General features: G+C 37.9%; 57 protein-coding genes and 1 pseudogene (1 of these 58 running past the window's edge). 49 read left to right on the top strand and 9 right to left on the bottom strand.

Features of this window, described 5'->3' with window-relative positions; translation table 11 throughout:
- Together OZ002_RS08425 and OZ002_RS08420 are read left to right on the top strand one after the other, a co-directional pair.
- Positions 1-831, top strand: the 3' portion of a protein-coding gene (locus tag OZ002_RS08425) for a M20 family metallopeptidase (RefSeq protein ID WP_049142369.1). It extends 510 nt beyond the left edge of the window; only the last 831 of its 1,341 coding nucleotides appear in the window; the start codon falls outside the window, past its left edge; its stop codon occupies positions 829-831.
- Positions 832-984: 153 nt separating this feature from the next.
- Positions 985-1,722 (top strand): thioesterase, encoded by a 738-nt coding sequence (locus OZ002_RS08420; protein ID WP_002294400.1) that lies wholly within the window; start codon positions 985-987, stop codon positions 1,720-1,722.
- A 164-nt stretch (positions 1,723-1,886) separates the two neighbouring features.
- On the opposite strand, the gene OZ002_RS08415 is transcribed toward OZ002_RS08420, so the two are convergent.
- Positions 1,887-2,108: a ferredoxin gene (locus tag OZ002_RS08415; RefSeq protein ID WP_002294401.1), complete on the bottom strand. Its 222-nt coding sequence runs from the start codon at positions 2,106-2,108 to the stop codon at positions 1,887-1,889.
- Between the two features lie 30 nt (positions 2,109-2,138).
- Between OZ002_RS08415 and OZ002_RS08410 the strand changes: the two genes are divergently transcribed.
- From OZ002_RS08410 to OZ002_RS08365, 10 genes are all read left to right on the top strand, one after another.
- Positions 2,139-3,170 carry a helix-turn-helix domain-containing protein gene (locus tag OZ002_RS08410; protein WP_125179111.1) on the top strand — a complete coding sequence of 344 codons (1,032 nt, stop codon included), beginning with the start codon at positions 2,139-2,141 and terminating at the stop codon, positions 3,168-3,170.
- On the top strand, positions 3,157-4,560 hold the full coding sequence (locus tag OZ002_RS08405; protein ID WP_016627895.1) for a RecQ family ATP-dependent DNA helicase: 1,404 nt from the start codon (positions 3,157-3,159) through the stop codon (positions 4,558-4,560). Before OZ002_RS08410 ends, OZ002_RS08405 begins: the two co-directional genes overlap by 14 nt.
- A gap of 65 nt (positions 4,561-4,625) precedes the next feature.
- Positions 4,626-5,261, top strand: coding sequence for an SAG1386/EF1546 family surface-associated protein (locus OZ002_RS08400; RefSeq protein ID WP_002294404.1), 636 nt, complete (start codon positions 4,626-4,628; stop codon positions 5,259-5,261).
- A gap of 48 nt (positions 5,262-5,309) precedes the next feature.
- Complete coding sequence (gene cmk / locus OZ002_RS08395; RefSeq protein ID WP_156249044.1) at positions 5,310-5,990, top strand: (d)CMP kinase; 681 nt, start codon at positions 5,310-5,312, stop codon at positions 5,988-5,990.
- 133 nt (positions 5,991-6,123) lie between these two features.
- Positions 6,124-7,353: a 30S ribosomal protein S1 gene (rpsA, locus tag OZ002_RS08390; RefSeq protein WP_002294406.1), complete on the top strand. Its 1,230-nt coding sequence runs from the start codon at positions 6,124-6,126 to the stop codon at positions 7,351-7,353.
- Between the two features lie 181 nt (positions 7,354-7,534).
- Entirely contained in the window at positions 7,535-8,845 is a 1,311-nt protein-coding gene (gene der, locus OZ002_RS08385) for a ribosome biogenesis GTPase Der (protein ID WP_002296982.1), read from the top strand.
- A gap of 242 nt (positions 8,846-9,087) precedes the next feature.
- Positions 9,088-9,363 carry an HU family DNA-binding protein gene (locus OZ002_RS08380; protein WP_002290178.1) on the top strand — a complete coding sequence of 92 codons (276 nt, stop codon included), beginning with the start codon at positions 9,088-9,090 and terminating at the stop codon, positions 9,361-9,363.
- A 234-nt stretch (positions 9,364-9,597) separates the two neighbouring features.
- Positions 9,598-10,644, top strand: a complete 1,047-nt coding sequence (locus OZ002_RS08375; protein WP_002306933.1) for a hypothetical protein — start codon at positions 9,598-9,600, stop codon at positions 10,642-10,644.
- Position 10,645: 1 nt separating this feature from the next.
- Entirely contained in the window at positions 10,646-11,905 is a 1,260-nt protein-coding gene (locus OZ002_RS08370) for a tetratricopeptide repeat protein (RefSeq protein WP_025476767.1), read from the top strand.
- A 5-nt stretch (positions 11,906-11,910) separates the two neighbouring features.
- The gene (locus tag OZ002_RS08365) at positions 11,911-12,492 is read left to right on the top strand and encodes a ReoY family proteolytic degradation factor (protein WP_002289878.1); all 582 of its coding nucleotides are present in this window, start codon (positions 11,911-11,913) and stop codon (positions 12,490-12,492) included.
- 81 nt (positions 12,493-12,573) lie between these two features.
- On the opposite strand, the gene OZ002_RS08360 is transcribed toward OZ002_RS08365, so the two are convergent.
- Positions 12,574-13,449, bottom strand: coding sequence for a YitT family protein (locus OZ002_RS08360; RefSeq protein WP_002294412.1), 876 nt, complete (start codon positions 13,447-13,449; stop codon positions 12,574-12,576).
- A gap of 147 nt (positions 13,450-13,596) precedes the next feature.
- Between OZ002_RS08360 and OZ002_RS08355 the strand changes: the two genes are divergently transcribed.
- The 8 genes from OZ002_RS08355 (at position 13,597) to OZ002_RS08320 (ending at position 22,137) form a co-directional block, all read left to right on the top strand.
- Positions 13,597-13,929, top strand: a complete 333-nt coding sequence (locus tag OZ002_RS08355; RefSeq protein WP_002290045.1) for a nucleotide pyrophosphohydrolase — start codon at positions 13,597-13,599, stop codon at positions 13,927-13,929.
- Positions 13,930-14,040: 111 nt separating this feature from the next.
- Positions 14,041-15,249, top strand: a complete 1,209-nt coding sequence (locus OZ002_RS08350; RefSeq protein WP_156249043.1) for a CCA tRNA nucleotidyltransferase — start codon at positions 14,041-14,043, stop codon at positions 15,247-15,249.
- Positions 15,250-15,402: 153 nt separating this feature from the next.
- Positions 15,403-15,858 carry a hypothetical protein gene (locus OZ002_RS08345; RefSeq protein WP_002290187.1) on the top strand — a complete coding sequence of 152 codons (456 nt, stop codon included), beginning with the start codon at positions 15,403-15,405 and terminating at the stop codon, positions 15,856-15,858.
- Between the two features lie 361 nt (positions 15,859-16,219).
- Complete coding sequence (locus OZ002_RS08340) at positions 16,220-16,495, top strand: hypothetical protein (RefSeq protein WP_002290188.1); 276 nt, start codon at positions 16,220-16,222, stop codon at positions 16,493-16,495.
- 12 nt (positions 16,496-16,507) lie between these two features.
- Positions 16,508-18,580 (top strand): cation:proton antiporter, encoded by a 2,073-nt coding sequence (locus OZ002_RS08335; protein ID WP_002331861.1) that lies wholly within the window; start codon positions 16,508-16,510, stop codon positions 18,578-18,580.
- 167 nt (positions 18,581-18,747) lie between these two features.
- Positions 18,748-20,631 carry an ABC-F family ATP-binding cassette domain-containing protein gene (locus tag OZ002_RS08330; RefSeq protein WP_301554809.1) on the top strand — a complete coding sequence of 628 codons (1,884 nt, stop codon included), beginning with the start codon at positions 18,748-18,750 and terminating at the stop codon, positions 20,629-20,631.
- Positions 20,632-20,642: 11 nt separating this feature from the next.
- On the top strand, positions 20,643-21,590 hold the full coding sequence (locus tag OZ002_RS08325) for a thymidylate synthase (RefSeq protein WP_002298126.1): 948 nt from the start codon (positions 20,643-20,645) through the stop codon (positions 21,588-21,590).
- Positions 21,591-21,609: 19 nt separating this feature from the next.
- Positions 21,610-22,137 carry a dihydrofolate reductase gene (locus OZ002_RS08320; protein WP_002306927.1) on the top strand — a complete coding sequence of 176 codons (528 nt, stop codon included), beginning with the start codon at positions 21,610-21,612 and terminating at the stop codon, positions 22,135-22,137.
- 62 nt (positions 22,138-22,199) lie between these two features.
- Here the strand turns inward: OZ002_RS08320 and trhA are convergent, their stop codons facing one another.
- On the bottom strand, positions 22,200-22,853 hold the full coding sequence (gene trhA / locus OZ002_RS08315) for a PAQR family membrane homeostasis protein TrhA (RefSeq protein WP_002288393.1): 654 nt from the start codon (positions 22,851-22,853) through the stop codon (positions 22,200-22,202).
- 131 nt (positions 22,854-22,984) lie between these two features.
- Here trhA and OZ002_RS08310 point away from each other — a divergent pair, with 131 nt between their 5' ends.
- The 6 genes from OZ002_RS08310 to lepB all read left to right on the top strand — a co-directional run bounded on the left by OZ002_RS08310 (position 22,985) and on the right by lepB (position 27,058).
- Positions 22,985-23,827: a DegV family protein gene (locus tag OZ002_RS08310; protein ID WP_156249042.1), complete on the top strand. Its 843-nt coding sequence runs from the start codon at positions 22,985-22,987 to the stop codon at positions 23,825-23,827.
- A 157-nt stretch (positions 23,828-23,984) separates the two neighbouring features.
- The gene (locus OZ002_RS08305) at positions 23,985-24,881 is read left to right on the top strand and encodes an SGNH/GDSL hydrolase family protein (RefSeq protein ID WP_002331859.1); all 897 of its coding nucleotides are present in this window, start codon (positions 23,985-23,987) and stop codon (positions 24,879-24,881) included.
- Between the two features lie 2 nt (positions 24,882-24,883).
- Complete coding sequence (locus OZ002_RS08300) at positions 24,884-25,591, top strand: YpmS family protein (RefSeq protein ID WP_325083095.1); 708 nt, start codon at positions 24,884-24,886, stop codon at positions 25,589-25,591.
- 23 nt (positions 25,592-25,614) lie between these two features.
- On the top strand, positions 25,615-26,133 hold the full coding sequence (msrA, locus tag OZ002_RS08295; protein WP_002331858.1) for a peptide-methionine (S)-S-oxide reductase MsrA: 519 nt from the start codon (positions 25,615-25,617) through the stop codon (positions 26,131-26,133).
- Positions 26,130-26,357, top strand: a complete 228-nt coding sequence (locus OZ002_RS08290; RefSeq protein WP_002290200.1) for a YozE family protein — start codon at positions 26,130-26,132, stop codon at positions 26,355-26,357. Before msrA ends, OZ002_RS08290 begins: the two co-directional genes overlap by 4 nt.
- Positions 26,358-26,506: 149 nt before the next feature.
- Positions 26,507-27,058 (top strand): signal peptidase I, encoded by a 552-nt coding sequence (lepB, locus tag OZ002_RS08285; RefSeq protein ID WP_156249041.1) that lies wholly within the window; start codon positions 26,507-26,509, stop codon positions 27,056-27,058.
- An 82-nt stretch (positions 27,059-27,140) separates the two neighbouring features.
- On the opposite strand, the gene OZ002_RS08280 is transcribed toward lepB, so the two are convergent.
- Both OZ002_RS08280 and OZ002_RS08275 read right to left on the bottom strand, forming a co-directional pair.
- Entirely contained in the window at positions 27,141-27,683 is a 543-nt protein-coding gene (locus OZ002_RS08280) for a folate family ECF transporter S component (RefSeq protein ID WP_156249040.1), read from the bottom strand.
- Positions 27,684-27,919: 236 nt separating this feature from the next.
- On the bottom strand, positions 27,920-28,318 hold the full coding sequence (locus OZ002_RS08275; protein WP_156249039.1) for a VOC family protein: 399 nt from the start codon (positions 28,316-28,318) through the stop codon (positions 27,920-27,922).
- Between the two features lie 260 nt (positions 28,319-28,578).
- Here OZ002_RS08275 and ylqF point away from each other — a divergent pair, with 260 nt between their 5' ends.
- The 10 genes from ylqF (at position 28,579) to OZ002_RS08225 (ending at position 39,526) form a co-directional block, all read left to right on the top strand.
- Positions 28,579-29,439 carry a ribosome biogenesis GTPase YlqF gene (gene ylqF, locus OZ002_RS08270; RefSeq protein WP_325083091.1) on the top strand — a complete coding sequence of 287 codons (861 nt, stop codon included), beginning with the start codon at positions 28,579-28,581 and terminating at the stop codon, positions 29,437-29,439.
- Positions 29,432-30,196: a ribonuclease HII gene (locus OZ002_RS08265; protein ID WP_002306923.1), complete on the top strand. Its 765-nt coding sequence runs from the start codon at positions 29,432-29,434 to the stop codon at positions 30,194-30,196. Before ylqF ends, OZ002_RS08265 begins: the two co-directional genes overlap by 8 nt.
- A gap of 58 nt (positions 30,197-30,254) precedes the next feature.
- Positions 30,255-31,112: a DNA-processing protein DprA gene (dprA, locus tag OZ002_RS08260; RefSeq protein WP_002306921.1), complete on the top strand. Its 858-nt coding sequence runs from the start codon at positions 30,255-30,257 to the stop codon at positions 31,110-31,112.
- A 122-nt stretch (positions 31,113-31,234) separates the two neighbouring features.
- Positions 31,235-33,313 carry a type I DNA topoisomerase gene (gene topA / locus OZ002_RS08255; RefSeq protein ID WP_002288411.1) on the top strand — a complete coding sequence of 693 codons (2,079 nt, stop codon included), beginning with the start codon at positions 31,235-31,237 and terminating at the stop codon, positions 33,311-33,313.
- Entirely contained in the window at positions 33,282-34,658 is a 1,377-nt protein-coding gene (gene trmFO / locus OZ002_RS08250; protein ID WP_016627889.1) for an FADH(2)-oxidizing methylenetetrahydrofolate--tRNA-(uracil(54)-C(5))-methyltransferase TrmFO, read from the top strand. The genes topA and trmFO overlap by 32 nt, the downstream gene beginning before the upstream one ends.
- Positions 34,659-34,855: 197 nt before the next feature.
- Positions 34,856-35,761 carry a tyrosine recombinase XerC gene (gene xerC / locus OZ002_RS08245; RefSeq protein ID WP_002331853.1) on the top strand — a complete coding sequence of 302 codons (906 nt, stop codon included), beginning with the start codon at positions 34,856-34,858 and terminating at the stop codon, positions 35,759-35,761.
- A gap of 36 nt (positions 35,762-35,797) precedes the next feature.
- Positions 35,798-36,346, top strand: a complete 549-nt coding sequence (hslV, locus tag OZ002_RS08240) for an HslVU peptidase proteolytic subunit (protein WP_002288419.1) — start codon at positions 35,798-35,800, stop codon at positions 36,344-36,346.
- Positions 36,347-36,359: 13 nt separating this feature from the next.
- Positions 36,360-37,760 (top strand): ATP-dependent protease ATPase subunit HslU, encoded by a 1,401-nt coding sequence (gene hslU / locus OZ002_RS08235; RefSeq protein WP_002298110.1) that lies wholly within the window; start codon positions 36,360-36,362, stop codon positions 37,758-37,760.
- A 17-nt stretch (positions 37,761-37,777) separates the two neighbouring features.
- The gene (codY, locus tag OZ002_RS08230; protein WP_002290223.1) at positions 37,778-38,569 is read left to right on the top strand and encodes a GTP-sensing pleiotropic transcriptional regulator CodY; all 792 of its coding nucleotides are present in this window, start codon (positions 37,778-37,780) and stop codon (positions 38,567-38,569) included.
- A gap of 81 nt (positions 38,570-38,650) precedes the next feature.
- Entirely contained in the window at positions 38,651-39,526 is an 876-nt protein-coding gene (locus tag OZ002_RS08225; protein ID WP_002296994.1) for an aldose 1-epimerase family protein, read from the top strand.
- 131 nt (positions 39,527-39,657) lie between these two features.
- Here the strand turns inward: OZ002_RS08225 and plsY are convergent, their stop codons facing one another.
- Positions 39,658-40,296, bottom strand: coding sequence for a glycerol-3-phosphate 1-O-acyltransferase PlsY (plsY, locus tag OZ002_RS08220; RefSeq protein WP_002296995.1), 639 nt, complete (start codon positions 40,294-40,296; stop codon positions 39,658-39,660).
- 126 nt (positions 40,297-40,422) lie between these two features.
- Here plsY and OZ002_RS08215 point away from each other — a divergent pair, with 126 nt between their 5' ends.
- From OZ002_RS08215 to OZ002_RS08180, 8 genes and pseudogenes are all read left to right on the top strand, one after another.
- On the top strand, positions 40,423-40,857 hold the full coding sequence (locus OZ002_RS08215) for a CoA-binding protein (RefSeq protein ID WP_002298106.1): 435 nt from the start codon (positions 40,423-40,425) through the stop codon (positions 40,855-40,857).
- 165 nt (positions 40,858-41,022) lie between these two features.
- Complete coding sequence (gene parE / locus OZ002_RS08210; protein WP_002306915.1) at positions 41,023-43,068, top strand: DNA topoisomerase IV subunit B; 2,046 nt, start codon at positions 41,023-41,025, stop codon at positions 43,066-43,068.
- Positions 43,069-43,079: 11 nt separating this feature from the next.
- Positions 43,080-45,530, top strand: coding sequence for a DNA topoisomerase IV subunit A (gene parC, locus OZ002_RS08205; protein ID WP_025476764.1), 2,451 nt, complete (start codon positions 43,080-43,082; stop codon positions 45,528-45,530).
- 276 nt (positions 45,531-45,806) lie between these two features.
- The gene (gene pflB / locus OZ002_RS08200) at positions 45,807-48,038 is read left to right on the top strand and encodes a formate C-acetyltransferase (protein WP_156249038.1); all 2,232 of its coding nucleotides are present in this window, start codon (positions 45,807-45,809) and stop codon (positions 48,036-48,038) included.
- Between the two features lie 243 nt (positions 48,039-48,281).
- Complete coding sequence (gene pflA / locus OZ002_RS08195) at positions 48,282-49,043, top strand: pyruvate formate-lyase-activating protein (RefSeq protein ID WP_002289264.1); 762 nt, start codon at positions 48,282-48,284, stop codon at positions 49,041-49,043.
- 84 nt (positions 49,044-49,127) lie between these two features.
- Positions 49,128-50,054, top strand: a complete 927-nt coding sequence (locus tag OZ002_RS08190; RefSeq protein WP_002306912.1) for a manganese-dependent inorganic pyrophosphatase — start codon at positions 49,128-49,130, stop codon at positions 50,052-50,054.
- 181 nt (positions 50,055-50,235) lie between these two features.
- A complete protein-coding gene (locus OZ002_RS08185) occupies positions 50,236-51,132 on the top strand; it encodes a DUF1803 domain-containing protein (RefSeq protein ID WP_002306910.1) in 897 nt (298 codons plus the stop codon).
- Positions 51,133-51,181: 49 nt separating this feature from the next.
- A pseudogene (locus tag OZ002_RS08180) lies at positions 51,182-51,379 on the top strand (GNAT family N-acetyltransferase); the annotation flags it as partial.
- A 145-nt stretch (positions 51,380-51,524) separates the two neighbouring features.
- Here OZ002_RS08180 and OZ002_RS08175 read toward each other — a convergent pair.
- Together OZ002_RS08175 and OZ002_RS08170 are read right to left on the bottom strand one after the other, a co-directional pair.
- Complete coding sequence (locus tag OZ002_RS08175; protein ID WP_220723520.1) at positions 51,525-52,157, bottom strand: hypothetical protein; 633 nt, start codon at positions 52,155-52,157, stop codon at positions 51,525-51,527.
- Between the two features lie 147 nt (positions 52,158-52,304).
- On the bottom strand, positions 52,305-52,847 hold the full coding sequence (locus OZ002_RS08170) for a DUF2179 domain-containing protein (protein ID WP_002289260.1): 543 nt from the start codon (positions 52,845-52,847) through the stop codon (positions 52,305-52,307).
- Between the two features lie 134 nt (positions 52,848-52,981).
- On the opposite strand from OZ002_RS08170, the gene OZ002_RS08165 reads away from it, so the two are divergent.
- The 4 genes from OZ002_RS08165 to OZ002_RS08150 all read left to right on the top strand — a co-directional run bounded on the left by OZ002_RS08165 (position 52,982) and on the right by OZ002_RS08150 (position 56,085).
- Complete coding sequence (locus tag OZ002_RS08165) at positions 52,982-53,371, top strand: hypothetical protein (protein WP_002297001.1); 390 nt, start codon at positions 52,982-52,984, stop codon at positions 53,369-53,371.
- 3 nt (positions 53,372-53,374) lie between these two features.
- Positions 53,375-54,139: an alpha/beta fold hydrolase gene (locus OZ002_RS08160; RefSeq protein ID WP_002289259.1), complete on the top strand. Its 765-nt coding sequence runs from the start codon at positions 53,375-53,377 to the stop codon at positions 54,137-54,139.
- 128 nt (positions 54,140-54,267) lie between these two features.
- Complete coding sequence (locus OZ002_RS08155) at positions 54,268-55,215, top strand: LacI family DNA-binding transcriptional regulator (RefSeq protein ID WP_002289258.1); 948 nt, start codon at positions 54,268-54,270, stop codon at positions 55,213-55,215.
- A gap of 129 nt (positions 55,216-55,344) precedes the next feature.
- On the top strand, positions 55,345-56,085 hold the full coding sequence (locus OZ002_RS08150) for a hypothetical protein (RefSeq protein WP_002289257.1): 741 nt from the start codon (positions 55,345-55,347) through the stop codon (positions 56,083-56,085).
- A gap of 297 nt (positions 56,086-56,382) precedes the next feature.
- On the opposite strand, the gene OZ002_RS08145 is transcribed toward OZ002_RS08150, so the two are convergent.
- Positions 56,383-57,051: a YitT family protein gene (locus OZ002_RS08145; protein ID WP_002297002.1), complete on the bottom strand. Its 669-nt coding sequence runs from the start codon at positions 57,049-57,051 to the stop codon at positions 56,383-56,385.
- A gap of 133 nt (positions 57,052-57,184) precedes the next feature.
- On the opposite strand from OZ002_RS08145, the gene OZ002_RS08140 reads away from it, so the two are divergent.
- Positions 57,185-57,472: a hypothetical protein gene (locus OZ002_RS08140; protein ID WP_010726467.1), complete on the top strand. Its 288-nt coding sequence runs from the start codon at positions 57,185-57,187 to the stop codon at positions 57,470-57,472.
- Positions 57,473-57,671: the final 199 nt, after the last annotated feature.

The raw sequence follows: 57,671 nt of genomic DNA, 5'->3' as shown, positions 1-57,671 counted from the left end.
CAAGGATTTGCGCCAGATGCTGAATTTCCTTTAATTTATGCAGAAAAAGGATTATTGCAAGCTTACTTGACAGGACCAGGAACGAACGAGTTTTCCGTAAAAGCTGGAGGAGCGTTGAATGTTGTTCCTGATGCAGCTCCTTACTCTGGAGAAAAGCTTTCTGAAGTAAAAGAAGTATTGAAAAAACACGAATTCGATTTCGAAGAACAAGGTGAAGGCATCGTCGTTCTTGGTAAAAGTATCCACGCGAAAGATGCAGCACAAGGAGTGAATGCTATTTCTCGTCTGGCAATTGCTCTTTCAGAAGTATTCGATTTTGGTCCAATCAATTTCTTAGGAAAATTAGTTCAAGAAAATGCAACTGGTGAAGCTGTCGTGGGCAAAACAGAAGATGAACAATCCGGCGAGCTAACGATGAACTTTGCAAGTTTGGAAATCACACCAGAACAAACAAAAATCGGTGTAGATATGAGAATCCCTGTTACATTCAAGAAAGATGATTTAGTAGCTAAATTAACTAAAACAGCAGAAAAATATGGGTTGACTTATGAAGAATTTGACTTCCTTGATTCATTATACGTGCCACTAGACAGTGAGTTAGTGAAAAATCTATTGGGGACATATCGCGATATTACTGGAGACATGACTGAACCGTTTGTATCAGGCGGCGCTACTTTTGCTCGTACGATGAACCAGTGTGTGGCATTCGGTGCGATGTTCCCTGATACTCCTGACTTTATGCACCAGGCGAATGAACGATGGGAATTAAGTAGTATGTATAAAGCAATGGAAATTTATGCAGAAGCTGTGTATCGTTTATGTGCTAAATAAAAATAAACATACAAAAAGGGCGGATATTCAAATGGATATTCCGTCTTTTTTTATTTGATGCTGGAAAGTTTGCATTTCTCTCTTATTTTTTTTAAGGTATAATCATACTTGATTAAGAAAAAGGGGTCACTCAGATAGAAAAGGTGGGAGAAAGTGAAAATATTTAGACGAATACTAATTGGCTTAGTCATCATTTTAGGATTACTCGGTGGAGCCGGTTATTACTATATACAGCAAAATACGTACGAACCATCGTCAGAAGCGCAAGTGTTGGTAAAAGAAGGAAAAAACAAAGAAGATTACTTATTTTTTGAAGGAGAGAAAAAGAATCATGGAAAGTCTCCATTACTTATTTTTTATCCTGGTGCTCTCGTAGAGCCAGAAAGTTATAGTATTTGGGCGCAAGATTTAGCAAAAAACGGCTTTTCAGTCGCTATTGTCAAAATGCCACTTGATCTAGCAGTGATGGGCGGAAACAAAGCGGATAAGGTCAAAGAAGATTTTCCAAATTCCGATTATGTGATCGGTGGCCATTCATTAGGTGGCGTAATGGCAAGTCGTTATGTCAATAAGAATCATTCAGACAAACATTTAAAAGGGGTATTCTTCATGGCAAGTTACCCCGACAAAAAAGGAACATTGACAGAATCAGCTGTCCCTGTTTTATCGATCACGGCGACAAAAGATAAAGTATTGAATCAGGAAGCTTATCAAGAAGCTAAGCAGTATTTACCGGAAAGAACAGAGTATGTATCAATCAATGGCGGAAATCATGGAGGTTTTGGCAGCTATGGTGAGCAAAAAGGAGATGGAGAGGCAGAAATTTCTAACGCAGACCAGCAAACTGTGATCGTCAATACATTGGAAAACTGGCTGAAAAAGTTGAAATAATATAAATGGGTCCTATAGGGTCCGTGAAAAAACTAGTCAATTAACTATAGATAGCAAATGAATCTTTCAAAATAAGTCGGGATTTCACGGAACAAGAGAAACAGATCCCGGCTTATTTTCAAGTTTAGAGAACTTAGTGTACGTTTTTAAAGTTTCGTTTATATTTATATTTTATTTTCTAATAAAATCGCTCGAACTGGACATTTTTGATACGCTTTTTTTACATATGTTTCTTCTTCCGGCATCACGAACTGTTGATGAGCCTCTGGTTCTTGGGCAAATAAAACGATTCCTTCTTCATCATAATCGAAAATATCTGGCGCTTCGATTTGACAAAGACCGCATGCAATACAGCGTTCAGGTACAAGTTTACATAGTAGTGACATTTCTAACCATCCTAACTTAAGGAGAATAATATGATTGTTTTTATTTTATCGCTATTTTCATCAGGACACAAGCTGCGGATTAGTTCTCTTTACCAACTCCTTGTGGGAAAACGAACGACTTCAGTACTTATTTATGGATTTACCCACGAACTTTTGTTTATCCATAACAGTTTTCCAGAATTGAAGCAGGATAAGTTTTATCAAATTTTGCAAAAAATTGCGCAGCAAGGTTGGATCGAAATAAATGAAAATGAAGCGAAGCTAACGCCTACAGGGGCTGATATGTTGTCCGAACATCAAATAGAACATACTGGTTTGCGTTTTGACCGCTATGGCAGAACAGGGGAAACTAGTTGGCGGCTCATTAAATTTGCTGTTCAAGTAATTTCTAATCTGGCAACGGGTATTCAAGACTATCTTCCAGCAGAGACAAGTCCTTTTTATACTTTCCAACTAAAAAAATGGCTTAGTGAAAGCCAATTGCCACGTGAAATTTTGATTGATACTGCGTATGAGAGTTTGGTGCAGCTGTTTTCGGAGATACCAGAAGAAGCAGCAGATTTTTTAGCTAACCAATTATCTGGAAATGAGCGAACAGGGCTGCTTCCTTATCAGCTGGCAAAAAACAATGATGAGTCAGCGGTTTATCTGCAACAAAGCAGATGTATCCACCTTTTGTTAGCACAAATCGAAAAACGGCCAGATTCGCTTTGGCACACTTTGATCGATTCATTATTACAGCAAAATTTCAATCAAAGCATGATGATCACCAAGCAGATGTTTATGAATGGTCAGACAATTGACCAGATCATGGCAATCCGTCATTTAAAAAGAGGAACAGTAACAGATCATCTTATTGAGTGGGCCTTGTTTTTTGATGATTTTCCATACGAGCAGATTCTCTCTGCAGAAACAATCGAACGTTTGGAACCAAATAAGGATACCGTGCGAGAGTGGCGCTTTAGCGAATGGAATGTAGATGGACAATTAGATTATGGAGAATTTCGTTTGTATCAAATCTATCTATTGAGAAAGGAAGCGATACAGAATGTTAATAAATGAATTAAAAAAATATTTTGGATTTGATTCATTTCGTCCCGGCCAAGAAGAAATTATTCAGGCGTTGCTTGATGGAGAAGATACTCTCGCTATTTTGCCTACAGGAACGGGAAAAAGCCTTTGCTATCAATTGACGGGGTATTTAATGGAAGGTCTGGTCATCATCGTGTCACCGCTGCTTTCTCTAATGGAAGATCAAGTGACGCAATTACAAAAACGAGGGGAGAAACGAGTAGCTGCTTTCAATAGTTTACTTTCGCAATCTGAAAGAAGATACGTCCTCCGTCGTCTATCGCAATATAAATTTTTGTTTTTGAGTCCCGAAATGTTGACTAATCCTTCTCTTTTAGAGCATCTGAAAAAACAAAATATTGCGTTATATGTAGTAGATGAGGCTCATTGCGTGTCTCAATGGGGAGTTGATTTCCGTCCAGAATATCAACAGTTAGGAAAAATCCGAAAGCTTTTAGGAAACCCGGTCACACTGGCACTAACGGCGACAGCAACAGATTTAGTAGCAAGAGATATACGTCATGTACTATTTGATCGACCACCAAAAGAGATCAGACAATCAGTCAATCGGCAAAATATCTCGCTTTTTGTTCGGAAAACGCAGCAAAAAGAACAAGAACTTGAACACTTCATGGAAAGAGCACAAGGAGCGGCAATCATTTATTGTGCAACAAAAAAAGAAGTCGAACGATTGTATCATTTATTCAGGGAACGTTTTACAGTTGGATACTATCATGGTGGTCTTGATGCAGCTCAAAGAAGACAACTTCAACAGCAGTTTGTAAAAAATCAGCTGCAGTTTCTCATTGCTACGAATGCATTTGGTATGGGGATCGATAAATCTGATATCCGTTATGTGGTCCATTATGATTTGCCAGACAGTCTAGAAAACTATGTACAAGAAATCGGTCGAGCAGGCAGAGATCAGGAAGAAAGTGCAGCAATTCTTTTTTATCAAAGTGGGGATGAACGTATCCATTATTTCTTTAATCAACTTTCTAGAGAACAGCGACAAAGTTTTGAGCTTTATTTGGAATATGCCACAGAGCAAGCTCCCTTTGATGAGCTGCAAAAAAAATGGATGGAGCTGATCCAGCAGTCTGAAAAACCAGAAAATTGGGTGGAACGGCTCAAACGTCAGGAAAAAGAAAAAGAATTCCGCCTGCAGCAGATGCTTCGCTATATTAATGAAGAAAACTGCCGCAGAAAATTCATCTTAGCTTATTTTGGCGAAAAACTCTCCGAAAAGCCGCAGAATTGTTGTGATATTGATGGAGCAAAAGCAGAACTTCTGCCAAAGAGGAAGCTTTTTTCTAAGACTGAACAACTTCATTGGGAAACGATTTTACTAAATTTATTTAAAAAAAACATGGAACATTGATTTTTTAGGACAAGACACTTTTTCCTATGGTATAATACACACGATAGAGTTTAGGAGGTAAAACAGTGAGCAGAAAAGATAGACATCAATCTACAGAAAATAACGAAACACAAGAACCATGGGAACAACCAATCTACGATACAGATGATGAAGTTTCATCAAGAAGTTCTCAGAGACAACAAAAGAAAGGAAATACATTATTTCTTTCGCTATTTTTGATTTTACTGGTCTTATGTATCGCTATTCCAGCAGGTGCTTATTTCTGGATCAGAAATGGATCAAGCAACAATGCAACAGCAGCAACTTCTTCTGAAACTTCGACATCAGTAGTTGAAAGTTCTACAAGTACAACAAAAGAGGAGTCAACTGAGACTTCAACAGTAGAATCTAGTACAATCGCGGAAGAATCTACTGTGTCTCAAGATACAGGTGTAACGTCAGAAAGCAGTATTGCAGCAGAGACAACACCGACTTCCTCAAGTGAGGCAACTTATCAAGCAGGGGATTCAAGCAGCAATGCAGCAGAAACAACACCTTCTTCATCAGCTGCAGCCGGTTCAACAACGACTGTTCAAGCAGGTGAAGGTCCAAAACAAGTGGCTGAGCGTGCAGGGATCACCACTGATCAATTGTTTGAATTGAATGGCTTAGATCCAAACAACTTTATGCTTTACCCTGGTCAAGAATTAAGAATTAAATAATAATAGCCGCGCTTTGCGGCTTTTTTTTTGAGAAAAAGGAGTTATATCATGACACAAATCAGTATTGCAATCGACGGGCCTGCTTCATCTGGGAAAAGTACCGTTGCCAAGATATTAGCAAAAGAATTGAATTATATTTATACAGATACCGGTGCCATGTATCGCGCAGTAACTTATTTAGCTATTACGAACAATGTATCTTTTTCAGATGAAGAAGGGCTAGTTTCGCTGATCAAAAAGTATCCTATCTCTTTTTCGCAACAAGAAAATGGACAGCATGTATTCATAGCATCAAAAGATGTGACTTTAGAAATCCGTCAACCAGATGTCACAAAAGCTGTTTCTGAAGTCTCTGCACATGGAAAAGTCAGAGAAGAATTAGTTGCTATCCAACGAAAAATAGGGGAACGCGGTGGCGTTGTCATGGACGGAAGAGACATCGGGACAGCTGTATTACCGAATGCAGAAGTGAAAATCTTTTTAGTAGCAAGCGTAAGTGAGCGTGCAGAAAGACGTTTCAAAGAGAACCAAGAAAAAGGAATTCCGACTGATCTTGAAACACTGACGAAAGAGATACAGGAAAGAGACCATTATGATTCAACAAGGGACGTCTCTCCGCTGAAGCAAGCAGAGGATGCTATTCGTATCGATACGACTGGCAAATCGATTCCAGAAGTCGTTGCAGCAATAAAAGCTGTTGTTTTGAAAAAAGGTTATCTTCTTTTTTAAATTAAGAAAAAAATGAAAAACAATTGTTTTTTCAAGGAAAACGAACGAAATCGCTTTATTTTTTTTGAATAATCAATTAAACTAAAAACAGTACCGTACTTACGGCAGAATGTTGGTTAGGAGGACAAGTGTTATGACAGAATTTGATCAAAATCAAGAGAACAACCAGTCAATGGAAGACGCAATGAAAAGCGTACAAGAAGTAAAAGTTGGCGATGTTGTTAAGGGCGAAGTTTTAGTCATTGAAGACAAACAAGTGATTGTCGGAATCGAAGGGGCTGGAGTTGAAGGAGTCGTTCCGGCAAAAGAATTATCAACTTTGCCGGTAGAAGATATCAGCGAAGTAGTAAAAGTCGGTGATGTATTAGACTTAGTCGTTATCAGTACGATCGGCAAAGATAAAGAAAACGGCAGCTACCTACTTTCAAAACGCCGTTTAGATGCTAAAAAAGTTTGGGAAGATATCGAAAGAGATTTCCAAGAGGGCAAGGTGATCGAAGCACCTGTTACAAATGTTGTCAAAGGCGGTTTAGTCGTTGACGTCGGTGTACGTGGTTTTGTCCCTGCATCAATGGTGGAAGATCATTTTGTTGCAGACTTTTCAGACTATAAAGGCAAAACATTGAGCTTTAAAATCATCGAAATCGAACCATCAGAAAATCGTTTGATCTTATCGCATAAAGCGGTAGTGGAAAACGAAAGAGAAGAAAAGAAAAAAGAAATTCTTTCAACTATCCATGAGGGAGATGTTCTCAGTGGACGTGTTGCACGTCTTACTGATTTTGGCGCATTTGTCGACCTAGGCGGAATTGACGGTCTAGTCCATGTCTCAGAGATTTCACATAGTCATGTAGCAAAACCAAGTGATGTATTGGCTGTCAATGATGATGTAAATGTCAAAGTGTTGTCTATCAATCCTGAACAAGAACGTGTTTCCTTGTCAATCAAAGACACACAGCCTGGACCTTGGTCAGAAATCGATACAAAAGCTCCAGTTGGCACAGTATTAGACGGAACAGTTAAACGTTTGACAAGCTTCGGTGCCTTTGTTGAAGTGTTCCCTGGAGTAGAAGGGCTAGTCCATATCTCTCAAATTTCACATAAACATATTGCGACACCACATGAAGTGCTTCATGAAGGTGACGAAGTGAAAGTGAAAGTATTAGAGATCCATCCAGAAGAACATCGTATTGCATTGAGTATCAAGGCTTTAGAAGAAAAACCAGCTTCAGAAGAAGAACCAAAAAATGTTGAGTCTTATGAATTACCAGAAGAAAATACTGGATTTACTATGGGAGACATTTTAGGTGATGCGTTGAAAGAAGAAGTAGAAGAAAAAGCAACCGATGATTCTGAAAAATAATTGATTTTGTATCTGTGACTGAGATGAAAGCAGCTGCTTTTGTCTCAGTTTTTCTTTTGAAAAGCGATTAGTATTTCAATAAGGAATAAAAATACTTCGTTTAATTGACAATCTATGCTTGAAAGTTGGCAATGCATTCGTTAAACTAAGTGAGATTGGAAACTTGTGAGGAGGAAATAATATGGCAAATCCAACAATTGCAATCGTTGGCCGCCCGAACGTCGGTAAGTCTACGATTTTTAACCGCATCGCTGGTGAGCGTATCTCGATTGTCGAAGATACTCCTGGAGTAACTCGTGATCGTATTTATGCAAAAGGTGAATGGTTAGGTCGAGAATTCAGCGTGATCGACACAGGCGGAATTGATCTTGGCGATGAACCTTTTATGGATCAGATCAAGCATCAAGCAGAAATCGCGATTGAAGAAGCAGATGTAATCATTTGTGTAGTCAGCGGACGCGAAGGCGTGACAGACGCAGATGAGATGGTTGCGAAAATTTTATACAGAAGTAATAAACCAGTGATTTTAGCAGTCAATAAAGTAGATAATCCAGAAATGAGAAACGATATCTATGAATTTTATTCCTTAGGGCTAGGCGATCCTTATCCTGTTTCAGGAAGCCATGGACTAGGGATTGGTGATATTTTAGATGAAGCAGTGAAGTATTTCTCTGAAGAGACTGAAGAAGAGGACGACGACACGATTAAGTTTAGTTTGATTGGTCGCCCAAATGTTGGTAAATCCTCTTTGATCAATGCGATTTTAGGAGAAGAACGTGTAATTGTTTCGGATATTGAAGGAACGACCCGAGACGCAATCGACACCCACTTCGTTTCTGAAAGTGGTCAGAAATTCTTAATGATCGATACAGCTGGTATGCGTAAACGCGGAAAAGTATACGAAAATACTGAAAAATACAGCGTGATGCGTGCAATGCGTGCCATTGACCGTTCTGATATCGTTTTGATGGTACTGAATGCTGAAGAAGGGATTCGGGAACAAGACAAGCGAGTAGCGGGTTACGCCCATGAAGCTGGTCGTGGAATTATTATCGTCGTGAATAAATGGGATCTTGTAAAGAAAGAAACCAATACAATGCGTGATTTCGAACAAGAGATTCGTGATGAATTCCGGTATCTTGATTACGCTCCAATCGTTTTTGTTTCTGCAGTGACTAAACAACGGTTGGAACGTCTGCCTGAAATGATCGAACAAGTAAGTATGAACCAGAATCTTCGTATCTCTTCGGCTGTGTTGAATGATATCATTATGGATGCTGTAGCAATCAATCCAACACCAACAGATAAAGGAAAACGCCTGAAGATTTTTTATGCTACACAAGTCGCTGTCAAACCACCTACATTTGTCGTTTTTGTCAATGAAGAGGAATTGATGCATTTTTCTTATGAACGTTTCTTAGAAAATCAAATCAGAAAAGCATTTACTTTTGAAGGGACGTCTATCCGGATTATCCCTCGTAGAAGAAAATAGGCATTTTACCATATCGACGTTTTTTTTTCAAAAGAAAAAGACAGTTTTGTTTGTTACGTTTCTATGACTAAAAAAAGCATGTGAAAATTGGTAAAAACCTTGCTATTAAGCGGTTCATATGATATCGTGATAACAGAATATTGAAGTTAATCAATATTTCTTTTTAAACTTCTGGACCACTCAGAAAGTTTTAACTAAATGATATTTCTATCATATCTCTTGTGGAGGAGGTGAATCTATCCATGGCAAACAAAGCAGAATTAATCGAAAAAGTTGCTTCAGCTACTGATTTAACTAAAAAAGATGCAACTGCAGCAGTAGATGCTGTATTTTCAACTATTCAAGATGCTTTAGCTAACGGCGAAAAAGTTCAATTAATCGGTTTTGGTAACTTTGAAGTTCGCGAACGCGCAGCTCGCAAAGGTCGCAACCCACAAACTGGTGAAGAAATCGAAATTCCAGCTAGCAAAGTACCTGCATTCAAACCAGGTAAAGCATTAAAAGACGCTGTTAAATAAGACAGTTGAAAAAGCGCTTGTGGCTCTAGGGCTACAAGTGCTTTTCTTTTTATTTCCTAGCAGAAAAGGAATAAATAAGAGACAGAGATTTCGAATCCGTATGTCATACATAGAAAACACATGTATTTTATTTAATTTTTATTTATTTCCAAGTTATGAGGTGAGCTTTGCTCTTATCTTTTCTAGAATTTGCTTACTAATGGTAAAATAAAAATAAGAAGAGGAGGGATGCGTATGGAACTTGATTATCAAGTAGAAGATGCGTTGACGAAAGTGTTTTACGGAGAAACGCTAGTCAGCCAGCTAAGAGAACTTTCCATTGATCAGCCAATCTTATTTTTAACGAATCAGCGCTATTATGATTTGTTTGCAGATAAGATCAACCCGTTATTTGCAAATCAAGCAAACAATGACTGGTATATTTGTGCCAACACTCAATGCAATCATTTAACAGAATTAAAGAACCTGCTTGATTTCGTCAAACGCTATCCCGAAAATCAATCCATGTTTGTCATCGGATTTGGAAATGAAGGGATCATGGATCTGGCAGGTTTTTTTCAAAAACATACAACCCTTGATTCATCACTATGGATGATCCCTGTATCGATCCGTTCTCTAAGCCGAGCATTAACACCGCAGCGGACGATTTTGCAGCTACCAAATCGTGTAGTGCTGCAAACCATCAATCTGCCAGAACGCATCGTTTATGATCAAACAATCAGCGAGCGGCAAGTGGACGGAAAGCAGATTGACTTTTTGACTTTTATCTGTTGCGGAATGATTTGTGATCATCGTTTTTTGCAAAATCTGTATAAAAACTATCCAAATAAAAAGCAATTAACGACTCGGCCGTTTGCCGGGATGATCGAAGAAATGATCTATTTTTATCAATTAGAGGCAGAAAACCTGTCAAATTATGGTAAACTGTTTGAACAAGCTTTTTATCTGACCGAAAATGGCCATCTACTTTCTGCTAGTATGAAAAAATTTTTAGGAATGATGTTTCATTTCGTGTGGAATCTCCAAGCATATCCTTTTGATTTCCAACTAAAAAACTTTTTTGTGTGGCTGGACTTGCTTGGCTATCCAATCCACTGGCTGGAACAGATTTCAAAGATGGAGTATTTGGAAAAAGTTCTTTTTTTGGCAGAAAAAAGCAAAAAAATACTTGTTTTAGAAAAAATAGGTATAATAGACGGATACCAACGTCCAAACGAAAAAGAATTATTGAGAACAATGACGGTATTTCAACAAATCGTCAGTGAGATAAGAGGGAATTGAAATGAATACAAATAGCGAAAAAATGTTGCAAGCTTTATCAGATGAAGACTTGTCACAAGCACAAATCTTTTTAGAAAAAGCATTAAAAGAAGACCCAGCAGATATATTAGCTGAACTAGGCGAAGAATTGCTGGCTATTGGCTTTTTGATCGAAGCAAAACAGATTTTTGAACAACTGATCAACCAATACCCAGAAAATGACGGACTGAACATCCCGTTAGCAGAAATTGCAATCGAAGATAATGAGATCGACTTAGCTTTTGAATACCTGGAAAAAGTGGATAAGCAAAGTGATTACTATCCGCAAAGCTTATTGGCGATAGCTGATTTGTACCAAGTTATCGGAATCCCTGAAGTGAGTGAAGCAAAATTGAAAGAAGCAGCTGGGTTGCTTCCTGATGAACCATTGATCCAGTTTGCGCTAGCTGAATTGTATTTTTCAGTTGATCGTTTCAAAGAGGCAGCAGTGATTTATGAAACATTGTTGGCAAGCGGGATAAATGAAATTTCAGGAATCTCGATGCAGGAACGTTTAGGACAATCCTTAAGTATGCAAGGAGAATTCGAAGCAGCTATCGCACCTTTAGAAGAAGCACTGAAAGAAGAAAGGACAGATGATCGACTGTTCCAGCTAGCTTTTACGAATCTTCAATTGAAAGAAAATCAGCAGGCAATCAACTATCTGGAAGAACTTCGAGAAGTTAATCCGCATTATCAATCGTTATATCTATATCTAGGACAGGCTCTTCAAGAAGAAGAAATGATTGAAGAAGCACAAACAGTGTTAGAAGAAGGAATCAAAGAAAATCCTTACCAAGTCGAACTTTATCACCTGGCCTCGGAAAATGCTTTCCGTCTGCATGATAGACAGCGAGCAGAAGAACTTTTACTGAAAGCTTTAGAAGTAGGAGACAAACAAGATGAAACATTACTTACTTTAAGCAATCTTTACTTGGATGATGAAAGATATGAAGATGTGATACAAGTGATCAATCAGATGGAAGAAACTGCTAATCCTTATGCAGAATGGAACCTAGCCCATGCTTATAATGAATTAGAAGACTTTACCGTTGCAGCTGTACACTATGAACAGGCTTATCATGAACTATCACATGAACCAGATTTCTTGAAAGAGTATGCCTTTTTCTTAAGAGAAGAAGGGCAGCTGAAAAGAGCGCAAGAATTATTGACTTATTATTTAACACTTGAACCAGGAGATATGGAGGCACTGTCATTATTAGATGACCTAACAGAGAGGTGAGAAAAATGCTAATTGATGTACGGGAAAAGAAGAATTTTTTAACGTGGATGGTCAATCATGTATCTTTTAGCCGAAGAGAAGTTTTTTGGATCTTGAATTATCTTGCCAATCATGAAGCGATTTTAAGCAATGTCCACTTTGTTGAAGGGGCGAATTTTGCGGATCGAGGACTGCAGATCAGTGATCTATCCGTTGAAGGGGAACCCATGAAATTGTTTTTGCAGGGAAAAGAATTTACGGACACAGACCAGATTTTTCATGAAATCCGTTTGAATTGGAAAAAGCCTTTATATGTGGAATGTATATTCGAAAATGCTTGGCAGACAAGAGAATATCTATCTATCTTAGAAGACAATCCATTTTCTTCTTGGGATTCTTCAGTCAGTGAAGAAGATACTGAATTAATTGAACGATATTTTCAAGAAAAAGAAGAAGAGGCAAAACTAAAAATGCTTTATGCTCAAATCGATCAAGCACTAGAAGATGGAGATAGGGATGCTTTTTTGAAATTATCTGATGAAGTTAACCGAAAGATCCTTTTGCAGACACAAAAGAAAAGTAACCGGGTAAGTGAACATAACAATTAGTTAAAAATAGTATAGTACTAAAAAAGACAAAGGTCAGCTGGATGTGGAATCTTTCCTCATAGCCAATCTTTGTCTTTTTTCTTATAGTTTTTTCAGTAATCTTGTCTGGGGCTTCAAATAAGTAAAGCCTTGCCCTTCCACTTCATGCACATTGATGATTGAAAGGAAAGCTTTTTCGTCAATCTCGTGGACGATCCTCTTAGCTTCAGTTAATTCACTAGAGCTAACGACCATATAGATGATTTTTTTTGAATTACCAGAGAATGCGCCTTCTCCAGAAAGGAAAGTCACACCTCTTTGCAGACCGGTCATCAGTAGTGGTGCAATCTCTTCGCTTTTGTTGGAGACGACAAGTAGACCTTTTGCAGAATATCCGCCATCTAAGATCGAATCAATCACACGACTGAAAACATACGAAACAATCAACGTATACATCATACGTTTCAAGTCGATATAGGTTAATGAAGCAAGTAAGACGATGATATCAAATGCCAATAGGGAACGCCCCATAGTGATGCCGTAATTTTGTTCTAAAATCCGAGCGATAATATCACTGCCGCCTGTTGTTCCACCCATGCGGTAGACGATCCCGCTTCCTACACCCGCAACTAAACCCGCAAGTAGAGAAACGATCAGTAGATCATGCTGTAAATTGATTTCTAGTGGAACCCTTTGCCAGATCCATAAAAAGAATGACAAAGAAAGTGTACCTAGAACAGTATAGGCCAAGGAACGTTTACCGAGGATCTTTCCTCCTAGTAAAATCAATGGGATGTTGATTAATAAAGTCGTATAAGCTGGATCAATACCAAATAAAGCTCTTAAGATCAAGGTGATCCCTGAGACTCCCCCTTCTGCTAAATGATTAGCGATGTTCAAGTAAACAAGACCAAATGCATAAATACTTGTTCCTATAATGATAAAAAGAACTTCTTTTACTGTTTTTCGTTTGACCATATGAATTCCAGCTTTCAATTATGTATTTTCACAGAATTTCCATTTAGAAATTCCTTCCTAAATGTAGCATGGAAATTCGATTTTCTCAATTGCTCTTATCTAGGATTTGCGTTAAAGTTTTGGTAAGATAGTTTTGGAGGGAAAAAGATGGATAAAAAGCGTTCTTTATACAGTATGCAGCAGGAAGTGGATGAATATATCCAGCAATTCAAGGTGGGGTATTTCTCTCCATTAGCTCAGATGGCTCGATTAACTGAAGAAGTAGGTGAATTGGCAAGAGAAGTCAACCACACTTATGGAGAAAAAAGCAAAAAGGCTTCTGAACCAGTTAACTCGGTAGCAGAAGAACTTGGTGATGTTTTATTCGTTACGATGATCATGGCTAATTCATTGAATATCGACTTAACTGAAGTTTTTGAAAAAAACATGGAAAAATTCAATCAAAGAGACCATAATCGCTTTGAGCGTAAGGACGAGTAAACAAGATGAAGTGGTCCTGGCCTTGAAGACTCTGAAACGGACTTGTCAAACAGTCACCATGCAACTGAGTCTTTATCTCAGTACAAGAAACACGCAGGAAAGGTTGGAAAAATGAAATTAAAACAATTACCTCTGGAATACCAAAAGGCAATTCCAGTTCTGAAAAAATTAGAGAATGCAGGATATGAAGCTTATTTTGTAGGTGGAAGTGTTCGTGATATCTTGCTGAACCAGCCAATCCATGATGTGGATATCGCAACAAGCGCATTTCCAGAAGAAATCAAACAGCTTTTTCCAAAAACGATAGATATTGGGATCGAACATGGAACTGTGTTGGTATTAGAAAATGATGAACAATATGAGATCACCACATTTCGGACGGAATCAACTTATCAGGACTACCGCAGACCAGATCATGTCGAATTCGTTCGTTCGTTGGCAGAAGATTTGAAAAGAAGAGATTTTACGATCAATGCGTTTGCTTTGAAAGAAGATGGAGAAATCATCGATTTGTTCGATGGTCTGCAAGATCTAGAAGAACAGATCTTGCGAGCTGTAGGCAATCCTCATGAGCGGTTCCATGAAGATGCCTTACGAATGATGCGCGGGTTGCGTTTTGTCAGTCAACTAGGGTTCAAATTAGAGGAAGAAACCTTCTACGCCATCAAAGAAAACCACGAGCTATTAGGTAAAATATCTGTAGAACGTATAAATGTGGAATTCATCAAGATGCTCTTGGGAAATGAACGGGCCGCGGGAATCTATGCATTTATTGAAACAGAGTGCTACATTTGCTGTCCCGGTTTGAAAGAAGAAGGCGAAGCACTTTTACGTTTTGCTGAATTACCATCCGTCCCATTGAAAGAAGAGAGCCAAGTATGGACATTATTGATCAGCCAACTGGGCCTAAAAGAAAATGAGATTCGTTCCTTTTTGAAATCGTGGAAGTGTTCTAACCAAATGATTAAAGACGTTCAAGCACTTGTCCAAGGACTACGACAACGAGAAACTGGAGCTTTGGAACCATTCGAATTGTACTTCTTAGGCAAAAAACATGCACTGCAAGTAGAAGAATTGATGATCTATTTTGACGAAACACCTCAGATGGATGCCGTAGGAGAATCCTATGATCGTTTACCTATCAAGTCATTAAGCGAATTAGCAGTAGATGGTAAAATCTTGCTAGAAGAAACTGGAAAAAAACCTGGTAAGTGGGTTAGTGAAGCTTTGCAATTAGCTGAAAAAGCCGTCGTAGAACAAAGAATAAAAAATGATAAAAAACAGGTTTTGGATTTTTTATCGAAAGAAAAATTGATTTAAAAAACACTAGACTGTATCTGCTCAGCTTTGTTGGCTACTTAAAGTGGGCAGATACGTCATTAGAAGAAAAAACATAAGATGTGACCACTTACATAAATTTGTGCTAAACTGAGGTAGTACAAGAATAAATTACATCATAAAGGAGTCTTTTTAATGAGTAAAGAAATGACAGCGCTAAAATTTTATTTTAGAAATGGAGAAACCTGGACGATCAACCGCCGTCATATCGGCGATCTTTGGATCAAACAAATCACAACAAGTTTTGGACGAATCAATGGCAGTGAATTTGTTGAAATCCATCCGTGTGCTGGATTTAAAATCGAAATCTTCCATGAAGGGGACGCAGTTGCGACACATGATATCAACCTAGGCGGACTGGAAATGGGCATGTTTAATCGCGCATTGAAATACGAAGATATCGAGCGAATGGAAATCCTTTACCGAAATGGCACACCTGATCTTGTGTACTTCCCATATCTAGATAAAGGAACAGAAGGATTAGATAATCAATATCAATCAACAAAAATCAGCGAAAAAACAGGTAACTTGTATATCGTGATCAATCCAGATCAACGTGTAGAAGATGTATACGGGGAATTTTTCGAATAAATCGATTTTTACGCAAAAATGAGGCTGTGAAAGAGATGTGTCTTATTACTACTGATAGGCTGTCTCTTCCACACCGTTTATTCAGAATAAGGGACTGTGACAAGATTTTTGTCGCAGCCCCATTTTTTTGTTGTGATAAAAGAACAAGAAAGGCAGGAATGGAAAAGTAAACATCCTTTTGTCAGAAACTTTTATCTTTCTTAAGTTTTACTTGATATCTGATACTATTTGGAATAGAATGAGGCGTTGAAAAATTTATGGAAATTTCTAACTAGCAATAAACGATGAAACAATGAAATATTTTTCATCCAAAAAGAACTTTGCTATAATGATGGAAGTTTGTGTATAGGAGATCTGGAAAATGAGAGAGAGTTTTGAACAACAAAAAAAACTGTTGCATGATCGCTATGGCGCCCTTTCGATGGATGACCGCCGTCAAATACTTTGTAAGTTGCGTAAAAGAAATATATTGATGTATCGTCAGTTGGAACGTCTGAAACATGATCTGCTTCGTTTGGAGTCAAAACGTGTACAGTGTGAATTAGAGGGTAACCAAACACAGGTTGAAGTAGTCGAAACCAAAATTTTAAAGAAAAAAGAACAATTTTTAAAAATGCTTACACAAAATAAAAAATAAAGGGGATGGACGATGGAATTTGCTGAGTTAGTTATTGTATTTGCAGTAACGATCACCTTATCGAACATAGCTAGCCGCATTTTGCCAATGATTCCAGCTCCACTGATCCAAATTTTCCTTGGAGTGGTATTAGGTCTGACAAAGTGGGGACAATCAATCGATTTTGAACCTGAATTGTTCTTAGTTATGATTATTGCACCATTGTTATTTAGAGAAGGAGAAAAAGCAGATATTTCTTCGATTCTCAAAAATTTCGGGACAATTTTGTTCTTGGCATTTGGAGGAGTCATTTTGACCCTTGTCGGGGTAGGTGCGACGTTATCATTCCTGTTGCCAAGTGTCCCACTTGCTGCCTGCTTTGCTTTTGGAGCAGCGTTAGGTCCGACAGATGCGGTAGCAGTCAGTTCTCTTTCTGGACGAGTGAATATCCCTAAAAAGGCGATGCATATTTTGGAAGGAGAAGGTCTTTTGAATGATGCATCTGGTGTTACTGCCTTCCAGTTTGCTCTTGGTGCGCTGATCACCGGATCTTTTTCAGCAGTAAACGCGGGGATGAGTCTAGTAGTTTCTAGTATTGGGGGAGCTTTGATCGGCTTTTTGCTTGTCTGGTTCAAACAAAAAATAATTCATTTGATCGAAAAAGCATCAGCACAAGATGTCACAGGGTATCTGCTGATCGAACTTTTGCTTCCTTTTCTAGCCTATGTATTGGCAGAGGCATTTGATGTATCTGGAATCATTGCTGCAGTGGCAGCAGGTATTCTCCAAGCTTCTGGTTTTAGGAAAATCTCTGTGTTTGATGCAGAATTGTCGAGCTTGTCCCACAGTACATGGACAACTATTGCTTTTACACTGAATGCATTAGTATTTATATTTTTAGGAATCGAATTGACGCAAGTGTTCTCGCCAGTATGGGGAGACGGTTTATATCCAAACGGTCTTTTATTAGCGATTATCGTATTAATCTCTGTCATGCTTTTTGTGATCAGATTCATTTCTATCAGTCTTTTTTATGTATTCAAAGATGGCAGTAAAAAGTTCAAAAAACAGTTGAACGAGATCTTGATCTTAACATTTGGCGGTGTAAAGGGAACAGTCAGTTTGGCTACGATTTTTATTTTGCCATTTTCAATCAATAATATGATGTTTTACCAGCGGTCTTTGCTTTTGTTTCTGACGGCGGGTGTCATCTTAGTGACTTTGGTCATAGGGATCATTGTCTTGCCTATGCTGACGGAAACAGAGGAAGCGAAAAGCACGGATTTGAATGCTTTGATGATTTTAGAAGAGGTCGTTGAAGTTTTGCGAAAAGAAATAAAGGAAATTGATCGTAATACAAAAGAATTTTTAGCCACTGAAGCAGTGATAGAAAATTATCAAGAACGGATACGTGATCTGTACTTGGAAGATTTAACCGATGATGAAAAGCAAGAAGTACAAGAAATACAAGCACTGATTTTGTCGATCGAACGGGATGGATTGGATGAAAGTTATCGTTCGGGCAAGCTTTCTTCTAATGGTTATCGTTTTTACTCCCGTTTTCTTTCTCGATTCGAACATTCTATCACAAGCCAAATTTTGTCTTTTATCGGCTTTTGGTTCATTGTTGTCCGTAGGTTAATGCGAATCGTTCTCCATCCGAAAATGTTTTGGCAAAGAAGATATGCTGATCGTCAGACATTTATTAGTGATGAAGATATCCAAGAAATCAGAGAGACATATCAAAAAAATACTCAGTTGATTATTGAAAGTTTAGATAACTTGACTGATATTTATGATGAAACGATGGTTCAATTTTTTATCCAGCAACGCAAACTTGAAGGAATAAAAATGAACTCGGGGAATTTGATTTCTTCGTGGATGATCCAGCAAGATAGTCTGTTTACGAAAAAAATGCTAAGAGGTTATTATCTTGAAAGAAAAATCATTGATGAATACGAAGTTGCTGAGAAAATCACGACGTTTTCTGCGAACAGCTATCGCAGGAATATCAATTTGTTAGAATCTTATACGATGAACAAACCATCTGATAACTTTTCTTTCCGATTTGCGTTTCGAGCAAAGTCAAAAAAACGAGTCCAATAAAATAAAAAGGTAAAAATTTTCAAGTTTTATAAAAAACAAAACATATCAGAACAGGATCGAATCGGTCCTGTTCTTTTTTTGAGAACACAAAAAGAACAAATACCAAAAAAATTTTTCTGAAGTTCACTATTTTTATGATACAATATCCAAGATAAGGAGGGAACATGTTGAAAGAATTAAAAGTAACTGACCTCAAAAAAACTTATGGTGAAAAAGATTTGTTTGACCAGATTTCTTTTTTGGTCCACGAAAAAGACCGTATCGGGTTGATTGGGACGAACGGGACGGGTAAAACAAGTCTCTTAAATATTATTGCCGGTATCGATAGCGGCGACGGTGATCGGCAAACAGTGTTTTATCCAACTGATTACCGTATTGGTTATCTTTCTCAAGCAGCTGAATTTTCCGATGAATTAACTGTTCTCCAAGCAGTCTTTCAAGGAAACAGCCCCTTGATCCAAACTGTTCGAGCATATGAGGAAGCATTGATCGAACTAGGGGAAAACGGAGAAGACCCTGATGTGCAAAAACGTTATGCTAAAGCAGAAGAACAAATGAATAAAGAAGATGCTTGGACTACAGATACCAACGCAAAGATTATTTTGCAAAAATTAGGAATCAGTGAATTAGATAAAAAAATCAGTACTTTATCAGGTGGTCAGAAAAAACGAGTTAGTCTGGCGCAAGTGTTGATTGATGAACCCGATTTACTATTACTAGACGAACCAACAAACCATTTAGATTATGAAGCGATCGAGTGGTTGGAAAACTATTTGAAACAATACCGTGGCGCACTATTGATGGTTACCCACGATCGTTATTTTCTAGATAGAGTAGCAAACCGAATCTTCGAACTTTCATTTGGAAAATTATACGAGTATAAAGGAAATTATGAAGCTTACGTCTTAGAAAAAGCAGAACGTGATCGTGTAGAAGTAGAACAAGAAGAAAAGCGCAAGCGGCTTTATAAACAAGAATTAGCTTGGATGAGGGCTGGCGTACAGGCACGTGGCACCAAGCAGCAAGCACGGATCAACCGTTTCGAAGATCTAAAGGAGAACTTGTACCAAGTAAACCAAGAAGATGATTTAGAGCTGAACCTAGCGACACAACGTTTAGGGAAAAAAGTACTGGAAATCAAAGATGGCAGTTACCGTATAAATGACCAAACACTGCTAGAACATTTAGATTTACTGATTCAATCTCGGGAAAGACTAGGTATTACTGGTAAAAATGGTGCGGGAAAATCGACATTGCTTAATATTCTAGCTGGCAGAATTCCCCTGGATAGCGGTACAATGTCTATCGGTGAAACGGTTCATCTTGCGTATTATACACAAGAAAATGAAGAAATGGCACCAGATAAACGGATGATTGCTTACTTACAAGAAGCTGCTGAAGAAGCAAAAACAGCAGATGGCAGTCAAATCGGAGTAGCAGAATTACTTGAACGATTTTTATTTCCAAGATTTATGCATGGGACACTGATAGGCAAACTTTCAGGCGGAGAAAAACGCCGGTTATTTTTGTTGAAACTGCTGATCCAGCAACCTAATGTTTTATTATTGGATGAACCGACCAATGATTTGGACATAGCAACATTGACGATTTTGGAAGATTATTTTAGAAGTTTTCCAGGTGCTGTGATCACTGTTTCCCATGACCGTTATTTCTTGGACAAGGTAGCAGATAAGTTATTAGTATTCCAAGGAAACGGAAAACAAGAACTTTATTACGGAAACATGTCCAGTTATTTACTGAAGCAAAAAGAGACCCAGCAGCCTGCTGAAAAAGCGAAACCAAAAATACAGAGCAAGGAACCTGCTGAAAAGAAGAAATTATCTTATATGGAACAAAAAGAATGGGAAACGATTGAAGATGAGATTGCAGAACTTGAAGAAAAAATCTCATTGCTCCAAGAAGAGATGAATCATCAAGGAGATAATTTCACTCGATTACAAGAATTGCAAAACGACGTATCTGAAACAGAAGCACAACTTGAAGAAAAAATGGCACGGTGGGAATACTTGAGTGAATTGGTAGAAGATTAGGAGGAAAAAGGATGGAACAAGCGTATCTTGACTTAGGAAGAAAATTGTTGGAAGAAGGGCATCGTAAAGAAGACAGAACAGGCACAGGCACATTAAGCTTATTCGGATACCAAATGCGGTTTGATCTGCAAAAAGGGTTTCCTTTGTTAACAACGAAACGAGTACCTTTTGGATTGATCAAAAGCGAATTGCTTTGGTTTTTAAAAGGAGATACGAATATCCGCTATCTATTACAAAATAAAAACCATATTTGGGATGAATGGGCATTTGAACGCTACATCAAAAGTCCAGACTATAATGGACCAGATATGACTGATTTTGGCCATAGATGTTTGACAGATCCTGAATTCAATGAAGAATATAAAAAGCAGAGCAAGCTTTTTTGCGAGAAGATCCTAACCGATGATTCCTTTGCTGAAACATACGGCGATCTTGGACACATCTACGGCTATCAATGGCGTCACTGGGAAACAAAAGACGGTGGCTTTATCGATCAAATCAAAGAAGTGATCGAAGCAATCAAAAAGACTCCTGATTCTAGAAGATTGATCGTTTCTGCATGGAATCCGGAAGATGTTCCTAGCATGGCTTTGCCTCCTTGTCATACGATGTTTCAATTTTATGTTCAAGAGGGACGGCTAAGCTGCCAATTGTATCAACGCAGTGGGGATGTGTTTCTAGGCGTTCCGTTCAACATTGCAAGTTATGCGTTGCTGACTCACCTAATTGCACATGAAACAGGTTTAGCGGTTGGCGAATTTGTTCACACATTAGGAGATGCTCATCTTTATATCAATCATATCGAACAAATGAAAGAACAATTGAGCCGAGAAATACGCGCATTTCCGACTTTAGTTTTGAATCAGGAAAAGCAGTCAGTATTTGATTTTGAGATGGAAGATATCCAATTAGAAGGATATGACCCACATCCGGCGATCAAAGCTCCTATCGCTGTTTAGAATCAGAAAGGATGAGAAAATGTTAGCTGCAATTTGGGCACAGGATGAAAACGGATTGATTGGAAAAGAAGACCGTCTTCCTTGGCGTTTGCCAAATGATCTGAAATTCTTCAAACAAATGACAGAAGCAAATACACTAGTGATGGGACGAAAAACTTTCGAAGGGATGGGTAGCCGTCCGTTGCCGAATCGTCAGACGATTGTTTTGACGAGAGATTCTTCCTTTAAAGCAGAAGGCGTGCATGTCATGCATAGTGTGGAAGACGTGCTTGCTCTGGAAAAAGAAACAGACGGTATCTTTTTCATCGCTGGAGGGTCAGCTGTTTATCAAGAATTTCTGCCATTTTGTACGATATTATACCGTACAGTCATCCATCATGTATTCGATGGAGATGCTTATTTTCCACCTGTTGACTGGTCTGATTGGTCACTGATCAATACTAGTCAAGGAGAAATAGATGAAAAAAATCGTTATCCGCATCAATTTGAAACGTATCAGCGTAATGAGAATCCTGTAAAAAGCGGGACAGGCGAATTGACGATATAAAAAAGCTATGGATAGACTAGCTGTTATTTAGAGCTGTCCCATCCATAGCTTTATTTTTTTTATTAAGTAAAGAATAAAACAGAGAAGTACATAAAACCTGCACCTAACATAACAAACAAATGCCAAACAACATGCATATAGCGGATAGAATTCAAGCTATAAAAGAATGCGCCTATCGTGTAAGAAAGCCCGCCTGCTACCATCAAAATAACACCAGTCATTCCAAGAGAGTGATAAAGAGGAACAGCAGCCACGACACAGAGCCACCCCATAAAAATATAGATGATCGTAGATACTTTTGATACTCTCTCCCGTTTATGCAACGTCAACGCTTTATATATAATGCCAAGAATCGCAAACAACCAGATTAATACAAATAAAGTCCAACCTAGCCATCCTCGGATACTCAGCAAACAAAAAGGAGTATAACTTCCTGCAATCAAAAGAAAAATCGAACTATGATCGAATACTTGGAACACCTTTTTTGCTTTTGTAAAAATCAATGAATGAAACAAAGTAGACGTTAAAAATAAAAGAATCATCATCGATCCATAGATAGCATAAGAGACAATATGGAGGGAGGAATGCAAGTGGGCACCTTTTACTAAAAGAACCACTAGTCCCGCGATACTCAATCCAGTCCCAATTCCATGGGTGACTGCATTAAACACTTCATTTAATATTTCATACGTTCGATTAAATTTCGTTTTTTCCATGAAAACGGCTCCTTTACTAGGTGTAATTAATGAAAAATCATTATTTGTCTGTTATACTAAAAATAGAAATTGTCTTACATGTAGTTTAACATGAATAAGGCATCTTGTTAAAGAAAGAGAGAGAGAAAATAATGACAAATGTAAAAATCGTAACAGATTCTTCATGTACGATGGAAAAAAATGTACGCGATGCTTTAGGCATTCGTATCATGCCGCTATCCATCATGATCGACGGAACAGTATATCCCGATGATGACCAACTAGACGGCGAAAGATTTATGGAAATGATGGCGAAAGCAAAAAATCTGCCCAAAACAAGCCAACCACCGATTGGAGAATTTATCTCGATGTATGATGAGCTAGGAGAAGACGGCAGTGAAGTGATTTCGATCCATATGACAAAAGGCTTGAGTGGAACAGTAGAAGCAGCAAGACAAGCCAGTAATCTAACAAAAACGAAAGTAACGGTTATCGACAGTGATACCACTGACCAAGGATTATCTTTTCAGGTAATTCGAGCAGCTGAATTAGCAAAAGAAGGTAAAACAGTAGAGGAAATCCTTGAAGAAGTCAAAAAAGTACAAGACAATACAAAATTATACATCGGAATATCCACACTAGATAACTTGGTAAAAGGTGGAAGAATCAGCCGAACAACTGGTTTGCTGTCTAGTGTTTTGAACATACGCGTGGTGATGAATTTCGCCCATTCTGAATTAATCCCTGTAACTAAGGGGCGAGGAAAGAAAACGTTCGATAAATGGTTTAATAATTTGAAAAATGAACTGAAAGAATTGCCAAATGTGCGACAAATCGGTATTTCACATGCGGATGCAAAAGAATTGGCGCAAGAATTCAAAGAGGGTTTGCAAGAATTATTCCCGGACATGCATATCCCTGTACTGCATACGAATCCGGTTATCGCTACGCATACTGGTAAAGACGCGTTTGCAATCATGTATTATGTAGATTAGTCGAAAAGAGGATAAGCCCTCAGCCTGAAAGGCTTGCAGCTTATTCTCTTTTTCTTTATAAAATTAGGAAAATAATTGTTTTCTTTTTTCATAAAGACTACCTTTTTGATAAAATTTTTGATAACATTAGAACCAATCGAATACAAGAGGTGAAAAAATGAAATTAACGAAACGACATTTGATCCTCGTTTTGTTCCCATTATTAATTGCGATCATCATCTATGCAGGTTTAGCTGCTTCTATACCGAAAGCTGGCCCACTAATGAAACCAGTAACTACTGTGAGAGAAGATCCAAATAAAAAAGAAAAACTTCACTACATAGCTATCGGAGATTCGCTGACTGAAGGAGTAGGAGATCAAACCAAGCAAGGAGGATTCGTTCCCCTTGTCGCAAATGATCTAAAAGACCGTTATAATTTGACCGCGGTTGAAACAGAAAACTATGGTGTAAATGGTGAACGAAGTGACCAGATCTTAAAGCGAGTAAAAACAAAAGAAGAAATTCGAAACAATATCAAAACAGCTGATTTTATCACACTGACTGTTGGCGGTAATGATTTGATGAAAGTTATCCAAAATAATTTATTCGGGTTAACGGTCAATTCCTTTAAAAAGCCACTGAAAAACTATCAGGAAAATGTCACAGAACTATTGGAAGAATTTCGATCCCTCAATAAAACCGCACCTATTTACATTTTAGGCATTTACAATCCATTTTATTTGAACTTTCCTGAGATCACTGACATGCAGACAATTGTTAACAATTGGAATAAAGGAACAGAAACGGTGACAAAAAAAATGCCGAACTGCTACTTTATCCCAATCAATGATTTGCTTTATCAAGGATTTAATCAGGAAGTAGGTGTCACAGAAGAAGGAACAGATCAAACAACTAGCACGACAGAAAATCTAAATGGCATCAAAAATAATGTGCTCTATGAAGAAGATCATTTCCATCCAAATAATTTAGGTTATCAATTGATGGCAAATGCAGTGAGAGATCAGCTGATCGAGACACAAAACCAATGGCTAGAGAAGGAGGATGATCAATAAACATGAAAACAAGATCTGACGTATCTTCAAACAAAACAAAGAAAACAAATTACTGGAAATTCGCCTTCCTTATCCTTCTTGGGGTAGTACTTGGTTCGACCGTATTTTTAGGCAGCCGTATTTTTGCTAATCGGGAACCAGAACTCCCAGAAATACCAGCTCTTACGGAAAGACAAGGAGATCCTGTCTTAACGATCAATTCAAATAAAGAAAAAGTCAATCAAATCATCAGCTTTTTCCTTAGTGAGTATCAAAAAGATAGTGATATTGAATATAAATTTTATTTGGAAAATGAAGCACTACTCAATGGCACTTTCGAAGTACTAGGTTTTCCTATCGATTTCTATTTATATTTTGATCCGTATGTGATGGAAAACGGAAATGTCCAACTAAAAGCTAGAAGTCTTTCTATTGGAACATTAAGTTTGCCAATTAAAGATGTGATGAATATGATCAAGAGAAACTATAAATTGCCAGATTGGATCGAAGTTAATACAGATGATTTGACTATCATGCTTAGATTGGATCAATTCCGGATGCAAAACGGGATGTATATTAAAGCAGATAAAATCGACTTAGTAAATGATGACATTCGATTTAGTCTATATTTGCCAAAAGATACCTCTGATGCTTCAAACAACTCAAATACAAACAAAACTAGCAACAGCAGTACTGAAAGCAAAACAAAAGAGAACAAAAAAATCAAATGAATAGTATTAGAGGAGGAATAATAATGGAACGAGCAATATTTGCAGGAGGCTGCTTCTGGTGCATGATCCAACCTTTCGATACGCTTCCTGGTATTCATACAGTGATGTCAGGATATACTGGAGGACACGTACCAGATCCAACTTATGAACAAGTAAAAAGCCAAACGACTGGACATACGGAAGCAGTGGAGATTATCTATGATCCAACATTGATTTCATATGAACTGTTAGTAGAACTTTACTGGCAGCAAACGGATCCGACTGATGCTTTTGGACAATTTGAGGATCGCGGCGACAATTACCGTCCGGTCATCTTTTATTTGACAGAAGAACAACGGATCATTGCTGAAAAAAGTAAGAAACAATTAGCTGAAAGTGGACGTTTCGAACAGCCAATCGTTACGAAAATCGAACCAGCCCAACCATTTTATCTAGCAGAAGAAGACCATCAAGAGTATTATAAAAAGCATCCTGAAAATTTTAAAAGAAACCATGCACGCCGGGCTGCCTTTATTGAAGAAAATTGGAGGAACGAAGGGTGAATCGAAGCTTTTTTCACTATTTAATGACACTGCGAGGCGGTGGTGTACACGATACTTTATCTATTTTTGCTACAGAAGCCGGTAAAGATATCCAATTCCCTAAGCACAGCTCTAGCTACGAAGAAATTTCTAGTTATCTAGAATTGAATGTCGACTATTTGCCATCCATGGATATTTTTGACGAAGCCTGGGAAAAATATTTAGAGAACAATCATGACTTATAAAAATTGGCTTTCCATTTATGATCCAAGCGCTTTTTGTCCAACAGTTTGATAGAAAGATTTATTTTTATTTCAGCTATCTAGTCGCATTTTTTTGATATTTTTCTTATAATAAAGAAAGAATGAAAAAACGAGGGATGGATTGATAGAGATTGACAAAAAAACAACGCTATATTAATCGCTTCTGGCTTATATTCAAATACTTACTTGTTTCTGTATTCCTTTCGTTCATGTTGCGGGGATTTTTGTTCATCCCTGTACCAGTAGAAGGCAATTCAATGGAAAATGTCTTGAAACAAGGCGACATGGTTGTGATGGAAAAATTTTCGGAGATCAGACGATTTGATATTGTTGTTTTTCAATTAGCAGATGGGACGATTTATATCAAACGAGTAATTGGGCTTCCAGGAGAAAATGTTAGCTACCAAAATGATCAATTGAAGATCAATGGAAAAGTAGTGAAGGAGCCTTATCTAACTAAAAACCTGAAATCAGATCATGCAAATGCATCCTATACGACGGACTTTACACTACAAGAGCTAACGGGACAATCCAAGCTTCCGGAAGATAATTATTTTGTACTTGGAGATAATCGAAGAGTTTCAAAAGATAGTCGTTCGTTTGGCACGATCAATAAAACTGATATTCTAGGTAAAGCAAGATTTGTCTATTATCCACTTGATGAAATAAAATGGATCCAGTGAGAAACAATAAAGCGTGCAGTCTGTTGAGACTGCACGCTTTATTGTTTAATCCAAAATCAGTTTACTACCTTAGTACGTAAAATCAAACAGCTCGTTTAAACACTTTTCTAGCCTCTAAAGTTTTGATAAATGAATAAACAACCATTATTTGAATAGGGATTTGGATCATATTCCTGATGACTCTACCTAGAAAAATCACTTTGAAATCTGCACCAAACAAAACAGACATCAGCCAAGAATTGATAAAAAGGCTGACTGGGATCATAATCAATAATTGGGCAGCGATGACGGAAGGCAGGTTTATCTTTTTATGATATAAAAATAAGCCATTAATAAATCCACCAAGGAAAGCCGTGATAAGAAAAGCAGCTTGAAACGTTCCTGAACCAAATATCGTGAAATTTAAAGTGTTCGACAACATTTCAAGCAAACCAGCCCAGATCGGTCCATATAGATAACCCATAAGCGCCATACTTAAAAATCCGAATGTGATTTGAAAATAAGCAGGACCAATCGCTATCTTGTATAAGATGACATCAAGGGCTAATAAAAGAGCAGAGGTCGATAACAAACTTGCATTCATTTCGGGCAATCTAAAAACGTTTTTTGCAATCAAAGTGTTCAAAATATTCTCTCCTTTGTCAGTTAATAATAAAAGGATACCATAAAATCACCAATGTGTCATGACACATTGGTGATTTACATACACTGGCATCTAACAATTAAAAAAAGGGTGAGAAGACTGCTTTTATAAACTGTAAAAAAGAGATTGTACGAATGAAAAAAATAGAGGCGGAGAATACTTATCGTATCATCCGCCTTTGTTTTTTTGTTATAAAAAACGTCAGATTAGTTATCTGCTTACATCTTCATCCATACGGGTTCTAATGTATTTCCGTCTAGATCTTGGACTTCTAATGAAAACATTTCTTCTTCAGGCATTCCCATATCTACTTCGTGGAAAGTACCACCATTTTCTTTTGCAATTTGAGCAAATTTTTTTACTTCATCCGCGTTTTCAACACTAAACGAAATCAAAGCACCACTTGTTTTTTTATTATCAGCTATTTCTTTATCTTTTATAAATTTTTTATAAAAATCATGAGAGAGAAGCATTACCCAAAAAGTGTCATCCCATACCATTGAACCAGCTTCTTCAGTAGAAAATTCTTCATTTTTTTTAAAACCCAGCTTTTCATAAAAAGCAACGGAACGATTGACATCAGCAATAGGAAAATTAACAAAAACCATACTATTCATTTGTTTCGTCTCCTTTCTGTTTTGTTCGTCTATCATCTCTTGTTTAGGAAACGCTGTCAAAAATTTAGATTCATATATAGAAACCAAAATAAAAATTTACATCATCAAAAAAGTGAAGATGTGATAGAATGAGGACTGGTTCACTTTCACTTAACTAATAGATGGAATTTCTTTATAATAAAAAAGTGAATTTATATTGAAAAAGAAAAAAAACAAGTAAAGCCGGGGAATATTCCGGTATGAAAGGAATGGAGAGAACAATGACCATCCAATGGTTTCCGGGACATATGGCAAAAGCCCGACGAGAAGTTTCTGAAAAAATGAAATATGTGGACATCGTATTTGAATTGGTAGACGCACGATTACCTTTATCTTCTCGTAATCCAATGCTAGATCAGATCATTCAGCAAAAACCTCGCCTTGTTTTATTGAATAAAGCGGATCTGGCAGATCCACAACAGACAAAGCTGTGGCAAGAATATTTTCGTAAACAAGGACATCTTGCATTAGCTATCACGGCACAAGAAAGTAAAGGAATTAAAGGTCTAGTAGCTGCGGCTGAAGAAGCATTGAAAGAAAAACGGGCAAGAGATGCTGCTCGGGGGATCAAGCCTCGCGCTATTCGGGCAATGGTCTTAGGTATTCCAAATGTTGGGAAATCTACGTTGATGAATCGACTAGTAGGCAAGAAAATTGCACAGACAGGAAATAAGCCTGGCGTAACAAAAGGTCAGCAGTGGCTTCGTTTAGGTAATGAGTTGGAATTGTTAGACACACCAGGGATTTTATGGCCCAAATTTGAAGATGAAGAAATCGGCAAAAAACTAGCGCTGACAGGCGCGATCAAAGACCAGCTTGTCCATTTAGATGATTTAGCGATTTACGGATTAGACTTTTTTGCCCGATATTATTCAGGAAGAATCAGCGATCGTTACGGTTTATCAATCGAGCAAGAAGAAAAATTGGCACCGGAATTACTGATGGATATTACAGCAAAACGTGGGTATAAAGAAGACTATGATCGCGGCAGCGAATTAGTCGTGCATGATATTCGCCAAGGAAAACTTGGACGATACACACTGGATCGTTGCGAAGAAATGGAGCAAAAAAGTGATGACTGAATCCATCCAAAGTATCAAAGAACGATTGAAAAGCATACAGAGAATAGATGATCCTACACTAGAATCATTAAGAAATGATCCACGCAAAGGCGTGCAGCAAGCACTGGCTTCTTTTGAACGACGATTGAAAAAGGAAGCATTAATTAAGGAAAAATATGAAGAAATGTTTTGTTTTGAAAAGCAAGGGTACGCACAAGGTCACCAATGGATTGCCGGCATTGATGAAGTAGGAAGAGGACCATTAGCTGGACCTGTCGTGGCAGCTGCAGTTATCTTGCCGAAAAATGAGATCATATTAGGGCTGAATGACTCCAAACAATTATCAGAGAAAAAGCGAGAACTTCTTTATCAACAAGTTCAAGAAAAAGCCCTGGCAATCGGGATCGGGATCGTTGATCAGCAGACAATCGATGATGTGAATATTTATGAAGCAAGTAAATTAGCGATGTTCCAAGCAGTAGAAAAATTGTCCATTGTACCAAGCTATTTATTGATCGATGCGATGACCTTGGATTTGCCTATCCAGCAGGAAAAAATAATCAAAGGGGATGCACGATCTGTGTCGATTGCTGCTGCAAGTATCATTGCTAAAGTATATCGAGACCAATTGATGAAAGAATATGACGTGCTTTATCCTGGATATGGTTTCTCGCATAATGCAGGTTATGGAACAAAGGAACACTTAGAAGGACTTGAACGACAAGGAATTACGCCAATCCATCGTAAAAGTTTTGCACCTGTAAAAAAATATTTATAATAAAAAACAGCCGCTTTTACGTATCTTATTAGAAAGAGAGACGAAAGGCGGTTTTATGATGTATCAAATAGAAGAGAATTTATTGAAACTTGCTTATACAAAAGGAATCAGTAGTCAAGGAAAATGGGCACTTGCTAACTGGATGATGCAGTATCCTTATAAAGAAATCGGATTTGAAGACATCATTAAGATAGGTAAAATAACCACACATCGGGAGCTGTTTCGCAAAAGTTGGCAGGAAATTCACGCTAACTGGGGCAAAATCCAATCGAAACAGTCGTTTATCACTTGCTTTGATCCCAAATATCCCCCTCAGCTGCTTCACTTGACCTATCCGCCAATTGTACTGTTTTATAATGGTGATCTATCTTTACTTTCTTGTAACATGTTAAGCGTTGTTGGTGGAAGACACACTTCTGCTTTAGCCAAAAAAACAGTTTATTATTTACTAAAACCAGTGGTAGAAGCTGGATATGTGATCGTCAGTGGCTGCGCGAAAGGGATAGATACATACGGTCACCAAGCAGCAATCTCTCATGGTGGACGGACAATCGCAGTCATTGGAACAGGGATAGAGCAAGTCTATCCTGCTGAAAATCGTGACTTGCAAGAGGTGATTGCAAATGATCATCTTCTTTTGAGTGAATATCCTCCTCAATCCGGCCCGAAAAAGCATCGTTTTCCAATGAGAAATCGGATTATCGCAGCTTTGTCTAAAGGAACATGTGTCTTTGAAGCCAAGAAAAAAAGCGGCTCTCTGATAACAGCACAGCAAGCATTGGATCTTGGAAGAACAGTTTTTTCTGTTCCAGGAAATATTTTAACAGAACATTCTACCGGATGTCATCATTTGATCCAAGACGGTGCAGTTTGCACGGTTTCGGGTGAAGATATCTTGGCAGAATTTAAAGAATAACACCATACTTTTCATTTGCTTTTCTTGACAAACGTTTTCTGAATGGATATGATTAGCTACGATTTGTATGAATCCTCTTTTATATAGTAGGAACACGACAATGGAAAGGAGTCCATTCAGTAATGGCGTATAAATATTTAGTGATTGTAGAATCACCTGCAAAAGCCAAGACAATTGAGAAATATCTTGGACGAAACTATAAAGTAATGGCCAGTGTTGGCCATATAAGAGATTTACCGAAAAGTAAAATGGGTATCGATTTTGAAAACAATTATGAACCCCATTATATTTCTATACGCGGAAAAGGCGATGTCATCAAAAGCCTTAAAGCCGCAGCAAAAAAAGCTCAAAAAGTTTACTTGGCAAGTGACCCGGATAGAGAAGGAGAAGCGATTGCTTGGCATTTAGCGTACCTACTTGGGTTGGATCTGAAAGAAAAAAATCGGGTGGTCTTCAATGAAATCACAAAAGACGCAGTCAAAGCAGCTTTTAAGGAACCAAGAACGATCGATGTAGATTTAGTAGATGCACAGCAAGCTCGTCGTACCTTAGACAGAATCGTTGGTTATTCGATCAGTCCTATTCTCTGGCGTAAGGTCAAGAAAGGGTTAAGTGCAGGACGTGTCCAATCTGTCGCTTTAAAAATTATTATTGACCGTGAAAAAGAGATCCGAGAATTTGTTCCAGAAGAATATTGGAGCATCGACGGTAATTTTAAAAAAGCTCGTAAGAAATTCAAAGCAAATTTCTGGGGAATCGACGGTAAGAAAAAGAAATTACCAGATGCACAAAGTGTAAAAGAAGTCACTGCTAGAATTGATGGAACAGACTTCGAAGTTAAAAAAGTAGAAAAGAAAGAGCGCAAAAGAAACCCTGCGAATCCTTTCACTACAAGTAGCCTGCAACAAGAAGCTGCCCGTAAGTTAAACTTTCGAACAAGAAAAACCATGATGGTAGCACAGCAATTATATGAAGGAATCACTTTGGGTAAACAAGGAACAGTCGGCTTGATTACATACATGCGTACTGATTCTACCCGGATTGCCGATACAGCAAAAGCAGAGGCCGCAGCATTTATTGAAGATACGTATGGAAAAGAATTTTCTAGACATGATCACCGAAAGATCAAAAATGCTCAAGGCGCACAAGATGCCCATGAAGCTGTGCGTCCAACGAGTGTGCTTCGTACACCAGATGAACTCAAACAATATTTAGATAAAGATCAATTGAAACTTTATACATTGATCTGGTCACGTTTTGTGGCTAGTCAGATGACACCAGCTATTTTAGATACAATGAAAGTGACATTAGAACAAAATGGTGTCATCTTCATTGCGAACGGTTCAAAAATCAAATTCAAAGGATTCATGCAAGTGTATGTGGAAGGTAGAGATGACGGCAAAGAAGAGAAAGAAAATATTCTTCCAGAACTTGAAGAAGGCGATGTAGTCCAATCTGTTGATATTGAACCAAAACAACATTTTACTCAACCACCAGCACGTTTTAGTGAGGCTACGTTGATTCGTGCACTAGAAGAAAACGGGGTAGGGCGACCTTCCACTTATGCACCAACACTTGATACGATCCAAAGACGCTACTATGTAAAATTGACACAAAAAAGATTTGAGCCGACTGAACTAGGAGAAATTGTCAATTCACTGATCTGTGAATTCTTCCCTCAAATCGTCGATATCCATTTCACAGCAGAAATGGAAGGAGATTTGGATAAAATTGAAGAAGGCACGGAAGCGTGGGTCAAAGTGGTTGATCGTTTCTATAAACCGTTTGAAAAAGAACTGACGAATGCGGAAGAAAAAATCGAAAAAATTCAAATCAAAGATGAACCAGCAGGATTCGATTGTGATGTCTGTGGACATCCGATGGTGATAAAATTAGGGAAATATGGGAAGTTTTATGCTTGCAGTAATTTTCCTGATTGTCGGAATACGAAACCAATCGTAAAAGAAATCGGTGTGACTTGCCCAGTATGTCATGAAGGACAAGTCATTGAACGAAAATCTAAGAAAAACAGACTATTCTATGGTTGTTCCCGTTTCCCAGAATGTGAATTCACTTCTTGGGATAAACCAGTGGGCAGAAATTGTCCAAAATGTGACGGATATCTGGTCGAGAAGAAAGTCAAAGGCGGTAAACAAGTAGTCTGTGTAAATGGAGATTACGAAGAAGACATCCAAAAATAATAGAAAAGAGGTTCTTTCATTGAAAATGGTAAATGTTGTTGGAGCAGGGCTTGCCGGAAGTGAAGCTGCTTGGCAGATCGCACAAGCAGGAGTCCCTGTCCGTTTATATGAAATGCGTCCAGTCAAATCGACTGAGGCGCATCACACAAGTAATTTTGCTGAACTAGTATGTTCCAATTCATTAAGAGGAAACAGTTTGGCTAATGCAGTAGGGTTATTGAAAGAAGAAATGCGCCGATTGAATTCGGTAGTAATCACTTCGGCAGATGAAACAGCAGTGCCAGCTGGTGGTGCTTTAGCTGTTGACCGCGATTCTTTTTCTGAAACAATTACCCGAAAAGTCAAAGAGCATCCATTAGTAACAGTGATAAACGAAGAAATTACTGAAATACCGGAAGGAATCACCGTAGTAGCAACAGGACCTTTGACTTCTCATCCATTAGCAGAAAGCATCAAAGCATTCAATGGTTCAGATGGTTTTTATTTCTATGATGCAGCTGCACCAATCGTAGACAAAGCTACGATCGATATGGATAAAGTATATTTGAAGTCCCGCTATGACAAAGGAGAAGCAGCTTACTTGAACTGTCCGATGACAGAAGAGGAATTCAAAGCTTTCCATGAGGCACTAATCAATGCCGAAGTGGCAGAACTTAAATCTTTTGAGAAAGAAAAATATTTTGAAGGATGTATGCCAATTGAAGTAATGGCACAGCGAGGATTCAAAACGATGCTTTTCGGACCTATGAAACCAGTTGGATTGGAAGATCCTAAAACTGGCAAACGTCCTTATGCTGTTATCCAGCTGCGTCAAGACAATGCTGCAGCTTCTTTATACAACATCGTGGGCTTTCAGACTCACTTGAAATGGGGCGAGCAAAAACGTGTTTTCCGGATGATTCCTGGGTTGGAAAATGCTGAATTCGTTCGCTATGGTGTGATGCACCGAAACAGCTTTATGAATTCGCCAGAATTGCTGAAACCGACTTACCAATCAACGAAACGCGAAGATCTGTTCTTTGCAGGTCAGATGACTGGTGTAGAAGGCTATGTTGAAAGTGCAGCGAGCGGACTACTTGCTGGAATCAACGCCGCACGCTTAGCAAAAGAAATGGAACCAGTCGAGTTTCCACAAGAAACAGCTATTGGAAGTATGGCTTACTACATTACTCACGCGGAAGGAAAACATTTCCAACCGATGAATGCCAACTATGGTCTGTTTCCTGAACTGCCAGAGCGCATTCGAGACAAAAAAGCAAGATATGAAGCAATTGCACAACGAGCTTTAAAAGCTAATGAGGCAATAAAAACAGAATTAGAAAAAACTGCAGTCCCAAATGAGTAAGGAAACTCCATGAAGAGGGTGAGACGGATAGTCTCGCTCTTTTTCTTGCGTTTTTCTTAAGAATTTCTCAAACAAAATGTGAGAAATTGCGCCAATTGTGAACAAACTTAGAAATATTGGTTAAATTCTGACAATTTATTTGTCTTTTTATAAACGCTGTGCTAAATTATTCTCTGGGACAAAAGGAAGGTGAGAAAATGACAGAAGCCACGTGGGAACAAAAATTTTTGCGTTATTTGATTGTCGAAAGAGGATATTCAGAAAAAACGAAAGAAGCATATGAAGAAGACATTCTCCATTTCAAACATTTTTTGGAGGAATCTGGAGACGCTGATCTGCTGAAGGCGGAATATTTTACGGTTCGTGTCTATTTGAGTGCATTAGCTGATCATCGTCCTAGCTATAGCAGAAATTCTATCAGTCGCAAGATAGCCAGCCTACGTTCGTTTTATCAGTATCTTCTCAAAGAAGAAGTGATAAAAGAAAATCCATTTTCTTACGTTCATCTCAAAAAGAAAAATTTGAGACTGCCACGTTTTTTTTATGAAAATGAAATGCAAGCACTTTTTGACAGCGTAGCAGGAGATAGTCCTTTGGATTTGAGGAACCGCGCTTTACTGGAAGTCCTTTATGGATCAGGCATCCGTTTAAGTGAGTGTAGCAGTTTGTCAGTATCAGACATTGATTTTGATTCAGAGGTCATGTTGATCCATGGTAAAGGGAACAAAGAGAGATATGCTCCTCTAGGTTCTTTTGCTCAAGATGCTCTGCAAGAATATTTCAGGAAAGGCCGCCAGGTATTGATGACAAAATATCACGAAGAGCATGATATCGTTTTTGTGAATCATCATGGAAAACCAATCACGCCTACTGGAATTGAATATGTCTTGAATCAAATGATCAAAAAAAGCAGTTTGGATAGTGATATCCATCCTCACATGCTGCGCCATACATTTGCTACTCATTTATTAAATAATGGGGCAGATTTGCGGACAGTCCAAGAATTGCTAGGACATGCCAATTTATCGACTACCCAAATCTATGCCCATGTAACAAAAGAAAGTTTACAAAAAAACTATCGTTCTTTCCATCCAAGAGCGTAAAAATAAGGAAAAGAACAAATTTAGGAGGAAACAAACATGGTCGAATCACCATTTCATTCAACCACTATCTGTGCCGTCGAAAAAGACGGGAAATTTGCTATGGCTGGAGATGGCCAAGTAACAATGGGTGAATCTGTTGTCATGAAAGGCACTGCAAAGAAAGTACGACGTATCTACAATGGAGAAGTTGTTGTAGGTTTCGCCGGAAGTGTTGCAGATGCGTTTACTTTAGAAGAAAAATTTGAAGGCAAACTAAACGAATATAACGGGAATCTACAACGCGCAGCTGTCGAATTAGCTCAAGAATGGCGGACACAGCAATCTATGCAAAAACTTGAAGCGATGCTGATCGTAATGAATGATAAAGAAATGCTTCTTGTTTCAGGTACAGGAGAAGTTATCACACCAGATGATGGTATCTTAGCTATCGGATCAGGAGGGAATTTTGCGTTGGCTGCAGCCCGAGCAATGAAAAACTATGCTCAAAACGACATGAGTGCGAAAGAAATTGCAGAAAATGCGTTAAATATTGCCGCAGATATCTGTATCTTTACTAATCATAATATTATCGTAGAAGAACTGTAAGAGGTGAGTAGATATGTATGAATTAAAACAAACACCAAGACAAATCGTAAGTGAATTAGATGAATATATCGTAGGACAGCACGCAGCAAAAAAATCTGTTGCCGTTGCTTTGCGTAACCGCTATCGCCGTTTGCAGTTAGATGAAAAAATGCAACAAGATATTACACCAAAAAATATGCTGATGATCGGACCTACAGGGGTCGGTAAAACAGAAATCGCACGACGTTTGGCAAAAATCGTCAATGCACCATTTGTCAAAGTCGAAGCAACAAAATTTACTGAAGTCGGTTATGTCGGAAGAGATGTAGAATCAATGGTTCGGGATTTAGTAGAAAATGCGATCCAAATCGTAGAAAAAGAGCAGTACAGCCGTGTATACACAAGTGCTAAAAAAAATGCAGAAAAACGTTTGGTAAAAATCTTGGTACCTGGTATAAAAAAAGAACAGAAACAATCCACTAATCAATTTGAACAAATGATGAATCTTTTTAATGCTAGTCAGCAAAATACAGCTGAACCGCAAGAAGAAGTGACAGAAGATATTCGAATCAATCGCCGTACAGTCTTGGAACAACTACAAAAGGGTTTACTGGATAGTCGTGAAGTAACCATTGAAGTTGAAGACCAAAAGAAACCTGCACCAATGATGAACAATGGATTGGAGCAAATGGGGATCGACCTAAATGAAACTCTAGGTGCTTTGACACCGAAGAAAAAAGTGGAACGGACGGTAACAGTCAAAGAAGCTTTAGAGTTATTGATCAAGGAAGAATCAGCAAAATTAGTCAAGGATGCTGATATCCATAGTGAGGCAATCAAATTAGCGGAAGAAAGTGGAATTATTTTTATCGATGAAATCGATAAGATCACTTCTAAATCACAGCAATCTGGAGAAGTATCCAGAGAAGGCGTTCAAAGAGACATATTGCCAATTGTCGAAGGTTCACAAGTAAATACAAAATACGGGATCATCCAAACAGATCATGTCTTATTCATTGCTTCAGGAGCGTTCCATTTATCTAAACCGAGTGATTTGATTCCAGAACTCCAAGGGCGTTTCCCAATACGGGTAGAATTAGATGATTTGACAGCTGAAGATTTTGTGAAAATTCTGACTGAACCGAATAATGCTTTAATAAAACAATATGTAGCATTGATTGGTACAGAAAATGTGTCAGTTACGTTTACAAAAGAAGCAATTGAACGGATCGCTCAAATCGCTTTCGATGTCAACCGTGACACAGATAATATCGGCGCACGCAGACTGCATACCATTTTGGAAAAACTACTAGAAGATCTATTATTTGAAGCACCAGATATGCAAATGGGAGAAATAACGATCACAGAAGCATATGTGGATGACAAACTTGGCTCAATTGCGGCAAATGAAGATTTAAGTCGCTATATTTTATAAAAAATCGGAGGACGACAATGACAGACTTGCTAACGAAAACCCGCAAGATAAACACACTTTTGCAGCAAAAGAATACTTTTGACATGCAAGCAGATTTGCCTTACGATAAAATGGCTGTCACACTAGGTGGTATTCTTGACAGCAACACCTATATCATAGGAAGTGACGGAGTATTACTAGGTTATAATGAACGTCACGATGTGAACAATGAACGAATCAAAACAATGTTTGTTGAGAAACAATTTCCTGAATCTTATACTGATACAGTGGCACAGTTGATGAAAACTGAAGCTAATATCCCAATTACTAGTGATATTACTGCATTTCCGGTAGAGTCAAGAGAGAAATATCCATTTGGTCTGACGACTGTCGTTCCGATCTTTGGAGCTGGCGAACGTTTGGGTACGATTATCTTATCTCGTATGGAACAATCGTTTGCAGATGACGATCTAGTCTTAGCAGAATATGGAGCTACGGTTGTCGGTATGCAGATCCTTTATCAGAAGTCTCGAAGCATCGAAGCAGATGTACGGAGTGCAACGGCTGTCCAAATGGCAATCAACACATTATCTTATAGCGAATTGAAGGCTGTACAAGCTATCTTTGAAGCATTGGATGGAGATGAAGGTCGTCTGACTGCTTCTAATATTGCCGATAGTATCGGCATCACTCGTTCTGTGATCGTCAATGCTTTACGAAAATTGGAATCAGCTGGAATCATTGAATCTCGTTCGTTAGGCATGAAGGGAACTTATTTAAAAGTATTGAATTCCCGTTTTAAAGACGAGTTAGCAAAACACAGTTATTAGAAGTAAGGGGACTGGGGCAGATAGAAATGTTTGTTCCAGCCTTCCCATTTTAAAAAGTAAGTCGAAGTTGGAGGAATGGCAATGACTGTTATTATTCAAAATGACCAGCTGATCGCCGAAATCGCTGAACACGGTGCGGAATTGATCAGTCTGAAATCAAAAGAACATGGTTTAGAGTATATCTGGCAAGGTGATCCAGCGTATTGGGGCAGACATGCACCGGTTTTATTCCCTTTTGTTGGACGTTTAAAAGATGATCAGTATGTTTATCAAGGGAAAACATATCAAATGGGGCAACACGGATTTGCTCGGGATATGGATTTTGAAGTCATTGAACATGGACAAGAAATGGCTAGTTTCATCTTAAGGAGTACGCCGGAGACATTAGAAAAGTATCCATTTGATTTTGAATTAGTGATCAGCTATGAATTAGGAGGAGACGGCATCACGGTTCATTATCAAGTGGCAAATACCGGTGAAAAAGAAATGTTCTTTTCTATCGGTGGACATCCTGCTTTCAATGTACCTCTTGAAGAAGGATTGTCATTTGAAGATTTCTATCTGGCATTTTCTCCATTGAAATCAAGATTACGCCTACCATTGAAAGGCCCATTCATCGATATGGATCAAAAGACGTTAGGTCAGACAAATACGAATCTGGCTTTGAATCGTGAACTTTTTGAGCAAGATGCCTTGGTTTTTGAAACAAGGGGTCTAAATGCGTACGCCATTCGAAGTGAAAAATCTTCCCATAGCGTAACTTTAAGCTATAAAGATATGCCTTATGTAGGGATCTGGTCTCCTTATCCAAAAGAAGCGCCTTTCGTTTGTATCGAACCGTGGTGCGGAATCGCTGACACGGTGAACAGTAGTGGAAACTTGATGGAAAAAGTAGGGATCAATCAACTAGGTGCCCATGAAATCTTCAAGACAAAATATTCCATCACAGTGAAGTAAGAGGTTGTGACCGATAAGTTAGCAGGGAACACCGTTTACCAAGGTGTGTAAAAAAGCTATCCTGTAAGTAATAAGGGAGTGTGACATCGATTTGTCACACTCCCGTTTTATCTCTTTGGAATGAAAAAGTATCAGGATTTTTTCTTGCTGCTATTCAAACCAAACGGGATTCGACTTTCTGTATGGTTTCTGATACGCTTGATATTGTCTTTATGCCGATAAAAGATAAAGGAAGAAACTAAAAAGGCAATGATCGTCAGTAACCAATTGGGCTTAGCCAAAATCACAGGAGCTACATAAGGAAGGACGATCGTAGATAAAGTGATCAATACTGCACTGATCATACTGCTCAAACTCACCATACTTGTACAAAATAAACTAACGATAAAGATGATACAAGAATAAACAAAAAATACAGGATTAAATCCTAAAAGCATTCCTGCACTTGTCGCAACAGCTTTTCCTCCTTTGAACCCAGCAAAAATCGGAAATGTATGGCCAAGAATGGCGCATACCCCAAACCAAAGAGGGTTAATCCCAGAAAGGTGGAAGATCATCGGCAAACAAGTAGCCAATGTACCTTTTAAAATATCCATAAGCAGGACAACAATCCCGGCTGTTTTGCCTAATACACGAAATGTATTGGTCGTTCCAGTATTACCGCTCCCATGTTGTCGGATATCTTTTTTGAAAAACAATTTGCCAATCCAGACACCGGAAGGAATAGAACCTAAAAGATATGCTAAAATAAGTAATAAGATCAATTTCATTTTTTACCCTCTTTCAAGTTGAAAACTATCCTTTATTTTAGCATGAATAGGTAACAGGAACAATTGAAAAAATGAAAGATACAAGTATAATAGATGGAATAAAAAGAAAAGCAAGGGGTGGCAGAAATGTCTGTAAAAAATCCAACACAAGAAACGATTTTCAACTATTTGGAAGAAGCAAAAAATATTGCCGTCGTAGGCTTGAGCAATAAACCAGAACGAACAAGTTACATGGTTGCACAGGTATTGCAAGACAATGGATATAAAATCATACCAGTAAATCCATTATTGGCTGGTGAAGAAATTCTAGGCGAGAAAGTCTATGCGAATTTGACAGAAATCGATGATCCAATCGATATCGTAGATGTATTTAGACGGAGTGAATTTTTACCTGAAGTAGCAGATGATTTTTTGAAAACTGATGCTAAAGTGTTCTGGGCACAATTAGGGATTGAAAACAAAGAAGCAGCTGAGATGCTAAGAAAAGCAGGACGCACAGATATCGTGATGGATCGTTGTATTAAGATTGAACTTGGTAAGTTGAAAGAAAACCAAAAATAAAAATGACCACAAAGAAGAGATGATCGATAGAGGGGAATGTCGAAAAAGCGGTTAGGAGATAATTAAAATTGATTTCTCGTCTACCCTCTTTTTTTTCACGACCTTTTCTAGTATGATAATCGTGGTGCGGTTTTGCCGCAAAGTATTATTGAAGGAGCGTTTGCCTTGGCAAAAAAAGTAAACAACGAATACAATGACTCGTCCATCCAAGTATTGGAAGGATTAGAGGCAGTTAGAAAAAGACCAGGGATGTACATTGGATCCACTGACAGCCGAGGCTTGCATCATTTAGTCTATGAAATCGTCGATAATGCAGTTGACGAAGCATTATCAGGTTATGGCAGTGAGATTGATGTGACCATCCATGAAGACAATAGTATAACTGTTGCAGATAGCGGACGTGGGATGCCTGTAGGAATGCATGCTTCCGGAATACCAACAGTTGAAGTGATTTTTACTGTGCTGCATGCTGGCGGAAAGTTTGGTCAAGGAGGGTACAAAACTTCTGGTGGACTGCACGGTGTAGGAGCCAGTGTGGTAAATGCCTTATCGAAATGGCTAACTGTAACGATCGTTAGAGATGGCGTAGAGTATCAGCAGAAATTTAAAAACGGCGGTAAACCTGACGGTACGTTGAAAAAGATAGGAAAAACAAAAAAAGCAAACGGGACGACTGTCCATTTTTTACCAGACGATACAATATTCAGTACAACGAAATTTTCATATGAAATTTTAGCCGAACGGTTAAGAGAATCTGCCTTTCTTCTAAAAGGCGTTAAAATCTCTCTTTCTGATCTTCGTGGAGAAGAACCAGTCAAGGAAATTTTTCATTACGAAGAAGGAATCAAAGAATTTGTTGATTATCTGAATGAAGAAAAAGATACATTGACACCAGTTGTTTATTTTTCAGGAGAAAAAGAAGGTATCGAAGTAGAGGTCGCTTATCAATACAATGACGGGTATTCAGAAAATGTCTTATCTTTTGTCAATAACGTTCGGACAAAAGATGGGGGAACCCATGAAGCTGGTATGAAAGCGGCTATGACGAAATCTTATAACGAATATGCGAGAAAAGTTGGTTTGCTGAAAGAACGGGACAAGAATCTGGAAGGTAGTGATTTCAGAGAAGGGTTAGCTGCTGTACTTTCTATCCGTGTACCTGAAAATCTTCTGCAATTTGAAGGGCAAACAAAAGAAAAACTTGGTACGCCAGTTGCTCGTACCGTAGTAGATAACGTCATCAGTGAACAAATGGGCTTTTATTTGCAGGAAAATAGCGAAATGAGCCAGATGTTGGTCCGTAAAGCAATCAAAGCCAGAGAAGCGAGAGAAGCAGCACGTAAAGCCAGAGAAGAAAGCCGAAATGGGAAGAAGCGTAAAAAAGGCGAATCTCTTCTTTCAGGAAAATTGACACCCGCACAATCCCGAAACCCTAAGAAAAATGAATTGTATTTAGTCGAAGGGGATTCTGCTGGCGGATCTGCTAAACAAGGAAGAGACAGAAAGTTCCAAGCAATTCTACCTTTACGAGGAAAAGTCATCAATACCGAAAAAGCTAAAATGCAAGATATCTTGAAAAATGAAGAAATCAATACGATGATCTATACGATTGGTGCAGGAGTCGGTCCTGAGTTTTCTATCGAAGACTGTAATTACGACAAAGTAATCATCATGACCGATGCGGATACAGACGGCGCCCATATTCAAGTATTGCTGCTTACTTTCTTTTATCGCTATATGAAACCGCTGATTGAAGCTGGGAAAGTATATATCGCGTTACCGCCTTTATATAAAGTATCCAAAGGACAAGGGAAGAAACAAGTCATTGAATATGCGTGGACAGATGACGAATTGGCAGCAATGATTAAAAAAGTCGGCAAAGGATATATGCTGCAGCGGTATAAAGGACTTGGAGAAATGAATGCGGAACAATTGTGGGAAACAACGATGGATCCAACTTCCCGTACGTTGATCCGCGTCCGTATCGATGATGCTGCGCAAGCTGAACGTCGAGTAACCACACTGATGGGTGACAAAGTAGAACCTCGAAGAAAATGGATCGAAAATCACGTGCAATTTACGCTCGAAGAAGATGGCAGTATCTTAGATAAAAAAGAGGATACTGAAATCTCTCCTTCAGTTTCTAATGATTTATTAGATGAAGAACGAGCAGATAAAAATGAAAACAATCAGTTATTTGAAGTAGAATAGGAGGTCACCTGATGGAAAATCGACAAGAAGTACAAGAATTAACTTTAGAAGAAGTGATGGGTGACCGCTTCGGACGTTATTCCAAATATATTATCCAAGAACGTGCACTGCCTGATATCCGTGATGGATTGAAGCCAGTGCAACGCCGGATATTATTCGCTATGAACAAAGATGGCAATACGTATGACAAAGGATTCCGTAAATCAGCAAAATCTGTCGGAAATATCATGGGGAATTATCATCCTCATGGTGACAGCAGTATTTATGAAGCGATGGTCCGCATGAGCCAAGACTGGAAGTTGCGGGAAGTACTGATCGAAATGCACGGGAATAACGGGAGTATGGACGGTGATCCACCTGCTGCGATGCGTTATACTGAAGCCAGATTATCCAAGTTAAGTGGAGAGATGCTAGCAGATATCGAAAAAGAAACAGTCGATCTCGTGTGGAATTTTGATGATACAGAAAAAGAACCAACAGTCCTTCCAGCTCGATACCCAAACCTTCTCGTCAATGGATCGACAGGTATATCTGCTGGATATGCAACAGAAATCCCGACTCATAACTTAGCTGAAGTGATCGATGGCACAATCTATATGATCGATCATCCACAAGCGAGCCTTGAAAAATTGATGGAATATATTCCTGGACCTGACTTTCCAACAGGAGGGATCTTGCAAGGAAAAGATGAAATCAAAAAAGCTTATGAAACAGGGCGAGGAAAAGTTATTCTTCGTTCGAAAACAAAGATAGAAGCAATGAAGGGTAATAAACAGCAAATCGTGATCACAGAAATCCCATATGAAGTAAATAAAGCGACCTTGGTGAAAAAAATGGATGAGATCCGTTTGAATAAGAAAATCGATGGAATAGCTGAAGTACGAGATGAAAGTGATAGAACAGGTCTGCAAATTGTCGTCGAATTGAAAAAAGACGCCAATGCTCAAGGAATTTTGAATTATTTGTTCAAAAACACTGAGCTACAGATCAATTACAATTTCAATATGGTCGCTATCGACCATATGACTCCGCATCAAGTTGGACTGAAAGACATTTTAAGAAGTTATATCGAGCATCGAAAGCAAGTCATAACAAAACGTAGTCAATTCGATTTAGCCAAAGCTCAAAAAAGACAGCATATCGTAGAAGGATTGATGAAAGCTTTATCGATTCTGGATGAAGTAATCGCAACGATTCGTGAAAGTAAAGACAAAAAAGACGCCAAAAAGAATTTAGTCGACGTCTTTCAATTTACAGAAGAACAAGCAGAAGCAATTGTCACATTGCAATTATACCGTTTGACGAACACGGATATCACAGAGCTTCAAAAGGAATCCGAAAGCTTGATTGCGCAAATCACAGAGTTGAATAAAATCCTTTCAAATGACAAAGAGCTTTTCTCTGTTATGAAAAAAGAATTGCGAGAAGTGAAAAAAAATTATTCTTCCGCTCGTCTAACGACAATCGAAGACGAAATCGAAGAAATCAAAATCGATACGCAAGTTTTAGTGGCGCAAGAAGACGTAATCGTCAGTGTGACGCGAGAAGGCTATGTGAAGCGAACAAGCCTTCGTTCTTATAGTGCTTCGAAACCAGAAGAAATCGGGATGCGAGAAGGCGACTACTTGCTGTACTCAGGTGAATTGAGCACATTGGACCATGTTCTTCTGATTACGAATAAAGCAAATGTGATCTACCGTCCTGTTCATGAACTACCCGATTTGAAATGGAAAGATGCTGGCGAACACATTTCTCAAACAATCTCCAATCTGTCTGTAGATGAATCGATCTTAGCTGTTTTTCCATATCAAAAAATTCAAGCAGAGAAAACATTTGTATTCATCAGCAAGAATGGATTGATCAAGCAAACACGAATGACAGAGTTCGAACCATGGCGCACCTATAAGAGCCGTCCGCTCAGCTGTATGAAGCTAAAGGCGGAAGAAGATGAACTGATTGCTGTGTATCTGAAAGAAGATCGGCCAGGCTTAGATGTTTTCTTAGTAACGTATCAAGGAATGGGTTTGCGCTATCCTTTAACAGATGTTCCCGTTGTTGGAGCAAAGGCAGCTGGAGTGAAGTCTATGAATTTGAAAGATGGAGATAGGATTATCAACGGGCTGCTTGTGTTAGCAGAAGGTGATACGCCGATCGTAATCGTTACTCAGCGAGGAGCTGTTAAACGCATGCTTGCTCAAGAAATCAGCCAAACTTCACGTGCGAAGCGGGGAGTGACGGTCATGCGTGAGCTGAAAAAAAATCCTCATCGCATTATCTATATGTCGGAAGGAAGATCAAAAGAAATAACCTTGATGAATCAAAAAGGGCAGCAGTTAACGATTGACCCAACTGATTTCCCTATAGGTGATCGAACATCGAATGGATCATTTGCGATGGATGAGAAAAAAGGTGGAGAAGTCATCGAAGTTATCGATGCTCCTGAGATTTTCATCGAGTCGTAACTGTTGTAGTATTTTAATGAAGAGACGCCATCTGTATTAATACAGATGGCGTCTCTTTTTCATTCATTTTTAATAAATCCTTATACGTTTGCAAAAAAAGATGAAAGTGTTCACAATGCTTAAATGTTGGTATGTCAACGTTGATTTAAATATATGTAAATAAAACATAAAAATTGTTAAATAAAAAACAAGAAAACCCTTGCAAAGATAGGGTGCTGTGTTATACTAATCACGTAAAAACTGTTACATAAAACAGAAATTTAGGAGGTCCATACAATGGAGCAATGGAATGGATTTAAAGGTACCAAATGGAAAGAAGGCGTAGACACTAGAGACTTTATTCAAAATAACTACACTGAATATCGCGGTGATGACAGCTTTTTGGAAGGCCCAACAGAAGCAACAGAAAAACTATGGGATGAATTGCAAAAGTTAAATGATATCCAATTCGAACGTAACGGTGTCTATGATATGGACACAGAAATCGTATCAACTATTACTTCACACGATGCAGGCTATTTGGATAAAGATTTGGAAAAAATCGTTGGTCTACAGACAGACAAACCTTTGAAACAAGCATTCATGCCGTTCGGCGGAATCAATATGGCTAACAATGCGCTAAAAAGCAATGGCTATACACCAAACGATGAATTGACACATATTTTCACTGACTGGCGCAAAACACATAATCAAGGTGTATTTGACGCTTATACTGCTGAAATGCGTGCTGCTCGTAAAAACAAAATCATTACAGGGCTTCCAGACGCTTACGGTCGCGGACGTATCATCGGTGACTATCGTCGTGTGGCATTGTATGGAATCGACTATTTGATGGAACAAAAGAAAAAAGATCATGATATGACTGGTTATCATACAATGAGTGAAGAAGTGATTCGTTTACGTGAAGAAATTACTGAACAATATCGTGCATTAGCGCAAATGAAAGAAATGGCTGCGAAATATGGCTATGATATTTCTAAACCAGCTGCAAATGCAAAAGAAGCTGTCCAATGGCTATACTTCGGATATTTAGCAGCAATCAAATCACAAAATGGTGCTGCGATGTCAATCGGACGTATCTCAGCATTCCTTGATATCTATATCCAACGTGATTTGGATAATGGAGTAATCACAGAAAAAGAAGCACAAGAATTGATCGACCACTTAGTAATGAAATTACGTATGGTCAAATTCGCGCGTACACCTGAATATAACCAATTATTCTCAGGATTCCCTATCTGGGCTACTTTATCCATTGCAGGTATGGGATTAGATGGTCGTTCATTAGTTACAAAGAATGATTTCCGTCTGCTTCATACATTAACAAATATGGGACCTTCACCAGAACCAAACTTGACTGTTTTGTATTCTGAACACCTTCCAGAAGGATTCAGAACATATGCTAGCAGAATCGCTATCGAAAGTTCTTCGATTCAATTCGAAAATGATAATCAGCTTCGTGAACAATGGGGTTCTGATGATTGTGCGATTGCTTGCTGTGTATCAGGAACAGTTGTCGGAAAAGACATGCAATTCTTTGGTGCTCGTGCTAACTTGGCTAAAACACTATTATATGCCATCAATGGCGGAGTCGATGAAGTGACTGGCGCCCAAGTTGGACCAGAATATCGTCCAATCACATCAGAAATACTAGACTTTGAAGAAGTGAAACATAACTTCACGAATATGATGGATTGGTTAGCAGAACTATATGTCAATACGTTGAACATCATTCATTATATGCATGATAAATATTCTTATGAAGCAGCTCAGCTGGCTTTGATGGATTCTGACTTGCAACGCACATTTGCTACAGGTATTGCTGGGATCTCTCATGCGGCAGACAGCTTGTCAGCGATCAAATATGCAAAAGTAAAAGCAATCCGTAATGAAAAAGGAATAGCAGTTGATTTTGAAGTGGATGGCGACTTCCCTAAATACGGAAATGATGATGACCGTGCAGATGAATTAGTTTCATGGATCTTGGAATACTTCATGGGACAAATCAAACGTCATAAAACTTACCGCAACTCAAAACCAACAACTTCATTATTGACGATTACTTCAAATGTTGTTTACGGTAAAAATACAGGAAATACTCCTGATGGCCGTGAAGCTGGAAAACCACTTGCGCCAGGAGCAAATCCAAGTTACAATGCGGAACAAAGTGGGTTATTAGCTAGCCTGAACTCAACAGCTAAAATGAATTACGGCTGTGCATTGGATGGAATTTCAAATACCCAAACAATCAATCCTTCAGGTCTTGGAAAAGAACAAGATACAAGAATCGAAAACTTGCGTAATGTCTTAGATGGATACTTCTCAAAAGGAGCTTATCATTTGAATGTCAATGTATTCAGTAATGATTTATTGCGTGATGCAATGGAAAATCCAATGAAATATCCGAACTTGACGATCCGGGTATCTGGTTATGCAGTTAAATTCCGTGACTTGACAAGAGAACAACAATTAGATGTCTTGATGAGAACTTCACACGACAGAATGTAAAAAGTTCGTGAAAAAAGTTTTTCGACTTAGCGTCGAAAGGACGTTGAATAGCCATCGCATCAAAATCGAATAATCAGTATGCTTATTTGAAAGAAACGATTTACAGGGGCAGGACTTGTATGTTCCGTCCCTGTAAATTTTACACATAACGAAGCGGCAATTGCGAAAAATTTTGTTCAGAAAGCTTCGCTTCGACAGCTAACTTGTACTTAAAATGAAATCAAAGAAAAGATGTGAACTTAAATGGAAGAAAAAACAATCGGCTATGTTCATTCTATCGAAACTTTCGGTTCAGTAGACGGACCTGGACTGCGCTTTGTCGTGTTTATGCAAGGATGCCGCATGCGTTGCCAATTTTGTCACAATCCAGATACTTGGAATATTGGCGGAGGGAAAGAATACACAGCAGATGAACTTTTAGATAAAGCAGAACGCTTCAGACCTTACTGGGGAGATAAAGGTGGTATTACTGTTAGTGGTGGAGAACCTCTATTGCAGATCGATTTTTTGATCGAACTATTTAAAAAAGCAAAAGAGCGGAAGATGCATACTACATTGGATACATGCGGAAAACCTTTTACGTATGAAGAACCTTTCTTTTCACGTTTTCAAGAATTGATGAAGTATACAGATTTACTGTTATTTGACATCAAACACATCGATAATGAAGAGCATAAAAAACTAACGCATTGGGACAATGAAAATATTTTAGAAATGGCTCAATATTTGTCAAAAATCAACAAACCGGTTTGGATTCGCCATGTACTAGTTCCTGAGCGAAGTGATTATGATGAATATTTGATCCGACTAGACAACTTTATTCAAACCTTGTCAAATGTAGACAGAGTAGAGATTCTTCCTTATCATACGATGGGAAAATACAAGTGGGAAACACTTGGTTTGAAATATCCATTAGAAGGGATCGAACCACCTACAAAAGAACGTGTCGAAAATGCTAAACGATTGCTTCATACAGAAGAGTATACAAAATATTTAACGCGATAGGTCGCATCGGAAAGAAGATAAGTATTGCTTCTTTCCGTTTTTTTGCTATTATTAAATAGGAGAAATCACAAAGGAGCGAATGACATGTCAAAAATTTTAGTTTTTGGTCACCAAAATCCAGATACAGATGCAATCGGGGCAGCCATTGCGTTTTCACACTTGCAAAATGAATTAGGTAAAGAAACAGAAGCAGTTGCTCTAGGTACACCTAATGAAGAAACACAATACGCATTAGACCACTTTCAGCTATCTGCACCACGAGTAGTAGAGTCAGCTAAAGCAGAAAATGCAGATGTCATGCTTGTGGATCATAATGAATTCCAACAAAGTATTTCAGATATCAGCGAAGTAAATATTTTAGCTGTAGTAGACCACCATCGTATTGCAAACTTTGAAACAGCTAATCCATTGTACTATCGTGCAGAACCAGTTGGATGTACAAGTACGATTATTTTAAAACTATATAAAGAAAACCAAGTAACAATTCCTAAAGAAATCGCAGGAATCATGCTCTCAGCTATCATTTCAGATACATTGTTGTTCAAATCACCAACATGTACGCCTGAAGATGAAGCAGCTGCAAAAGAACTTGCAGCAATCGCTGAAGTCGATCTAAACACTTATGGGCTTGAAATGTTGAAAGCAGGAACAAATCTAAGTGATAAATCAGCTGCGGTTCTTCTTGATTTGGATGCAAAAAGTTTCCCAATGGGCAGTTCCAACGTTCGTATCGCTCAAGTCAATACAGTGGACCTTAATGAAGTGATGGATCGACAAGCAGAGCTAGAAGCAGCAATGGAAGATGAAATGAAATCAAATGGCTACGATCTGTTCGTATTAGTTGTCACAAACATCTTAGACAGTGATTCAGAATTACTTGTTGCTGGTAAAGGAAAAGAAAAAGTAGAAGAAGCTTTCCAAACAACTTTGACCAACAACCGTGCTTTGCTTAAAGGTGTCGTTTCACGTAAAAAACAAGTCGTACCTCAATTGACGGCTGTATTTAGCTAATCAAATGGTAGTATGAAGCATTCAAAATGAATGGATAAGCGATTGATATAAAAAGAAACATAGAACATACTAAAGGCCGAAGAAATGGAGGAGAATAGCAGTCAATTATGACTCTTGTTCTTCCTCCTTTTTACGTAAAAGCCTTTTAAGTAAAATAAAACGGATAGAAAAGAGAACATATATGAACTATTATTATTCAAAAAATAAGGAAAACTTTTATCAAAAACTGACCGATGATCCGCTTTTTTCTTCATTGACCGATTATCTATATGAACATCGAGAACAAGAAACGATTCTAAGAGAATTGAAAAAAGAATTTTCGCAAAATAAATTTTCCCATTTTCTCGATCTATTGATCGATGCAGGATTAATCAAGAGGGAAGAACGAAGATATCATTTGAACTTTCCAATATTTGATCCTAAAGATTACTTGCAACAAGCCACTTCGGCTGCTGAAACCATAGCTGAACAATTGAGGAGACTCTCTGTTGATGAACAAAAATTAGCGATGGGAGAAGTTATTTGGGCGTATTGTTTCGAAGATGAACGGAAAGAAGCGTATTTTTATGGAGTAAGAAACAGCCAAGAGACAGAATTGTTGAGGACAACTGCAGGAAATGAGAAGTACCATTTTATCACACTTTCCTCTATAGAACACTTCCCGCTTACTTTGGCTAATTACTTTTTTGTACAGAAGAATCAGCTTCCTGTAACGAAGGCATTCAAAGAATTAGCCGAACTTATTGGAGACGTAAATGAAGCGTACTTTTTTGATCAAATAGAAGTTATCGTTGACAGGATACGTAAGAATAAATATAAAAATCGCCGGCCTAGTATTTTCCATCAGTCTCTACTTGTGACGAATACTATAAAGGAAGAAGAATCATTCACATTAGAATTACCTATTGTCGAAAAAAACAATTTTGAGATTGAATTACCAACATTGGATCGTTCATTGACAATGGAGGAAACGGCCTTTCTTAAACGACAAATCTTTTCTGAGCTGAGCAAGAAATTTATACCGCATGCATTTTCTTATATCAAAGAATATAGAACAGTTTTAGTGAGTAAAACCTAAGAGAGCAGTAAGCAAAAATTATACTGACTCTTGCAGGAGGAGCCTTTCTCTTCCTTTATGGTTAAAAGAATTATTTGAGTATTTTGCCTATCTACCACCTATTGGATTCACTACATGGTCTGGAAACAAAGGAATGCAAAAAAATGGTGAGAAATGTGGAATGACAAAGGAAGTAGTGATAAGAAAAGTTAGATTTTTAAATAATCAATATTATGATTCAGTCAAGTATGGCATTTTATGGGAATAACTAGCTGATTAGATTAGGAAGTCCATATGATGATCCAGAATCACTAAGAAACGAATGGCGAATCATTAATAATTTATCCAATCTTGGGTTATTCTTTTAGATTGAAGTGTTTAAAACTAAAAAAGCATTTATGAAGTCGTAATAGTCAGGCTTCAAAATGCTTTTTATTTTGTTTGTTTTTTCTTTGCCACATAAATACACCTAGACTGACGATGAAGAGCATATCCAACAGATTTCCTGCGACTTGGATCGTCGAAGGGTTGGTCAGTGGCATTAAAGCAAGGACAAAAAAGGAAAACAAGCTGTAAATAAAACAGGTGACAGGAACTAATCGAAAGAAGAGTGGACATTTCAATTGGCTAAAAATGAGTGAAAAAATAAAATAAGTAAAGATGGATAAAATCACGACTAAACCATTCATGATAAAGAAGAAAAGCGTATTGTGATTAAACGAATAAAAAAGAATTGCTAAAAAAGAAAACGTTTTAAATGCAATCAATACGCTTGAAGCTTCGTTTAACGTACCAGGATGTCGATGAAAAAAATAGGCACCGAAATAAACAGAAAACAGTAAGCCGCAAAGAGAAGACAAAATCAAAAAAAACGGATTTTCTTCGGCTTCTGTGATATCAGAATGATCCAAAAGCAACCAGCCTAATGCACTAGAAGGCGCATGTGAGGTCTTAAGGTATGCATAACATATAAAAAATAAGATCGTCAAAGTTGCAAAAAAAGAGCCTAAATGTAAAAAATTAGTGGTTCTACGTTGAATTTCCATAATATCTCCAAATTAAATTGATAAGTATATAAAGTATAATAACAAATTGATGAGTATATGTCGATGTTTTTTAATCAAAATAATAAATAAAAACTGTCTAACATTTAAAATTTAATTTAGATATTAGACAGTTTTTAAGTTTGTGAGTTATTTTCCTTGTCGTTTTCTCACTTTTTTAGTCCAGAAACCACCTGAAATATATTTTGGCTCATAAGAAATGATAAAAGCACGCTCTTCGATTTCTTTGATCAGGCGATACAGTTCACGTTCGCTTTTTCTAGGAGAAAGTATTTCGAGAACTAGCCGCTCACCTTCCAGCCCCATTGCAGAAGTCTGTGTCACACCATAACCGTGTTCTCTCAGTATACCCGGCAAACTTTTATCTTCTGCGCTATTTGCTGGCAAAATCGTTGTGACCATGATGTATCCTAATGCTAATTTGTCTTCAATCAAAATTCCCACACTGATACCTACTGCGTAACCTAACGCATAGACAAATAAATTCAGTGGATTATCTAAACGATCTAAAACAAGGGATAAGCCGACGATATAAATCGTGATCTCGACCATACTGACAAGTGGAGCAATCAGTCGATAGCCTTTCATTGTCAACATGAAACGTAACGTGTTCAGAGTGATATAAGCAAAATTAATGAGGAAGATCATCCCCAACATTTTTGGATCAATCATTTGTAAAACTCCTTTCATTTATATAACAACAATATCAAAAAAAATCGTAAGTGAAGAAAAATTGAAACTTTATACATACAAAAAAATGATAAAATGATTATAATAGAATTATAAAGATAGGTTAGGTGATTAAAATGAAAACGGTCAATCGTGTGTTTTGTGCCAGCCACGTGCTAAGTCTCCTTCTCAGTATATACTTAGGTGTCTATTCGATTCAACAGCCAATTGAGGTAGAGAACATTGTTTTTCAGATGTCGCTGACAGATGGTTTAATTTTAAGCGTTTTTTTCTTTTTGATACTGTTTATTGGTAATATTTTCGGTAGCGTTGCCAGTTTTTTGAATTTTTCTATTTATCCACTCCTTTCGCTAGCATTAGGAGTGGTGGGACTTTGTTCTCTGTGCTTATTTCCCGAGCCATTCAGTCCTGCATTTATATTATTTGGTACACTGAACCTGTTCCAGACAACTGTTGGAGCATGGTTGCTATGGCGATCAGGAAATTTAATGAAAATAGGTGAGTAACAATTGAATCCAATTATATTGAAACGTTCTGTCCATCATATTCCAGTGTTAGAAGTTGTTCTGAAAGAATTAAGAGAGGAACGTATTCCCGTTGTCATCTATTATCACGGATGGCAGACAAGTAAGGAGTTAGTTTTGACGCAAGGAAGAAAAATTGCGCAGCAGGGCATTCGTGTGATCCTGCCAGATGCGATGAATCATGGGGAGCGCAAACAGCCGGTTTCTTCTATTCCATCCTATACATTTTGGGATAGTATCTACGGAAATCTGTTTGAATTTGACACACTTATCAAGCATTTAGAAAAAAGAGGTCTTCTACATGATCAGCTTGCAGTTGGCGGGGTTTCGATGGGGGGAATGACAACATGCGCCTTGTTGGCTAAACATCCTCATATAGTAGCGGGCGTGTGTTTGATGGGTTCCCCTGCACCTTTGGAATATGGAAAAGAAATCGTAAGGCGCGCATCGGAATATAATTATGTCGTACCAAAAGACTATTTTGATTTGATTTCATGGGTTAAGAGCTATGATTTGTCATTGCAGCCGGAAAAGTTAGCTGGACGTCCTCTGTTCTTTTGGCATGGACAAGCTGACGAAAAAATCCCTTATATACAAACGGAACGATTTGTAGAAAAAAATCGGCATAAGTCTTACGGAAAAGAAATTGTTTTTCGTTCCTCAAAAACACAGCGACATATGGTACAAATACCACTAATGGAAGAAGCTTCCACTTTTTTAGCAAAAAATTTGATAAAAAAGTATAAATAATTGAAACGGAAAATCACTCATGACGATAGAGGATTTTCCGTTTTTTATTTTGGTCTATAATAAACTCTGTTAGGAAAATTTGGTATAATTGATAGTAAGAATGACAACATGTTAGAAAGGAAGAGAGCATGCCCACTTTAGCAGATGTTGCAAAACGTGCCAATGTTTCAAAAATGACGGTCTCTCGAGTCATCAATCATCCGGAACAGGTGACTGACGAATTGAAAGAGTTAGTTTTCTCAGCAATGGCTGAACTGGATTACCGTCCAAATATTGCTGCAAAAGCACTTGTCACGAATCGGTCGCAGATCATCAAATTATTTATACTGGAAGAAATCGACACAACTGAGCCCTATTACATGAATTTGCTGATGGGAATCGCTAAACGGATCGGTAAAGCGCATTATTCTCTCCAATTAGTTACAAATGATGCCTTCGACGTCGGTTCTTGTGATGGGTACATCATCACAGGTGTCAGAAAAAAAGACTTCGATTGGATCGACCGTTTGGAAAAACCAGTTGTCTTGTTTGGGGAAAATTCTGAAGGATATGATTATGTAGACAGCGATAATGAATATGGTACAGCAAAAGCAACGCAATATGCCTTAGAAAGAGATTATCAAACGATTATTTATATCGGTATCGAAGTGGACGAGCCTTTTGAAATTTCAAGGGAAACTGGTTATTTATCTGTGATGAAGGAAGTTGATCTTCCTAGTAAAATCTTGCGGTTTCCAAATCATTCGACAGAAGTAGAAAGATATATGACAGAAAACTGGGCAGATTTTACAGATAAAACTTGTTTTGTATGTAGTTCAGATCGGCTAGCACTAGGAGCAGTAAGAGGGATTATAAATGCTGGAGGACACTTGCCCGAAGAATTTGGTGTGATTGGATTTGATGGGGTATTTTTAGACCAAATCAGTTCACCTAAATTGACAACGATCAAGCAAGATATTATACGTATGGGTGAAGTATGTGGAGAAATGTTGTTAAAAAAAATAGAAGAAAAAGGGGCGAGTCAAGGTTATCGTCGTTTTTTTCCTGAACTAGTTATCAGAGAGACAACGAATTAAGTCTTATTACTATATATATATTTATGAAATTCATCGCTATTTTCTTAAAATAATCAGCGCATTGCTACTGAAAACAATGAATCTGTGCTATTATTGAGAAAAGTTCCATTTTTGAGAAGGATGGTTTGAATGAAAGAAATCAGACGAAAACATTTCCGTTTTCCTGCGTACGATGATGAGTTAGGCGTAAAATTAACCAACGACAAGAAGCGAGTATTATTTGACGGACAAGAAGATCTTTTGACTGAACAGAATCAGTCCCCGTTTGAGCAGATGAAAGAATTTCATTTCACGAACACGAACACCGAGAAAATCCGTCGCAAGCGTCGTGCAACAAATGGATTGAAGTCAGCTCCGCGTAAGGAAAATTTGGAAAAGCATAAAGGAAAATTACCGGATTATACCGGCCATTACCAATCAGAAATCACATCGACAGGACGAAAAAAACTTTTTGGTGATTCCTCTCGTTCTGTCAGACAAAGTGAAACAAGGACAGAGTCCAAGCATACTACACGAAACGCATCTGTTGACACGAAGGTGCGGGAGCGTTCTTATTTTGTTCCTAAATATGTACCCGCATCGATTATCCCAGACCCTAGAGAAAGCAAAATTTCTGAGGATCATTTAATCGAATCGATGAAAAAAACGGATGACTCTTATCTGTTGTTCGATACAGAACCGACGCCGTATCAAGAAAAAAGAAATGGTGAGCCGTCTGTACGAACATTCAATCGAACAAAAACGTTAGAGGAAACAAAGCAGTCAGAAGAAAAAAAATCGAAAAAAAGCCATGGTATCTTAGAACGCTCATTACAAGGATTGATCGATGATCAAGGAAACTCTTTGGGAGAAAATAGCTATTTTAAATAAGTGATATACAAATTTATATTCGGCTACAGTTGGAAAGGAAACGCTGCGGCGTTTCCTTATTTTATACTCTATCCGAAAGTTTATATCGTATCCTCAGATTTTTTTGAGTTTAAGCGAATTTTTTCTCCCAATAAGTAAGAAAATAATGGCAAAATAAAAAAACAAACTATTTTCGCAGATCGTTTGCAAAAATAGTTTATTTTTTATTTTTTTATAAAGAAGATTTTACTGAATAATATCATTTTGGTTTACATAATGATATTTCTGTAAATTAAATAAAGTGGTGAAAAATAAGAATCAGTGCTCTAACTGTTCAAGAGGGTCAAGTGGTTCAAATGTTTCTGTAGTCTGTTTTGCTTCCAATTGGGGCAAAACAGATCCAATTTCCAGATACTTCACTTTATTCAATGTATAAGATAGAATAGAACAGCTAAGTAATGTATACAGAAAATGTGTGAGATCCAAATAAAGCAAGGAGACAACTAAAATACCAAAAGTAATCAAGAAAAGACTTTTGCCAATCTTAATATGAAAATATTTTTCAATGGCTTGATAAATGATATCTGTTCCGCCTGTGCTTCCGCCGAATCGAAAGACGAGACCGCAACCAATGCCAGAAAGAATACCTGTCATCAAACTATTGATCAGTAGACTATCTACAGCAAAATGTATATGAAGGCTCTCCCATAAATGTAAAAAGAAAACTAGCGCAAATGTTCCAACGATCGTCCGGAGAAAAGCGTGTTTTCCAAAAAGAAACAATGAGATAAGCAATAAAGGTAAATTAAAAAGCAGTGAAGTGACAGAAGGAGCGAATCCAAAAAGATTATGCAAGAGCAAAGCAATACCAGTAACCCCACCATCTGCCAGCTTAGATGGAATATTGATTCCTGTCACAGCTAATCCGTAGATTCCTGCGCCTAAAATGATTCCGCACAATTCTGTAAATAAATTTAATTTTTTCATTTCTAGCCTCTTTTCTTTTGAAAATTTTCAGCAACTTCTTTATTATACTGACTTATACTCTTACTTCAAGAGGAAAATGAAAAAAAATTATTTTTGGCTGTTTCTTTTTATTTATCAAATAAGGAGTGGAAAAATGCGAGCAGCAGACTTATTGACAATTCTTACAAAATCACCCAAAAAAACAGAGTATCAAGGAGTTTTTTTGGCTCAAGAACAAAAACTGGTGCCTGTGACAATGGTCCAGATAAATAAAGCAAATCAATTTATCTTTTTATTTGAACACGGCAAAGCACCACTTGCTATGAAAGACATCTTTATTTTTTTGATGAAGAACCGTGAGAAAGCTGTTTATTATCAGTCAAAAGAAGAACTCATTCCGCTTTATGGAGTGAAAGAGATAGAAAATAAAGTGGTGATATAAGTAAAAATAAGAAAACAAGACGTTTATGATGTCAAAACAACCGTTTTTTACATTTTTGGCAAAAAAGTGTCAGGGAGCGTCAATAATTTTGTGTAAATAAATTGTCCTCCTGCAAAATAATTAGTTACTCAGTAAACATTGAAACTAATGTATCGGTTACCTGTTGAAAACCTTTATGGCTTCTGTTTAGAAATTTTTG

Origin of the sequence: Enterococcus sp. E4-150, from assembly GCF_035726465.1 — a bacterium.
GTDB classification, from domain to species: domain Bacteria; phylum Bacillota; class Bacilli; order Lactobacillales; family Enterococcaceae; genus Enterococcus_B; species Enterococcus_B faecium.
This window is presented reverse-complemented; position numbering and strand designations above follow the sequence as displayed.

Excerpts from the sequence above, each read along its gene's own strand:
- OZ002_RS08415 (WP_002294401.1), bottom strand. The coding sequence starts at position 2,108 with ATGTCACTACTATGTAAACTTGTACCTGAACGCTGTATTGCATGCGGT.
- OZ002_RS08410 (WP_125179111.1), top strand. The coding sequence starts at position 2,139 with ATGATTGTTTTTATTTTATCGCTATTTTCATCAGGACACAAGCTGCGG.
- OZ002_RS08405 (WP_016627895.1), top strand. The coding sequence starts at position 3,157 with ATGTTAATAAATGAATTAAAAAAATATTTTGGATTTGATTCATTTCGT.
- cmk (WP_156249044.1), top strand. The coding sequence starts at position 5,310 with ATGACACAAATCAGTATTGCAATCGACGGGCCTGCTTCATCTGGGAAA.
- rpsA (WP_002294406.1), top strand. The coding sequence starts at position 6,124 with ATGACAGAATTTGATCAAAATCAAGAGAACAACCAGTCAATGGAAGAC.
- der (WP_002296982.1), top strand. The coding sequence starts at position 7,535 with ATGGCAAATCCAACAATTGCAATCGTTGGCCGCCCGAACGTCGGTAAG.
- OZ002_RS08380 (WP_002290178.1), top strand. The coding sequence starts at position 9,088 with ATGGCAAACAAAGCAGAATTAATCGAAAAAGTTGCTTCAGCTACTGAT.
- OZ002_RS08375 (WP_002306933.1), top strand. The coding sequence starts at position 9,598 with ATGGAACTTGATTATCAAGTAGAAGATGCGTTGACGAAAGTGTTTTAC.
- OZ002_RS08370 (WP_025476767.1), top strand. The coding sequence starts at position 10,646 with ATGAATACAAATAGCGAAAAAATGTTGCAAGCTTTATCAGATGAAGAC.
- OZ002_RS08365 (WP_002289878.1), top strand. The coding sequence starts at position 11,911 with ATGCTAATTGATGTACGGGAAAAGAAGAATTTTTTAACGTGGATGGTC.
- OZ002_RS08360 (WP_002294412.1), bottom strand. The coding sequence starts at position 13,449 with ATGGTCAAACGAAAAACAGTAAAAGAAGTTCTTTTTATCATTATAGGA.
- OZ002_RS08355 (WP_002290045.1), top strand. The coding sequence starts at position 13,597 with ATGGATAAAAAGCGTTCTTTATACAGTATGCAGCAGGAAGTGGATGAA.
- OZ002_RS08350 (WP_156249043.1), top strand. The coding sequence starts at position 14,041 with ATGAAATTAAAACAATTACCTCTGGAATACCAAAAGGCAATTCCAGTT.
- OZ002_RS08345 (WP_002290187.1), top strand. The coding sequence starts at position 15,403 with ATGAGTAAAGAAATGACAGCGCTAAAATTTTATTTTAGAAATGGAGAA.
- OZ002_RS08340 (WP_002290188.1), top strand. The coding sequence starts at position 16,220 with ATGAGAGAGAGTTTTGAACAACAAAAAAAACTGTTGCATGATCGCTAT.
- OZ002_RS08335 (WP_002331861.1), top strand. The coding sequence starts at position 16,508 with ATGGAATTTGCTGAGTTAGTTATTGTATTTGCAGTAACGATCACCTTA.
- OZ002_RS08325 (WP_002298126.1), top strand. The coding sequence starts at position 20,643 with ATGGAACAAGCGTATCTTGACTTAGGAAGAAAATTGTTGGAAGAAGGG.
- OZ002_RS08320 (WP_002306927.1), top strand. The coding sequence starts at position 21,610 with ATGTTAGCTGCAATTTGGGCACAGGATGAAAACGGATTGATTGGAAAA.
- trhA (WP_002288393.1), bottom strand. The coding sequence starts at position 22,853 with ATGGAAAAAACGAAATTTAATCGAACGTATGAAATATTAAATGAAGTG.
- OZ002_RS08310 (WP_156249042.1), top strand. The coding sequence starts at position 22,985 with ATGACAAATGTAAAAATCGTAACAGATTCTTCATGTACGATGGAAAAA.
- OZ002_RS08305 (WP_002331859.1), top strand. The coding sequence starts at position 23,985 with ATGAAATTAACGAAACGACATTTGATCCTCGTTTTGTTCCCATTATTA.
- OZ002_RS08300 (WP_325083095.1), top strand. The coding sequence starts at position 24,884 with ATGAAAACAAGATCTGACGTATCTTCAAACAAAACAAAGAAAACAAAT.
- msrA (WP_002331858.1), top strand. The coding sequence starts at position 25,615 with ATGGAACGAGCAATATTTGCAGGAGGCTGCTTCTGGTGCATGATCCAA.
- OZ002_RS08275 (WP_156249039.1), bottom strand. The coding sequence starts at position 28,318 with ATGAATAGTATGGTTTTTGTTAATTTTCCTATTGCTGATGTCAATCGT.
- ylqF (WP_325083091.1), top strand. The coding sequence starts at position 28,579 with ATGACCATCCAATGGTTTCCGGGACATATGGCAAAAGCCCGACGAGAA.
- OZ002_RS08265 (WP_002306923.1), top strand. The coding sequence starts at position 29,432 with ATGACTGAATCCATCCAAAGTATCAAAGAACGATTGAAAAGCATACAG.
- dprA (WP_002306921.1), top strand. The coding sequence starts at position 30,255 with ATGTATCAAATAGAAGAGAATTTATTGAAACTTGCTTATACAAAAGGA.
- topA (WP_002288411.1), top strand. The coding sequence starts at position 31,235 with ATGGCGTATAAATATTTAGTGATTGTAGAATCACCTGCAAAAGCCAAG.
- trmFO (WP_016627889.1), top strand. The coding sequence starts at position 33,282 with ATGGAGATTACGAAGAAGACATCCAAAAATAATAGAAAAGAGGTTCTT.
- xerC (WP_002331853.1), top strand. The coding sequence starts at position 34,856 with ATGACAGAAGCCACGTGGGAACAAAAATTTTTGCGTTATTTGATTGTC.
- hslV (WP_002288419.1), top strand. The coding sequence starts at position 35,798 with ATGGTCGAATCACCATTTCATTCAACCACTATCTGTGCCGTCGAAAAA.
- hslU (WP_002298110.1), top strand. The coding sequence starts at position 36,360 with ATGTATGAATTAAAACAAACACCAAGACAAATCGTAAGTGAATTAGAT.
- codY (WP_002290223.1), top strand. The coding sequence starts at position 37,778 with ATGACAGACTTGCTAACGAAAACCCGCAAGATAAACACACTTTTGCAG.
- OZ002_RS08225 (WP_002296994.1), top strand. The coding sequence starts at position 38,651 with ATGACTGTTATTATTCAAAATGACCAGCTGATCGCCGAAATCGCTGAA.
- plsY (WP_002296995.1), bottom strand. The coding sequence starts at position 40,296 with ATGAAATTGATCTTATTACTTATTTTAGCATATCTTTTAGGTTCTATT.
- OZ002_RS08215 (WP_002298106.1), top strand. The coding sequence starts at position 40,423 with ATGTCTGTAAAAAATCCAACACAAGAAACGATTTTCAACTATTTGGAA.
- parC (WP_025476764.1), top strand. The coding sequence starts at position 43,080 with ATGGAAAATCGACAAGAAGTACAAGAATTAACTTTAGAAGAAGTGATG.
- pflB (WP_156249038.1), top strand. The coding sequence starts at position 45,807 with ATGGAGCAATGGAATGGATTTAAAGGTACCAAATGGAAAGAAGGCGTA.
- pflA (WP_002289264.1), top strand. The coding sequence starts at position 48,282 with ATGGAAGAAAAAACAATCGGCTATGTTCATTCTATCGAAACTTTCGGT.
- OZ002_RS08190 (WP_002306912.1), top strand. The coding sequence starts at position 49,128 with ATGTCAAAAATTTTAGTTTTTGGTCACCAAAATCCAGATACAGATGCA.
- OZ002_RS08185 (WP_002306910.1), top strand. The coding sequence starts at position 50,236 with ATGAACTATTATTATTCAAAAAATAAGGAAAACTTTTATCAAAAACTG.
- OZ002_RS08175 (WP_220723520.1), bottom strand. The coding sequence starts at position 52,157 with ATGGAAATTCAACGTAGAACCACTAATTTTTTACATTTAGGCTCTTTT.
- OZ002_RS08170 (WP_002289260.1), bottom strand. The coding sequence starts at position 52,847 with ATGATTGATCCAAAAATGTTGGGGATGATCTTCCTCATTAATTTTGCT.
- OZ002_RS08165 (WP_002297001.1), top strand. The coding sequence starts at position 52,982 with ATGAAAACGGTCAATCGTGTGTTTTGTGCCAGCCACGTGCTAAGTCTC.
- OZ002_RS08155 (WP_002289258.1), top strand. The coding sequence starts at position 54,268 with ATGCCCACTTTAGCAGATGTTGCAAAACGTGCCAATGTTTCAAAAATG.
- OZ002_RS08150 (WP_002289257.1), top strand. The coding sequence starts at position 55,345 with ATGAAAGAAATCAGACGAAAACATTTCCGTTTTCCTGCGTACGATGAT.
- OZ002_RS08145 (WP_002297002.1), bottom strand. The coding sequence starts at position 57,051 with ATGAAAAAATTAAATTTATTTACAGAATTGTGCGGAATCATTTTAGGC.
- OZ002_RS08140 (WP_010726467.1), top strand. The coding sequence starts at position 57,185 with ATGCGAGCAGCAGACTTATTGACAATTCTTACAAAATCACCCAAAAAA.